Annotated in this window: 72 protein-coding genes and 7 pseudogenes (1 of these 79 only partly in view); 24 read left to right on the top strand and 55 right to left on the bottom strand. The window is 45.9% G+C overall.

Translation table 11 applies throughout. The features are described 5' to 3' along the window. Positions 1–686, top strand: a 686-nt coding sequence (locus JCM10519_RS19935) for an ATP-binding cassette domain-containing protein (RefSeq protein ID WP_347844887.1), incomplete at its 5' end; no start/stop codon positions are given. Positions 687–781: 95 nt separating this feature from the next. Here JCM10519_RS19935 and JCM10519_RS19940 read toward each other — a convergent pair. The 25 genes and pseudogenes from JCM10519_RS19940 to JCM10519_RS32300 form a co-directional block, all read right to left on the bottom strand. Further along, positions 782–1,573 carry a response regulator gene (locus tag JCM10519_RS19940; RefSeq protein ID WP_054741367.1) on the bottom strand — a complete coding sequence of 264 codons (792 nt, stop codon included), beginning with the start codon at positions 1,571–1,573 and terminating at the stop codon, positions 782–784. Between the two features lie 69 nt (positions 1,574–1,642). Then, a complete protein-coding gene (locus JCM10519_RS19945; protein WP_347844888.1) occupies positions 1,643–3,289 on the bottom strand; it encodes a histidine kinase in 1,647 nt (548 codons plus the stop codon). 219 nt (positions 3,290–3,508) lie between these two features. Continuing rightward, positions 3,509–5,172, bottom strand: a pseudogene (locus JCM10519_RS19950) (iron ABC transporter permease). Further along, entirely contained in the window at positions 5,169–6,269 is a 1,101-nt protein-coding gene (locus tag JCM10519_RS19955; RefSeq protein ID WP_054741369.1) for an ATP-binding cassette domain-containing protein, read from the bottom strand. Before JCM10519_RS19955 ends, JCM10519_RS19950 begins: the two are co-directional and overlap by 4 nt. Positions 6,270–6,366: 97 nt before the next feature. Further along, positions 6,367–7,455, bottom strand: a complete 1,089-nt coding sequence (locus tag JCM10519_RS19960) for an extracellular solute-binding protein (RefSeq protein ID WP_054741371.1) — start codon at positions 7,453–7,455, stop codon at positions 6,367–6,369. 281 nt (positions 7,456–7,736) lie between these two features. Next, positions 7,737–8,345 (bottom strand): ABC transporter permease subunit, encoded by a 609-nt coding sequence (locus tag JCM10519_RS19965; RefSeq protein WP_347844889.1) that lies wholly within the window; start codon positions 8,343–8,345, stop codon positions 7,737–7,739. A 127-nt stretch (positions 8,346–8,472) separates the two neighbouring features. Next, entirely contained in the window at positions 8,473–8,604 is a 132-nt protein-coding gene (locus JCM10519_RS32240; protein ID WP_347844890.1) for a hypothetical protein, read from the bottom strand. Between the two features lie 10 nt (positions 8,605–8,614). Next, positions 8,615–9,211, bottom strand: coding sequence for an ATP-binding cassette domain-containing protein (locus JCM10519_RS19970; protein WP_054741373.1), 597 nt, complete (start codon positions 9,209–9,211; stop codon positions 8,615–8,617). Between the two features lie 27 nt (positions 9,212–9,238). Continuing rightward, positions 9,239–10,207: a MetQ/NlpA family ABC transporter substrate-binding protein gene (locus tag JCM10519_RS19975; protein ID WP_054741376.1), complete on the bottom strand. Its 969-nt coding sequence runs from the start codon at positions 10,205–10,207 to the stop codon at positions 9,239–9,241. 34 nt (positions 10,208–10,241) lie between these two features. Next, entirely contained in the window at positions 10,242–10,565 is a 324-nt protein-coding gene (locus JCM10519_RS32245; protein ID WP_347844891.1) for a UbiX family flavin prenyltransferase, read from the bottom strand. An 8-nt stretch (positions 10,566–10,573) separates the two neighbouring features. Next, positions 10,574–10,852, bottom strand: a complete 279-nt coding sequence (locus JCM10519_RS32250; RefSeq protein ID WP_347844892.1) for a flavoprotein — start codon at positions 10,850–10,852, stop codon at positions 10,574–10,576. Further along, positions 10,852–11,730, bottom strand: coding sequence for a UbiA-like polyprenyltransferase (locus tag JCM10519_RS19985; RefSeq protein WP_054741378.1), 879 nt, complete (start codon positions 11,728–11,730; stop codon positions 10,852–10,854). Before JCM10519_RS19985 ends, JCM10519_RS32250 begins: the two co-directional genes overlap by 1 nt. After that, positions 11,699–11,980, bottom strand: coding sequence for a hypothetical protein (locus tag JCM10519_RS32255; protein ID WP_347844893.1), 282 nt, complete (start codon positions 11,978–11,980; stop codon positions 11,699–11,701). Before JCM10519_RS32255 ends, JCM10519_RS19985 begins: the two co-directional genes overlap by 32 nt. Beyond that, positions 11,886–12,248: a hypothetical protein gene (locus JCM10519_RS32260; RefSeq protein ID WP_347844894.1), complete on the bottom strand. Its 363-nt coding sequence runs from the start codon at positions 12,246–12,248 to the stop codon at positions 11,886–11,888. The genes JCM10519_RS32255 and JCM10519_RS32260 overlap by 95 nt, the downstream gene beginning before the upstream one ends. A 149-nt stretch (positions 12,249–12,397) precedes the next feature. Next, on the bottom strand, positions 12,398–12,754 hold the full coding sequence (locus JCM10519_RS32265) for a UbiD family decarboxylase domain-containing protein (RefSeq protein ID WP_347844895.1): 357 nt from the start codon (positions 12,752–12,754) through the stop codon (positions 12,398–12,400). Beyond that, positions 12,714–13,391, bottom strand: a complete 678-nt coding sequence (locus JCM10519_RS32270; RefSeq protein WP_347844896.1) for a UbiD family decarboxylase domain-containing protein — start codon at positions 13,389–13,391, stop codon at positions 12,714–12,716. The genes JCM10519_RS32265 and JCM10519_RS32270 overlap by 41 nt, the downstream gene beginning before the upstream one ends. 41 nt (positions 13,392–13,432) lie before the next feature. Then, positions 13,433–13,795 (bottom strand): FAD:protein FMN transferase, encoded by a 363-nt coding sequence (locus JCM10519_RS32275; RefSeq protein ID WP_347844965.1) that lies wholly within the window; start codon positions 13,793–13,795, stop codon positions 13,433–13,435. Continuing rightward, entirely contained in the window at positions 13,741–14,373 is a 633-nt protein-coding gene (locus JCM10519_RS32280; RefSeq protein WP_347844897.1) for an FAD:protein FMN transferase, read from the bottom strand. Before JCM10519_RS32280 ends, JCM10519_RS32275 begins: the two co-directional genes overlap by 55 nt. Positions 14,374–14,791: 418 nt before the next feature. Beyond that, a complete protein-coding gene (locus tag JCM10519_RS20000; RefSeq protein ID WP_347844898.1) occupies positions 14,792–15,571 on the bottom strand; it encodes a hypothetical protein in 780 nt (259 codons plus the stop codon). 322 nt (positions 15,572–15,893) lie between these two features. After that, positions 15,894–16,328, bottom strand: a pseudogene (locus JCM10519_RS32285) (polyprenyl synthetase family protein); the annotation flags it as partial. Further along, positions 16,246–16,443: a polyprenyl synthetase family protein gene (locus JCM10519_RS20005; protein WP_347844899.1), complete on the bottom strand. Its 198-nt coding sequence runs from the start codon at positions 16,441–16,443 to the stop codon at positions 16,246–16,248. The pseudogene JCM10519_RS32285 and the gene JCM10519_RS20005, both read right to left, overlap by 83 nt. A gap of 11 nt (positions 16,444–16,454) precedes the next feature. After that, positions 16,455–16,631, bottom strand: a complete 177-nt coding sequence (locus JCM10519_RS32290; RefSeq protein ID WP_347844900.1) for a hypothetical protein — start codon at positions 16,629–16,631, stop codon at positions 16,455–16,457. Beyond that, positions 16,624–16,956 (bottom strand): hypothetical protein, encoded by a 333-nt coding sequence (locus tag JCM10519_RS32295; RefSeq protein ID WP_347844901.1) that lies wholly within the window; start codon positions 16,954–16,956, stop codon positions 16,624–16,626. The genes JCM10519_RS32290 and JCM10519_RS32295 overlap by 8 nt, the downstream gene beginning before the upstream one ends. A 130-nt stretch (positions 16,957–17,086) precedes the next feature. Beyond that, a complete protein-coding gene (locus JCM10519_RS20010; protein ID WP_347844966.1) occupies positions 17,087–18,412 on the bottom strand; it encodes an FAD-dependent oxidoreductase in 1,326 nt (441 codons plus the stop codon). A gap of 1 nt (position 18,413) precedes the next feature. Beyond that, positions 18,414–18,644, bottom strand: a complete 231-nt coding sequence (locus tag JCM10519_RS32300) for a hypothetical protein (protein ID WP_347844902.1) — start codon at positions 18,642–18,644, stop codon at positions 18,414–18,416. Positions 18,645–18,960: 316 nt separating this feature from the next. On the opposite strand from JCM10519_RS32300, the gene JCM10519_RS20015 reads away from it, so the two are divergent. The 7 genes from JCM10519_RS20015 (at position 18,961) to JCM10519_RS20045 (ending at position 22,999) form a co-directional block, all read left to right on the top strand. After that, positions 18,961–19,326 carry a NusG domain II-containing protein gene (locus JCM10519_RS20015; RefSeq protein WP_347844903.1) on the top strand — a complete coding sequence of 122 codons (366 nt, stop codon included), beginning with the start codon at positions 18,961–18,963 and terminating at the stop codon, positions 19,324–19,326. Between the two features lie 261 nt (positions 19,327–19,587). Next, positions 19,588–20,403, top strand: coding sequence for an ATP-binding protein (locus JCM10519_RS20025; protein ID WP_347844967.1), 816 nt, complete (start codon positions 19,588–19,590; stop codon positions 20,401–20,403). Between the two features lie 17 nt (positions 20,404–20,420). Then, positions 20,421–20,861 carry a hypothetical protein gene (locus JCM10519_RS20030; protein WP_347844968.1) on the top strand — a complete coding sequence of 147 codons (441 nt, stop codon included), beginning with the start codon at positions 20,421–20,423 and terminating at the stop codon, positions 20,859–20,861. Positions 20,862–20,959: 98 nt separating this feature from the next. Further along, entirely contained in the window at positions 20,960–21,535 is a 576-nt protein-coding gene (locus tag JCM10519_RS20035) for a hypothetical protein (protein WP_347844904.1), read from the top strand. A gap of 33 nt (positions 21,536–21,568) precedes the next feature. Then, on the top strand, positions 21,569–21,793 hold the full coding sequence (locus JCM10519_RS32305) for a pyridoxamine 5'-phosphate oxidase family protein (protein WP_347844905.1): 225 nt from the start codon (positions 21,569–21,571) through the stop codon (positions 21,791–21,793). A gap of 118 nt (positions 21,794–21,911) precedes the next feature. Beyond that, positions 21,912–22,040 (top strand): hypothetical protein, encoded by a 129-nt coding sequence (locus JCM10519_RS32310; protein ID WP_347844906.1) that lies wholly within the window; start codon positions 21,912–21,914, stop codon positions 22,038–22,040. 140 nt (positions 22,041–22,180) lie between these two features. Beyond that, positions 22,181–22,999, top strand: a complete 819-nt coding sequence (locus JCM10519_RS20045) for an alpha/beta fold hydrolase (RefSeq protein WP_054741391.1) — start codon at positions 22,181–22,183, stop codon at positions 22,997–22,999. Between the two features lie 473 nt (positions 23,000–23,472). On the opposite strand, the gene JCM10519_RS20050 is transcribed toward JCM10519_RS20045, so the two are convergent. From JCM10519_RS20050 to JCM10519_RS20080, 8 genes are all read right to left on the bottom strand, one after another. Continuing rightward, positions 23,473–23,703, bottom strand: a complete 231-nt coding sequence (locus tag JCM10519_RS20050) for a methyl-accepting chemotaxis protein (RefSeq protein ID WP_054741394.1) — start codon at positions 23,701–23,703, stop codon at positions 23,473–23,475. Positions 23,704–23,725: 22 nt separating this feature from the next. Then, positions 23,726–24,235 (bottom strand): HAMP domain-containing protein, encoded by a 510-nt coding sequence (locus JCM10519_RS20055; protein ID WP_054741396.1) that lies wholly within the window; start codon positions 24,233–24,235, stop codon positions 23,726–23,728. Positions 24,236–24,509: 274 nt separating this feature from the next. After that, complete coding sequence (locus JCM10519_RS32315; protein ID WP_347844969.1) at positions 24,510–24,842, bottom strand: MCP four helix bundle domain-containing protein; 333 nt, start codon at positions 24,840–24,842, stop codon at positions 24,510–24,512. A 296-nt stretch (positions 24,843–25,138) separates the two neighbouring features. Continuing rightward, positions 25,139–25,378, bottom strand: coding sequence for a hypothetical protein (locus JCM10519_RS20060; RefSeq protein WP_054741398.1), 240 nt, complete (start codon positions 25,376–25,378; stop codon positions 25,139–25,141). An 87-nt stretch (positions 25,379–25,465) separates the two neighbouring features. Then, the gene (locus JCM10519_RS20065; RefSeq protein WP_347844907.1) at positions 25,466–26,356 is read right to left on the bottom strand and encodes an ABC transporter substrate-binding protein; all 891 of its coding nucleotides are present in this window, start codon (positions 26,354–26,356) and stop codon (positions 25,466–25,468) included. Beyond that, the gene (locus JCM10519_RS20070; RefSeq protein WP_054741402.1) at positions 26,298–26,507 is read right to left on the bottom strand and encodes a hypothetical protein; all 210 of its coding nucleotides are present in this window, start codon (positions 26,505–26,507) and stop codon (positions 26,298–26,300) included. The genes JCM10519_RS20065 and JCM10519_RS20070 overlap by 59 nt, the downstream gene beginning before the upstream one ends. Before the next feature lie 81 nt (positions 26,508–26,588). After that, positions 26,589–27,188, bottom strand: a complete 600-nt coding sequence (locus JCM10519_RS20075; protein WP_347844908.1) for a carbohydrate ABC transporter permease — start codon at positions 27,186–27,188, stop codon at positions 26,589–26,591. Positions 27,189–27,404: 216 nt separating this feature from the next. Next, positions 27,405–28,145 (bottom strand): sugar ABC transporter permease, encoded by a 741-nt coding sequence (locus JCM10519_RS20080; RefSeq protein WP_347844909.1) that lies wholly within the window; start codon positions 28,143–28,145, stop codon positions 27,405–27,407. 567 nt (positions 28,146–28,712) lie between these two features. Between JCM10519_RS20080 and JCM10519_RS20085 the strand changes: the two genes are divergently transcribed. Genes JCM10519_RS20085 through JCM10519_RS20100 form a run of 6 tightly spaced genes read left to right on the top strand, consistent with a single transcriptional unit; the run spans position 28,713 to position 31,935 of the window. Further along, positions 28,713–29,822, top strand: a complete 1,110-nt coding sequence (locus tag JCM10519_RS20085) for a cell wall-binding protein (RefSeq protein ID WP_347844910.1) — start codon at positions 28,713–28,715, stop codon at positions 29,820–29,822. Beyond that, positions 29,791–29,940, top strand: a complete 150-nt coding sequence (locus JCM10519_RS32320) for a hypothetical protein (RefSeq protein WP_347844911.1) — start codon at positions 29,791–29,793, stop codon at positions 29,938–29,940. The genes JCM10519_RS20085 and JCM10519_RS32320 overlap by 32 nt, the downstream gene beginning before the upstream one ends. Before the next feature lie 2 nt (positions 29,941–29,942). Continuing rightward, positions 29,943–30,608 (top strand): MBL fold metallo-hydrolase, encoded by a 666-nt coding sequence (locus JCM10519_RS32325; protein ID WP_347844912.1) that lies wholly within the window; start codon positions 29,943–29,945, stop codon positions 30,606–30,608. Positions 30,609–30,612: 4 nt separating this feature from the next. Beyond that, positions 30,613–30,882: a hypothetical protein gene (locus tag JCM10519_RS32330; RefSeq protein ID WP_347844913.1), complete on the top strand. Its 270-nt coding sequence runs from the start codon at positions 30,613–30,615 to the stop codon at positions 30,880–30,882. Between the two features lie 27 nt (positions 30,883–30,909). After that, positions 30,910–31,122 carry a DUF3006 family protein gene (locus JCM10519_RS20095; protein WP_054741404.1) on the top strand — a complete coding sequence of 71 codons (213 nt, stop codon included), beginning with the start codon at positions 30,910–30,912 and terminating at the stop codon, positions 31,120–31,122. A gap of 18 nt (positions 31,123–31,140) precedes the next feature. Next, positions 31,141–31,935, top strand: coding sequence for a 3'-5' exonuclease (locus JCM10519_RS20100; protein WP_347844914.1), 795 nt, complete (start codon positions 31,141–31,143; stop codon positions 31,933–31,935). A gap of 197 nt (positions 31,936–32,132) precedes the next feature. Here JCM10519_RS20100 and JCM10519_RS20105 read toward each other — a convergent pair. The 8 genes and pseudogenes from JCM10519_RS20105 to JCM10519_RS20125 form a co-directional block, all read right to left on the bottom strand. Next, positions 32,133–32,841, bottom strand: a pseudogene (locus JCM10519_RS20105) (response regulator). Next, positions 32,834–33,925, bottom strand: a complete 1,092-nt coding sequence (locus JCM10519_RS20110) for a DUF4118 domain-containing protein (protein ID WP_054741405.1) — start codon at positions 33,923–33,925, stop codon at positions 32,834–32,836. Before JCM10519_RS20110 ends, JCM10519_RS20105 begins: the two are co-directional and overlap by 8 nt. 17 nt (positions 33,926–33,942) lie before the next feature. Beyond that, positions 33,943–34,293, bottom strand: coding sequence for a hypothetical protein (locus JCM10519_RS32335; RefSeq protein WP_347844915.1), 351 nt, complete (start codon positions 34,291–34,293; stop codon positions 33,943–33,945). Positions 34,294–34,427: 134 nt separating this feature from the next. After that, entirely contained in the window at positions 34,428–35,501 is a 1,074-nt protein-coding gene (locus JCM10519_RS20115) for a D-alanyl-D-alanine carboxypeptidase family protein (RefSeq protein WP_347844916.1), read from the bottom strand. Positions 35,502–35,587: 86 nt separating this feature from the next. Then, the gene (locus JCM10519_RS32340) at positions 35,588–36,010 is read right to left on the bottom strand and encodes a DUF1461 domain-containing protein (protein WP_347844917.1); all 423 of its coding nucleotides are present in this window, start codon (positions 36,008–36,010) and stop codon (positions 35,588–35,590) included. Next, positions 35,983–36,297 (bottom strand): DUF1461 domain-containing protein, encoded by a 315-nt coding sequence (locus tag JCM10519_RS32345; protein ID WP_347844918.1) that lies wholly within the window; start codon positions 36,295–36,297, stop codon positions 35,983–35,985. The genes JCM10519_RS32340 and JCM10519_RS32345 overlap by 28 nt, the downstream gene beginning before the upstream one ends. A 20-nt stretch (positions 36,298–36,317) precedes the next feature. After that, positions 36,318–36,590: a TRIC cation channel family protein gene (locus tag JCM10519_RS32350; protein WP_347844919.1), complete on the bottom strand. Its 273-nt coding sequence runs from the start codon at positions 36,588–36,590 to the stop codon at positions 36,318–36,320. Next, positions 36,487–36,969 (bottom strand): TRIC cation channel family protein, encoded by a 483-nt coding sequence (locus JCM10519_RS20125; protein ID WP_347844920.1) that lies wholly within the window; start codon positions 36,967–36,969, stop codon positions 36,487–36,489. The genes JCM10519_RS32350 and JCM10519_RS20125 overlap by 104 nt, the downstream gene beginning before the upstream one ends. 276 nt (positions 36,970–37,245) lie before the next feature. Between JCM10519_RS20125 and JCM10519_RS20135 the strand changes: the two genes are divergently transcribed. Next, the gene (locus JCM10519_RS20135; RefSeq protein ID WP_054741410.1) at positions 37,246–38,604 is read left to right on the top strand and encodes a citrate synthase; all 1,359 of its coding nucleotides are present in this window, start codon (positions 37,246–37,248) and stop codon (positions 38,602–38,604) included. Positions 38,605–38,719: 115 nt separating this feature from the next. After that, a complete protein-coding gene (locus JCM10519_RS20140) occupies positions 38,720–39,358 on the top strand; it encodes an LUD domain-containing protein (protein ID WP_054741412.1) in 639 nt (212 codons plus the stop codon). Between the two features lie 61 nt (positions 39,359–39,419). Here JCM10519_RS20140 and JCM10519_RS20145 read toward each other — a convergent pair whose 3' ends face one another. From JCM10519_RS20145 to JCM10519_RS20150, 4 genes are all read right to left on the bottom strand, one after another. After that, positions 39,420–40,430 (bottom strand): helix-turn-helix domain-containing protein, encoded by a 1,011-nt coding sequence (locus JCM10519_RS20145; protein WP_347844921.1) that lies wholly within the window; start codon positions 40,428–40,430, stop codon positions 39,420–39,422. After that, positions 40,427–40,708, bottom strand: coding sequence for a response regulator (locus JCM10519_RS32355; RefSeq protein ID WP_347844922.1), 282 nt, complete (start codon positions 40,706–40,708; stop codon positions 40,427–40,429). The genes JCM10519_RS20145 and JCM10519_RS32355 overlap by 4 nt, the downstream gene beginning before the upstream one ends. 133 nt (positions 40,709–40,841) lie before the next feature. Then, positions 40,842–41,327: a histidine kinase gene (locus JCM10519_RS32360; RefSeq protein ID WP_347844970.1), complete on the bottom strand. Its 486-nt coding sequence runs from the start codon at positions 41,325–41,327 to the stop codon at positions 40,842–40,844. Next, positions 41,242–42,603: a histidine kinase gene (locus JCM10519_RS20150; RefSeq protein ID WP_347844923.1), complete on the bottom strand. Its 1,362-nt coding sequence runs from the start codon at positions 42,601–42,603 to the stop codon at positions 41,242–41,244. Before JCM10519_RS20150 ends, JCM10519_RS32360 begins: the two co-directional genes overlap by 86 nt. 187 nt (positions 42,604–42,790) lie before the next feature. Between JCM10519_RS20150 and JCM10519_RS32365 the strand changes: the two genes are divergently transcribed. From JCM10519_RS32365 to JCM10519_RS32385, 8 genes and pseudogenes are all read left to right on the top strand, one after another. Next, on the top strand, positions 42,791–42,961 hold the full coding sequence (locus JCM10519_RS32365; RefSeq protein WP_347844924.1) for a hypothetical protein: 171 nt from the start codon (positions 42,791–42,793) through the stop codon (positions 42,959–42,961). Positions 42,962–43,009: 48 nt separating this feature from the next. Further along, complete coding sequence (locus JCM10519_RS20155; RefSeq protein WP_347844925.1) at positions 43,010–44,119, top strand: extracellular solute-binding protein; 1,110 nt, start codon at positions 43,010–43,012, stop codon at positions 44,117–44,119. A 2-nt stretch (positions 44,120–44,121) separates the two neighbouring features. Then, positions 44,122–44,973: a sugar ABC transporter permease gene (locus tag JCM10519_RS20160; protein WP_347844926.1), complete on the top strand. Its 852-nt coding sequence runs from the start codon at positions 44,122–44,124 to the stop codon at positions 44,971–44,973. A gap of 21 nt (positions 44,974–44,994) precedes the next feature. Continuing rightward, positions 44,995–45,201, top strand: coding sequence for a hypothetical protein (locus tag JCM10519_RS32370; RefSeq protein ID WP_347844927.1), 207 nt, complete (start codon positions 44,995–44,997; stop codon positions 45,199–45,201). Then, positions 45,185–45,817, top strand: a complete 633-nt coding sequence (locus JCM10519_RS20165) for a carbohydrate ABC transporter permease (RefSeq protein ID WP_347844928.1) — start codon at positions 45,185–45,187, stop codon at positions 45,815–45,817. Before JCM10519_RS32370 ends, JCM10519_RS20165 begins: the two co-directional genes overlap by 17 nt. Positions 45,818–45,912: 95 nt before the next feature. After that, positions 45,913–46,737, top strand: a complete 825-nt coding sequence (locus tag JCM10519_RS32375) for a glycoside hydrolase family 36 N-terminal domain-containing protein (RefSeq protein WP_347844929.1) — start codon at positions 45,913–45,915, stop codon at positions 46,735–46,737. 92 nt (positions 46,738–46,829) lie between these two features. Continuing rightward, positions 46,830–47,935, top strand: a pseudogene (locus JCM10519_RS32380) (alpha-galactosidase). Further along, positions 47,910–48,101, top strand: coding sequence for a GH36 C-terminal domain-containing protein (locus tag JCM10519_RS32385; protein WP_347844930.1), 192 nt, complete (start codon positions 47,910–47,912; stop codon positions 48,099–48,101). Before JCM10519_RS32380 ends, JCM10519_RS32385 begins: the two are co-directional and overlap by 26 nt. Positions 48,102–48,278: 177 nt before the next feature. On the opposite strand, the gene JCM10519_RS32390 is transcribed toward JCM10519_RS32385, so the two are convergent. The 10 genes and pseudogenes from JCM10519_RS32390 to JCM10519_RS20200 form a co-directional block, all read right to left on the bottom strand. Next, positions 48,279–48,431 carry a hypothetical protein gene (locus JCM10519_RS32390; protein WP_347844931.1) on the bottom strand — a complete coding sequence of 51 codons (153 nt, stop codon included), beginning with the start codon at positions 48,429–48,431 and terminating at the stop codon, positions 48,279–48,281. Positions 48,432–48,501: 70 nt separating this feature from the next. Beyond that, positions 48,502–48,933, bottom strand: coding sequence for a hypothetical protein (locus JCM10519_RS20175; protein ID WP_054741415.1), 432 nt, complete (start codon positions 48,931–48,933; stop codon positions 48,502–48,504). Beyond that, positions 48,923–49,066 carry a hypothetical protein gene (locus JCM10519_RS32395; protein WP_347844932.1) on the bottom strand — a complete coding sequence of 48 codons (144 nt, stop codon included), beginning with the start codon at positions 49,064–49,066 and terminating at the stop codon, positions 48,923–48,925. The genes JCM10519_RS20175 and JCM10519_RS32395 overlap by 11 nt, the downstream gene beginning before the upstream one ends. Then, positions 49,059–49,427 carry a sigma-70 family RNA polymerase sigma factor gene (locus JCM10519_RS32400; RefSeq protein ID WP_347844933.1) on the bottom strand — a complete coding sequence of 123 codons (369 nt, stop codon included), beginning with the start codon at positions 49,425–49,427 and terminating at the stop codon, positions 49,059–49,061. Before JCM10519_RS32400 ends, JCM10519_RS32395 begins: the two co-directional genes overlap by 8 nt. Next, complete coding sequence (locus tag JCM10519_RS32405) at positions 49,399–49,656, bottom strand: RNA polymerase sigma factor (protein WP_347844934.1); 258 nt, start codon at positions 49,654–49,656, stop codon at positions 49,399–49,401. Before JCM10519_RS32405 ends, JCM10519_RS32400 begins: the two co-directional genes overlap by 29 nt. A gap of 227 nt (positions 49,657–49,883) precedes the next feature. Continuing rightward, positions 49,884–50,503: pseudogene (locus JCM10519_RS20185) on the bottom strand (V-type ATP synthase subunit D). Positions 50,504–50,514: 11 nt separating this feature from the next. Beyond that, positions 50,515–51,916, bottom strand: a pseudogene (locus tag JCM10519_RS20190) (V-type ATP synthase subunit B). 14 nt (positions 51,917–51,930) lie between these two features. After that, positions 51,931–52,155 carry a hypothetical protein gene (locus JCM10519_RS32410; protein ID WP_347844935.1) on the bottom strand — a complete coding sequence of 75 codons (225 nt, stop codon included), beginning with the start codon at positions 52,153–52,155 and terminating at the stop codon, positions 51,931–51,933. 19 nt (positions 52,156–52,174) lie between these two features. Next, positions 52,175–53,697: pseudogene (locus JCM10519_RS20195) on the bottom strand (V-type ATP synthase subunit A). After that, positions 53,690–54,198, bottom strand: partial view of a hypothetical protein gene (locus JCM10519_RS20200; RefSeq protein WP_054741417.1) — the 3' portion only. 94 nt of this gene lie beyond the right edge of the window; the window shows 509 of its 603 coding nt (coding positions 95–603); its start codon lies beyond the right edge, outside the window — the gene reads right to left on this strand; it ends in the stop codon at positions 53,690–53,692. The pseudogene JCM10519_RS20195 and the gene JCM10519_RS20200 overlap by 8 nt, the downstream one beginning before the upstream one ends.

Consider the following 54,198-nt stretch of genomic DNA (forward strand, 5'->3'; position numbering starts at 1 on the left):
AGGAAGATATTCCGGTAATGAAGAATATTAACCTGACCATTAAGAAAGGGCAGACGGTGGCTTTGGTTGGGACAACAGGTGTAGGCAAAAGCACCATAGCAAACCTGATCAACCGGTTTTATGACCCTCAGGAAGGAGCTGTCTTCATTGACGGAGTTGATATCCGGGATGTGACGCTTTCCAGTTTAAGGGATAATATCTCTATGGTGTTACAGGATACATTCCTTTTTAATGGAACCGTGTATGAGAATATTGTATACGGATGGAAAGATGCGAAAAGAGAAGATGTCATTGCGGCGGCAAAGGCAGCAAATGCCCACGATTTCATTGAAAAGATGGAAAACGGATATGATACGTTTATCGGGGAACGGGGCGTGTTACTGTCAGGAGGACAAAGGCAGAGAATTGCCATTGCCCGCGCGATTTTAAGAGATTCTCCAATCCTGATCCTGGATGAGGCAACCTCTGCTTTGGATACAAAAACAGAAAAGGAAATACAGGCGGCGTTGAATGAGATTTCAAAAGAGCGCACGACCATAATGATTGCACACAGGCTTTCTACTACCCGTGAGGCTGATTTGATTGTAGTGCTAGATGGGACCGGTATTGCAGAGATGGGTACTCATGACGAGCTGATTGCGAAGGGAGGAATTTTTGCCCGTCTGCATGGAGCTCAGGCATCGTAGGCAATAAAAAACAAAGTCATTACCGGTTTTATGTTTTTAAGTAAAACGGACCACGGAAGAACTTTCCATGGTCCGTTTTACGATAGAAACAGCAGCTATTTCCCATCCCCCATCTCCATAAATTTAGCCGGAGAGCAGCCAATATACTTTTTAAACACCTTAATAAAATACTTATATTCAGAAAATCCCACCATCTCCGCAATTTCATAAACCTTATACTGATCTGATTTTAAAAGCTCCACAGCCTTCTGCATCCGGTAACGGTTCAAAAAGTCGTTGAAGGTGTAGCCGGTCTCGCTTTTGAATTTCGTATTTAGGTAGGTACAGGAAAGGTTATATTCTTCACTTAAATCGGTTAAGGAAAGGCGGGAAGAATAATGCTCTTCAATGTACTTTACCATGGCGCTTACGTATTTATTTTTGAAAGTGACGGTTTCAGAAATATCTGTTTCTAAAATACCCAGCTTTTTCTTTTCCATATGGATTTGCCGGATATATCCCTTCATCCGTGTATTCGCTTCCAGCTTTTCGGTTATCTTATGAATCGCATCATAAAGCTCTGTAAAATCCACAGGTTTTAACAGGTATTCTGTAACGTCAAGGCGAATGGCCTTTTTGGCAAATTCAAATTCACTGTATCCTGACACGATAATGGCTTCATAGCCGTATTCTTTTATGCTTTCTTCCAGCATCTGCAGACCGTTCATGATGGGCATGTTGATATCTACGATTACAATGTCGGGCTCATTGTCCTTGATCTTTTGAATTCCATCGACTCCGTCTATGGCTTCGCCTACGACCACGCAGTTAAGCTCCTGCCAATTTACCATGAACATCAGACCTTTTCTGATGATATCTTCGTCTTCTACAAGTAAAACCTTATACATAATAATCCTCCATATCTGCCGGCATGGTAACGGTGACCCGTGTGCCGGAACCTGGCTGGCTTTCGATTGTCAGGCCATATCCGGGACCATATAACAGCCGGACAACACGATGGGAATTATAAAGACCAATATGATCCTTATATTCATCCTCCGACTCCAGTCCGGTCCGCAGACTGGCAAGCGTTCTCCATCAATTCCGCTTCCGTCATCCTCCACACACAGCTCCAGCAGATCATCATGCACACGTCCGGTGATGGTAATGGAGATGGAGTGGGTATTTTTCATGCCGTGAACCAGGGAATTCTCCACAACCGGCTGAAGCAGCAGCTTGGGAATCCGGTATTCCAGCAGTTCCTCGGGAATATCAATATGATATTTTAAACGACGGTTATAGCGCATTTTTTGTAACAGGAGATAATCATTGATATATTCAATATCCGTTCTGAGGGAGACAATGGTGCTGCCATAATAGATGCTGTAGCGCATGAGGCTGGCGAAGGACTGAACCATATCAGAAGCTTTTGCTGCATCGATCATAATTTCATACCGGAGGGTCTCCATAACATTGAAGATAAAATGAGGGTTAAATTGTTCTTCTAATTGTTTGATTTCCATGGTCCGCTTTCGCTCGGACAGTTCACTGTTATAAGTAAGCAGTTCTTCCCGCTGCATTACCATGTGGCGGTATGCATCGTCCAGCTTCTGGAATTCATCAAATACCTGAGAACGGAGCTGATAGTCCATATTGCCTTTTCCCATCTGTTCGATGGATTTCTGGAGTTCATTGATGGCCAGCAGGTTTTTCTGGGTGATGTGTTCAGTTACAGGCAGGGAAATGATCACCAGAAGGATTCCTACGGTAAGCATGAATATAAAGCCGTAAAACAGTAAATTCTTCTGATATTCAATGAAAACCAGTGTATATAGGATCAGAGAACTCCTGGGAAGTGAACTTTTTTGAATGTGATAATGTTTTCCATTGACCTTTACCACATTTCCTTCCTGCCAGTCCATCCGATATTTTCCGGAAGGGTATTTGTCCATGGGGTCGGTCTGCTGGCGGCTGATAGAAAAGATAAGATTATCATACCGGTCCGTGATGATAACATCATCCAGAGGATATTTGTGGATGATCTCATAAAGATAGGAATCAAACAGGTCAAAAAACAGATAGCCGGCAAGTGTGCCGTCCTTTACCACGGCTTTGCCAAGAATTAAATCACCTGCCTGCCCATGGGCATAGTTTAACCGGCTTGGCAGTGTGAAAATCTTTTCGGGCTGTTCCTGCATCTGGCTGGTCATGCGGTGAAAGATATCACTTTCCAGGAAAATCTCCTGATTGCCGGCAAACAGATTGCTGCTGACGATGCGTTCACTCTGGTCTAAGAGTACAAAGGATGACCGGATTGTCTGGGCATTGGTAAAGTCATAAAGAAGCCGGTTATTTGCAGTGATGGCGGCAGAGTCTGGACTGTCCAGCGCGGTCAGCAGATCCGGACTTTGGGAAAGCTCTGCCAGTCCCTGCTGATAGAGCAGGAGCTGCTGATTTAGGATGGCGGACAGCTGAATATGATTATTTTTGTTGGTACCGGAGATAATCCACTTTACATTGATGAATAGGAATAAAAGCACCAGCACAAATAAGAGTGAGATGATGGAAAGAGCATATTTGATGAAGGATTTTTTTATGTAGTGTTTGTATTGGTTGCTTTTCATAAAGGGGGCCTCCGAATGTATATATGGTTAATAGCCAAGGTGGTTTAGAGCGTGTGGTTATAGTTATTATACCATAAGTCCGCAGTGCAGCTCATAAAACCTGCGGTTTTATGAGCTAACGGGCGTTCGCCCTATGAAATAAGTCATAAAAGGATTTTCTTATGTGCAGGCACAACGAAAATCCTTTTATGACTTATTTCGCACTGCTCATTGCTTTCGCTAAATGCTGATATCATTGCTCCCCGTTAGTTTGAAGAACAAAAGCAGCGATAGAATACTGGTCAGAGTTAAGATGGTTGAATAAGCAGCAGCATTGCCAAAGTTACTTCTAATGACCTCCGCATAAATAGCTACGGTCAGTGTCTGGGTCTTGCTGGTATAGAGGATGATAGAAGAACTCAGTTCACTGATTAAGGTGATCCAGCTCATAATGGCGCCGGATAATACACCGGACATCATCATGGGAACTGTAATTTTTGCAAATGATTTTGTCTCTGAACAGCCAAGACTGATGGCAGCTTCCTCCACACTGGGCTGATCTGTCCGATTATGGCAGTACTGGAACGGATGGTGTAGGGCATACGCCGGATGGCCAGTGAGATGATGATAATGAGGGCAGTACCGCTGAGGAGAAAGGGTTTTGTGTTAAATGCATATAAAAATGAGATACCCAGTACAGAGCCTGGTATGATGTATGGGAACATGGTGACCGTATCAAGGATATTGGTCAAAAATGATTTTTTTCGTACAGTCAGGTAGGAGATCAATATCCCCAGCACCACAACCACAGCGATGGCACACAGCCCGAATAAATAAGTGTTGAGAATTGCACCGTTGTTATTCTTTGAAAACAGTGTGTTCCGGTAGTTATCAAGAGAGAATCCGCCGGTGTATACGCTTCCTCCTCCGGTAGCCAGGAAGGAAGTGAAGATAACGGTTAGCTGCGGAAGGATGGCCATTAAGACAACCAGGTATACGAACAGGTGGGATAATACATTTTTAAAACCAGTGCAGTTTTCTGCTTCCATAGGTTTCAATGCGGTCATGGAGTAGGTATAGCGGTTTCCAAGATAACGCTGGAAGAAGAATAACAGCAGGGTGATGCCGATAATAATGACACAGAGTGCGGCAGCAAAATGGTCATCGGTATTGACCTCGCCCATAAACTGGCTGTACATCAAAACCGGAAATGTCTTATAACCTTCACCGATCAGCATAGGAGTACCAAAGTCGGAGAACACTCTCATAAATACCAGCAAGGAGCTGGCAAGCATGGTGGGCATGACCAGTGGCACGATTACTTGCAGCACTCTCTGCAGGGCACTGCATCCCAGGCTTTCAGCGGCTTCATTTAAGGAGTTATCCAGGTTTTTAAGAGCACCTGAGATATACATATAAACCAGTGGAAAGGATTGCAGAGAGAAGACCAGAACAATTCCTGCAAATCCATAAATGCCATTTAACTTTACATGAAACAGATTGTTTAAGATCTTGGTGATAAAGCCATTGCGCCCCAGTAACTGGATCCAGGCATAAGCTCCGATAAACGGCGGAGAAAGATAGGACATGACGATCAGGATATTTAAATACTTACTTCCCCTGATTCGTACACTCCGCAGAACATATGCCATGACCAGACCCAGAGCAGCCGCCAGCAGGGTGGAAACAATGGTGACTTTAAAACTGTTTACCAGAGTGCTCCAGTAATATTTTCTGGCAAAGAATTTACCGAAATATGCAAGACTGAAGGTGCCATCCTCGGAGAGCACGCTCTTATATAATATCAGAATTAAGGGGTAGACTACGAAGATGAGAAAGAGGGCCAGAATCCCCAGTGCCATAGCTATCCAGATATTGAACTTCTTTTCGCCGGCATATCTCATACCTGATCCCTCCTGACTACAAGATTTCTATTTCCGTCTTCGGTGTAAATGTTGATCTTTTGAGGCTGCACAGCAAGACGGATAGGAGAACCATCCGGAATGATATCCCAGATATCGGAATTCTGGATGACTTCGATTTCCTGACCGTCTGCCAGGGTAACAAAATAATGGGTGGTAATGCCAAGGAATACACTGCTTTTTACTGTGGCAGGGATGCCGGCACCATCTGCCTGGTTGATGATGAATTCTTCGGGGCGGATGGATACCTTGATATTCTGTCCGTCTTTCACTTCCTGGTTTAAATGATTCATAGGCACGGTATAATCCTGAATCTGAATGAAAGTCTCACCGTTCTTAACCGATGCTTTACCGGACAGGATATTGGATAAGCCGATAAAGGTGGATACAAATAAGTTTGCGGGACGCTGATAGATGTTCTTAGGCGTATCGATCTGTTGGATGACACCGCCGTTCATGACTGCGATCCGGTCTGATACGGCCAGAGCCTCCTCCTGGTCATGAGTTACATAAACGGTGGTGATGCCTATCTGCTGCTGAATCCGTTTAATCGCATTTCTCATCTCCACACGAAGCTTGGCATCCAGGTTTGACAGCGGCTCATCCATCAGGAGGACTTCGGGATGGATGACGATTGCCCGTGCCAAGGCCACACGCTGCTGCTGACCGCCTGACAGCTTGGCAGGCATACGATTTTTTAAATGGTCGATTTTTACGACTTTCAGGATTTCCTCTACCTGGGCCTCCATTTGTGATGCAGGTATTTTTCTGTTTTTCAGTCCAAAGGCCACATTATCTTTAACTGTCATGTGAGGGAAAATAGCATAGTTCTGGAAGACCATGCCCATGTTTCGTTTGTTGGTGGGGATGTTGTTGATTACTTTCTGGTCTACCTTGATTTCACCGCCCTCGATGCTGTTAAAGCCGATGATCATCCGAAGCAGGGTTGTCTTGCCGCAGCCGGATGGGCCCAGGAGGGTGAAGAATTCCCCGGGATTAATATCCAGTGATAATCCATTGATAATGGTATCTTTTCCAAATCGTTTTACTGCATTTTCTATACTGATTGCTACTCCCATAGTTTATTTCTCCTGGTATATTCCATATTTTTTGGTACAAAAAGACTGCCCCTGACTGAGTCCCAGGCAGTCTTTTGTTTTTGATTGATGCAGTTTATTAATCCATGGAGGTTTCCATGTGCTCACTGAACCGATTGGTGATTTCCAATTTATGCTCTGCGACCCATCCCTCATCATAGTTATCAAATAATTTAATCTCGCTTTGAGGCTTCATATAATCAGCCAGAGTGGCGTCTTTCCTTAGAGGTCTTACGGTCAGTGTGGAACCGACTGCATTCTGGATCTTCTCAGACAGCATGTAATCTACAAATTTCTTTGCGTTTTCCGGATGCTTGCAGTCTTTTAGAATCTGTACGGATTCACCGGGGAAGATGGCTCCTTCTACCGGGAATACAACTTCTACTGCAGCACCTTCCTTGACATAGTTGGCAGCAGGATCTTCCCAGGTCAGACCGACTACGTATTCGCCTTCAGCCACGCCTTTATATACCTGGCTGGAGCTGTTGCTCATCTTGCCGTCTAAATTGGCGATGAACTTGTCTACATAGGCCCATGCTTCGTCTGAAAGAGGATCGCCGTCTTTACCCATGCCGTAGAGCATCGCCAGCAATGACTGGAATGCGGAACTGGAGTTCACGGGATCGCCAAATGCGATTTTTCCTTTTAATTCCGGATTTAATAAATCTTCGAATCCATCGATCTTCATATCGCCTTTTAAGTCTTTGTTTACGATCATAACAGTAGGATCTGCAAATGCAGGGGTAAAGTAACCGGTGGTATTTTTAAATGCATCGATCATGTTGCCATCTTCGGATGATACATATTCCATGAATAAGTCTTTTGATGCGGATAACATGGTCTGGTCAGCGACCCAGAAGATATCCCCAAGAGGATTGGCTTTTTCTGACTGAGCTCTCTTTAAAAGCTCTCCGGTGCCGGCGACTACCACCTCCACTTTAATGCCGGTGTCCTTTTCAAATTCCGGAATCACGGCATTGTTTAAGGATTCCCCGCGGGCGGTATAGACTACCAAAACAGGTTCTTCCTCCCCTGGTGCCTGACTGACGGCTTCGGTTTTCCCGGTATCTGCCGGGGCTTTGTTATCGGCCTGTTTCCCGGAGCTGCAGCCGGTGGCTGCCAGTGCCATGGCTAATAAGACTGCTGATATTTTTGCTGTTTTCTTCATGTGATTCTCTCCTCCCTGTTGGTGTTTCACTGGTTTATCTGATAGTTTCATTTTAGCTGTGGCAACCGGAAATGTAAATCCGACAATATCACACAAAGGTGTAAAATACACAACATATGTAAGACGATGATGGAACAGGAGGAAAAGGAGCGGAAAACAGGGCAGGAAAAAAGCCTCAGGATATGGGAATATCCTGAGGCAAATTTAAGTGGCTGATAATATGGTTATGAGCAAGTAGTGAAGGGGATTGGGAATATCCGCTTGACTTATACCCCAGGCGTCTATCTCGTACCCTTGCACAACGCCCACTGAATCCCATCCAATATCCAGAACAATGCTGCTCCTACCACCGACATGATAACAATGCCGCCGTACATCTGAATATAGTTAATCCTGGACCATGAATCCAGGATGTAGTAGCCCATTCCCCAACGGGTTCCATAAGCTTCTACAATTAAAAGGATGGCTAAGGAGGTTCCTGTCCCGACCCGGATGCTGGTAAACAGCTCCGGCAGTACTGCCGGCAGGGTGATGTCCTTTAGGATACTTCCTTTATGGGCACCGGCGCTTTTGGCCACAGAATAAATGCCCTGGTCGATATGCTCCGCCGCATCGCGGACAGCGACAATGATCTGGAATACCGTGGTCAGGACGATGATAAGAATTTTAGAGCCATTGCCAAGCCCTAAAAGCAGCATACAGACCGGAAGCAGCGCTGTTTTGGGTACCGGGTAGGAAAAGTACACCAGAGGGTGAAGGAGGTGGTTTGCGGTGGCAGATGAGGCCATGACAATTCCCACAGGAATGCCGATGAGAAGGGCAATGGATAAACCTGCCGCCACACGGCCTAAGCTGGCTCCTATATGAAGCCAAAGACTGGCCTTTGCCACCTGGCTGAATTTAGCGTATACAGTAAGTGGTCCAGGAAGCACCGGGGTGGATAAAATGGCGGCAAGAAGGAGCCAAAAAAAATTTACAAGTAAAAAAACCTTTTAAAAAAGACCCACATTTTTTTTCTCATATCTCATCCGCCTTAATGATATTTTCCGTGATCTGCTGTTCCAGTAACCGATAGGCCGGTTCTGAAGGACGCTTGACGCCCTGCCATGGGTTTTCGCTGAAAAAATCAAAGGAGCCGCCCCGCTTCATAACTGCGATCCTATGGGCAAGATAAAGAGCGTCTTCCACCCGGTGGGTGACAATGACTGTGGTAGGCTTTTTTTTCCTTCCAGACCCGCAGGAACAGCTCCCTTGCCGCCAAGGATGCTGCAATATCCAGGGCAGCAAATGGCTCGTCCATCAAAAGCAGTTCCGGATTCATAAGAAACGCCCTTGCGAGAGCCACACGCTGTGCCTGTCCGCCGCTTAATGTGCCTGGATAACGGTCTAAAAGTCCGTCAATCCCCAGTTCTTTACACAGGCTGGTAAGATGCTCTTCCATGTTACTTGTATTACCCCGGATTTTGGCCGTAAACAGGCAGTTTTCCTTTACTGTCTTCCAGGGCAGGAGCCCGTAATTCTGTGGGATCAGCCCGATAGAGCAGGATTTGGGGTCAAGCCCGGTTCCATCCAGGGTGATGGAGCCTGTATAGGGCAGAATACCTGCCAGGGCGTGAACCATGGTGGATTTTCCGCAGCCGGAGGGACCTGCCACAGCCAGAACCGTTCCGGTTTCCAGCTGCCAGGACATCTGGTCAATTGCCCTATGTGTTCCGCCTTTCCCATATGTGACAGAGATATCTTTTACGTTCAGCATCTGGCTCCCTCCGATCTTCTTAAGTTTCTATTTCAATTCTCCAATCAGCTGATCAGGCTTTAAATCCGGGCTGCATAATTCCTTCTTAGCTGCCCATTCCACAGCCGCCTGCAGGTCAGCCGTCTTTGGCAGTTCATTTTTCCGGTATACAGGCAGCTTAATATTTCCGGCCAGCTCCTCAGGATAGCCAGCCGCCTTGATGACCGTGGCTTCATACTCGTTTAAAGGAGTATTGTTAAGATAATCAACGGCCTCATCGTATGCCTGATACATTTTTTTAATCGTATCGGACTTTTCCTCAATGGAGTTCTTTGTAAATGCAGATACAGCAGGATACAGCCCGTCGGTGTTGGCGCTTCCCAGGACTACCGCACCATCCTTAATTGCAAGGGTGGAGAATGGCTCCGGCAGAAGGACCAGATCCACTTTGCCGTTACGCAGCATTTCAAGCCTGTCAGGGATCCGCGGCACTACCTGTTTGTCTAAATATGTATCCTCCAGCCCGGCATTATTTAAAATATAATCCAGAGAATACTCAATCAGGGTGTTCTCAGAGATTGCAATGCTTTTTCCAGCTGCGTCCTCCAGAGAAGTGATTCCCGTATCCTTTCCTGCAAGAAGTACATAATCCCCGTCCGTACATCCGGCGGCCTTCACGTCAAGCCCGGCATTCTGATACATGCACAGGCCGATGAAGTCAGTAAATACCCCGTCTAATTTCCCTGCCTGAAGGGCCGCATCCCGGTCTTTTGCAGAAGAGAACACCTGCATATCCAACTGGATTCCGTACTTCTTATCAAGTCCCTGTTCGGTGATAATAGTAAGGGGGACGATATCAGAGGAATACATAACTCCCAAATGAACGGTAGTGTCAACCGGAGTCTTTGCCTTGCCGGCGCATCCTCCCAGGATAACCGCCGCCGTACAGCCCAGTAATGCCATAAGAATTCCTGGGCGGCATAATAAATTTTTAGTATTATTTCCTGATTTTTTCATAGATTCTCCTTTTGCTTTTTATTCGCCTTATTATTTATTCTTCTTCTTTCCATCTGGCGTACCGGTGATTTTCCACTCCCAGGCAATCCAGTACCCGTCCGGCCATAAAATCCGCCATGTCATCAAGACATTTTGGTTTCTGGTAGAAGGCCGGCATGGCAGGAACAATAAATGCTCCGCACTCTGCCAGAGCCAGCATATTTTTCAAATGAATCTGGGACAGGGGCGTTTCCCTGGGCATCAATACCAGAGGACGCCGCTGCTTTAACGCCACATCGGCAGCCCGGGTAATTAAATCCGGTGTAATTCCTGCCGCAATATGGGCCAGCTTTGACATGGAGCATGGGGCTATGATCATTCCGTCCGTCAGATGGGAACCGCTGGCAGCCGCAGAAAACAGATCCTTGTTATCTTCCAGGATAAGCTGACCGGTAAAACGTTTCTTAAAATCAGCGATCCATTCCCCTGCCTCCCGGCCGTTTCGTAAGCCACAACCTTTTCCCCTGTTCCCGTCAGAATGAGCCGTACCCTGGCTCCGCCTTCAAGCAGGGCTTCCACTGTCCGAAGACCGTAAATGCTGCCGCTTGCGCCTGTAATTCCAACTACATATTGTTTCATAGTCTGCTTTATTCCCTTTCCATTCATTATAAGTACACATCCAGAGTACCGAAGATCAGAAGCACGACGCTGGTGATCTGGCTGATGCTGTATGATGCAATATTGACATTTTCCAGACGATCCGGTGATACCATCCAGTGCTGAATCACCATGAGGACCGCGATGATTGCCAGGCCTGTTCCGTAAAGCACTCCAAACTGGGGATAGAGCAGCACTCCGGCAATGCACAGGCAAAGCAGTGCAGCACAATGGAACAGAGTGCTGATCCACAATCCGCCTTTTACGCCAAATTGCACCGGAATGGAGTGGAGGCCGTTTGCCTTATCAAATTCATAATCCTGAGAGCCGTATATAATATCAAATCCTGCGGTCCAGAGGCAGTTGGCAGCGCCAAAGAAAAGCGGTATCAGGGAAAACTTCCCCGTTACCGCCAGCCAGGCCCCTACGGGAGCACAGGCACATGTAATACCCAGAACCAGATGGCATGTCCAGGTGAATCGTTTTGTGTAGGAGTAGATAGTCATCAGAAACAGAGCCAGGGGGGACAGGATGAGACATAGCAGGTTTAAACGGGAGGCGCTGAACACCATAACCAGAAAGCAGACAGCCACCAGGATTAAGGTTTCCTTTTTTCCAATCTGTCCCTGGGGAATCTGGCGGCTTGCTGTTCTTGGGTTTTTTGCGTCGATCCTGGCATCCACCACCCGGTTTAAGGCGTTGGCGCCTGTTCTGGCACTTAAAAAGGCAAGAGCAGCCCAGAATACCACCTTTGGATCCGGCCTGCCGCCGGAAACAGCCAGCAGGGCTACTGCGGCAAAGGCCAGGGAAAAGATGGTATGGCTGAACATGACCAGTTTTCCGTATTCATTTAATTTATTTACTATTTTTCCAGTGATCGATCCCATAAGTACTCCATTTCGCTGATACCTTGTTTTTGATTTCATCTGTCATCACAATATCCTCCGGCCAGGGACGGGAAAGCCCTTCCTCCAGACGCTTTCTTGTGGCATCAAAAGCCACCCGCCTGTCCGAACTAAACATATCTCTGGTGACGTCAATATTATTGAATACCCGCCACATGACTGTGGAATGATCCGACGGGTCCACATCCTCGTCCACAACTAAAATAAGGGAAGCCTTTTTTTCTTCCAGCATGGCAAGGGCTTTTTGCCTGCCGTCCCATGCTGTTCCTTGCGGATTGCCACGATCTCAAGCGATCCCCCGGTAAAGGTTCTTTTCCTCTGCTGGTGGCGTCTATGCCAAGCCGTCCTCCATACAAAGGATAATCAGAAGAGTGATCCAGAGCATCTAACGGTCCTTTGCTCACCACAAAATCTTCCTCCGGATGGGCATAACGCAGAACTTCCTGCCAGACAGCTTTTGAATCACTTGGATCTATGGTTTCATCGACTGCCACGATCATCTTGCAGTTCTCATCTGTCCCATACCCCAGATGGCGTTCATGACGGTTCTGGCAGCTCCCGGATAAGCCGGCTTCACCGATATCACTGCGCAGTTATGGAAGACTCCCTCAAAGCAGATGAATGTCCCGCAGCTCGGGAATCATCATTTTTAATATGGGAAGGAAGATGCGCTCCGTGGCTTTTGCCATATAGCAGTCTTCATGGGAGGCTTTCCTACCACTGTGGCAGGATAGACAGGATGCTTTTTGCGGGTAATGGTTGTAACATGAAATTTGGGATACCAGTCCGCCAGGGAATAATATCCGGTATGGTCTCCGAAAGGTCCTTCCCAGACCAGCTCTTCCTGTGGATCCACATAGCCTTCCAGTACAAATTCCGCATCCTCAGGTACATAGAGGTCGTTGGTAATACATTTCACCATTTTTACCGGTCTTTTTTTGAGGAATCCAGCCAGCATCATCTCATCAAGCTTCGGCGGAAGGGGGGCTGTGGAAGCGTAGGTCACGGCCGGATCGCATCCAAGTGCAACGGATACTGGCATTGGACAGCCTTTTTTTCCTGTATGCTTCGTAAATACCGGCTCCGTCTTTATGCTTTTGCCAGTGCATGGCCGTTGTCCTGGAATCCAGCACCTGCATCCGGTACATGCCCATGTTCTGAAGCTTTGTATCCGGATATTTTGTAAAGACAAGGGGAAGTGTAAAGAAAGGTCCTCCGTCAAGAGGCCAGCAATGCAGTACCGGAAGCTTCCCAAGGTCAGGATCTCTCTCTATTACCTGCTGGCAGCCGGGCTTCCTTATATGAAACCGGCTTCGGATAGGAAAGCAGCACAACAGGCGCAGAAGCTTTGGAGCAAAGGAGAACAGCTTTAAAAATGATGAGTAATTTCCAAAATCCAGATAAGCTCCGATCTCTGCTGCGATATCATCTAAGTTATCCGCCCCAAGAGAAAGAGCCATCCGTCTGTCCGTACCAAAGGCGTTCATCAGTACCGGATAGGGAGAGCCCTCTACATGTTCAAACAGAATTGCTTTGTTGTTTAAATCTTCCGCCTTGCAGATCCTGTCTGTAATCTCCGTTATTTCCAGGAGAGGGGATACTTTCGACCTTACCCGGATCAGTTCCCCTCTCTCTTCTAACATATGAATAAAATCCTGTAGTCCTCGATACGACATATTGCCTCCTAACGGTCATTGCTGCGGTAAGCTTCGTAGCCGCTGCTGGTTTTGATGCTGCTGTCAGGGAGGACCCACATTGCCTCCACATCCTCCATGCCTTCAACCAGGGCCAGTCCTTTTTCATAGGGCAAATTGAATATGGCGGTAGAAAGGGCATCTGCCCAGCCGGAATCTCTGCACACAATGGAGACCGCCCGAAAGTATGCTGAAGGCATCAATGTGTCAGGGTTGATAATATGATGATATCTCATCCCGTCCACTATGTAATACCTTTCATAATCACCGCTGCTGACGAGAGAATAACCGTCTAAATTCAAAGTATCAATGGCCTTTTTATCACTGTCAAGATCCGGGTTTTGGATATCCAGCTTCCAAGCTTTCCGTCTGCCCGTATTCCGATGGCACGGATATTGCCCCCTACACTGAGAAGGACATGATCAATCCCCCTGGCTTCCAGTGATCTTGCAACCTGCTCCGTGGCATAGCCTTTTGCAATGGCTCCCACGTCCAGACGCATATCAGGATCTTCCAGATATACGGTGGAGGCTTCTTCATCTATAAGGACCTTTGAAAAATCCGTATGAAGGGCTGCCTCTTTCAGCTGATCCATAGGCGGGACCTCTGCGGTCTCCGGGTTTTCTATTCCCTTTGTACGATAATCGTGCCAGATGGATAAGACGCTTCCCATGGCTGCATTTACCTTGCCGTCTGTTTGTTCATAAGCTTCTCCAGCCAGCTTCAGCATATCAATGATCTTCTGATCCACTTTTACCGGATTTTTCCCTGCATTATCATTGATGGTCTTAATATTGGCAATGCCTTCATAGTCATTGTAAATATCATATAACTGGTGGTAAATCTCCAGCTCATCGTGAACATCTGTGGCGATTTGGGTAAATTCCTCTTTATTTTTTTGAATATCCGACGATCTGGGTAACGGTATCAAAGAGATTTAAAAATTCAGCATGAAATCTTTGTTCCTTTTTAGCGCCTATGGCGGCGGTATTAACCGCCGCATAGTAAGCGCTGCCAGAGTTCCGGCAATTATAATAACTGTTAGTACTTTTTTATTTTGCATTTGCTTCTGCCTTGGAGATGCCCTCTTGGAAGTCGCCAATACCAACGGTTACGCTGGCCTTTAAGTCGGCATCAGTAGGTGCACCTTCTGTTTCATCAATTGCAAGACTGGTGATCTCACTGGCTGTCTTGCCAACTGCATAAGCTGCGAAGCTGGCAGCCTGCTCATTCCACTCTTTGCCAATACCGGAAGCTTTTTTTCATGCCATAAGCATCGCCTAACTGATCCTTGGTCTTGAAATCAGTGGACTTTAAGTCGCTGGTGATCTTACCGGAAGCGTCGAAGTTTACGTTGACTGAGAAGCGTCAAGTACACAGCTTGTGATTTTTCCGTCTGCGTCAAAGCTTGCAATGGTATAGGTAGAATAAGCCTGTGCTACGCCGTCAGCATCTGCTGCTGCGTCTTTGGACTTGCTGATGCCTGTAACGATACCATAGCCCAGCTTGTCGCCTGCCTGTGCGCCTGCGCTCTTGGCATTTGCTGCAGCCTGCTCAACAACATTGATAAAGTCTCCGATATGAACGGTAATGGTAGCCTTTAAGTCTGCATCATCTGCAATACCATCAGCAGAAACGGCAATTCCCTTTACTTCGTCAGCGGTTTTTCCGATTACGTACTGGGCAAAGCCTGCAGCCTGCTCATTCCACTCTTTGCTGATAGCGGAAGCCTTTTTCATGCCGTATTTTTCTCCCAGCTCATTCTTGGATTCAACAACTGTACCAAGATCTGTAAGCAGTTTTCCTTCTTTGGAGAAATTCACTTTGGTCTGAACGGAATCGATTTTACAATCTACGATTTTGCCGCTGCCATCTACCAATACGGCTGCGAACATGGTATCAACTTCTGCAAGTCCATCTTTTTCTCCTGCATCTGTGGATTTGCCGATGGAAGAAATTACTGCATAACCGGTAGATAAGGCGCCTTCTGCTGCCTCACCCTTTGCGGCTTCTGTAGTCTCTGCCTGTGCGGTAGTTTCGGCAGTTGTTGCTGCCTCTGTCGGTGCAGCGGTAGTTGGGGTCTGCTGTAAATTGGATGAACATCCTGCCAGGATAGATGCTGCTGCCATAAGGCCACAGCCTAAAGCTAAAACACGTTTTTTTCATAGAAATTACTCCTCCTTCGATTGCTTTATATTGTATTATTTTTTTAATACCATAATAAGATTTATCCACCACGGTCATGATCCTGGCCTTCTTGGCTTCGGATAAATTAAGGCTTCCGATGGTGTTTACAGCTTTTGCATAGTATCTGCCGGCTATTGTCTTAGTATAAGCAGTTCCCCCAGCTTCTAAAACCCTGTCATAGAGTTCCTTAGCGGTAACAAGGCCGTTTTTAACTTGTTTTAAAAAGTTCTCATCCTGTTTCATGGCATGGATGAGAGGAAGAGTGACAACTCCTTCTTCATAATCAGACCGGACGTTCTTCTTTGCATCACTTTCATCCATTTCATAATCAATGCAGTCGTCCATAAGCTGAAAAATCATGCCTACGTCGTTGCCGACCTTCCGGTACATACGAAGATTTTTCTTATCCTTTGTAGACAGCGCAGCACCTCCGAGAAAGGAGGCTTCAAAAAGTGCCGCCGTCTTTCCTTTGATGATGCTTAAATATCGGTAAACTGATAAGTCCAGGTTTCCATTGTTAATTTCCTGTCTCAGTTCACCCATGCAGATCCGGCATAAGTAATTGGGCATATCCAGGGCTTCGTATTCGCTTTTTTTAGGAATGGAAGCCGCCAGCTTAAGCGCCAGGGACAAGAGATAATCTCCGCATATGACCGCTGCCTTTTTTTCCAAATCGCTTTTGAAGTGTTTCGATTCCACGCCTTGTATCAGCGTCATCAATCACATCATCATGGACCAGGGTGGCCAGATGCAGCAGTTCCACTGCTGATGCCAGGGCAATGGCTTCAGCAGGGACCTTATCCTCTCCATCCATGGAACAGGCCATCAGCCATAGGCACGGATGAATTTACCTGTGGATTTTGCCAGATGGGCCGTATAAGTTCTGATGACAGGAGGCGCTGAAGATAAATGCTTTTCCACAGCTGCAGCCATTAAATCGAAAGCCTCTTCAAAGTCATACCGCAGGCTGTCTGCATCCTCCAACAATTCTCTATTAGTCATTGTATAAATACCACTTCCTTATAAAGGGAAGTTTTCTCCATTTTTTCTTAAGCCAGGGCATGAAATAATAATCAAGGCCAAGGGTTCTGCCGCCGCCGATCAAGATTGCTATGCCGGCGAAAATCATCCAGAACGTATTTAAGTAAAGACCGGTGGTGCAGACAAACATAAACTGAAGCACCAGGGATGCAGCAGAGGAAAGGAAGTTAAATAAGCCCGCCATCAAAGCCAGACCGATCAAGATCTCCGCAATCACAATACCGCGCTGCATGAACAGCTGCAGTCCGCCGTTAGGCAGGATCACTGTGTTCACAAACCAGTTCATAGGAGCAAAATCCAGTTTAAAGGCATAATCAGACAGAGTTGAATGGGATAAGCCTTTGGAACTGACGAGGGTAGCATCGATTAATCCTAAAATATGATAGGAGAAAACCGCAACACCGCTGGAAACTGCTTCAGTTGCAGCACCTGTGGCACTGGCTACTGCGTCTGCCGCTGCCGTAGTTGCGCTGGAAACTGCATCTGCCGAAGGAGCTGCTCCTCCGATGCCTGTGATCCCGTAGGGAGCCAGAATGTTGTTGAAGAATTGATTGGCCCCGCCAAAAAAATCCGCTCAGCATGGGCTGATCCATCCAGCCTTCTACGACCTTCATAACACCTTCAAATACCCATACAGCGCCCAGCCAGACGCGCAGCGGTACCAGCAGGAAGCTTGGGGTCCTGTTGGAGAAATGGCCTCCCAGGAAGCTTCTGCAGTTGCGTACGGTAAAGAATTCGTGGCGTACATAACTCCAGACCTTATTCCAGCCTAATACCTGGATAAAGTAAATCACATTAATAAAATGCTTGGAAAGCATGGCAAGGAATGAACACAGGTTAAACATGAGATTGGGAAGTCCAACCCGTGCGACTCCATAGCGGCCGCCAACAGAAACCATAACACCGTGGAAGGATGGTTTATACTCCTCCATGGCTCCTGAGCCCGAAATGGCACATACCATATTATGGGCGGCGGTATGAGCGCTCTGCTCACAGTTTTCCACCATCTGGGGAACAGGCGTCTCTTCTCCCTGCGGTACATACATCATGTTGTCGCCTACTACGTAGACTTCTTCATGGTCTTTGGCCCTTAAGAATGAATCCACCTGGATTCTTCCGCGCCCTACGGATTCCAGCATCTTGGCTGCTTCTCCGGTGATATCTGCGCTTTCTATACCGGCGGTCCAGATTACTGTTCCAGCCGTATAACGGTTTTTCCTGCCATTCTGATTCAGTTCAATGAAATCCTTGCCGATGGCGGTTACACCGGTTTCCATCATTACCTTTACGCCCATCTTTGTCAGGCGTTTCTCTACCTTGCCGGACAGCTTCTCAGGAAGGATGGGTACTGCCCTTTTTAAAACATCCACGTTATGCATGGAGATAAGAGACGGATCTATTTCATACTCTTCGCATAAGAAGGGCACATATTCCGCAAGTTCTCCAGCCATTTCCACACCGGTAAAACCGGCTCCTACTACGTAGAAAGTCAAAAGACGGCGTTTTTCCGCTTCATCCGGCTCACAGGCCGCCTGGCGGAATACCTGGTGGATCCGCTCCTTTAATAACACAGCATCTTCATAAGACCAAAGCTTATAAGAGTGCTCCTCTGCACCCTCCACACCAAAATAAGTGGGCTTGGAGCCTGCGGCCAGGACCAGATAGTCGTATTCGTATTCGCCCAGGCTTCCCGTCAGCTTCTTTTCATCAATGGAGATCTGGCTGATGGTGTCTGTGATGATTTCAACATTCCTTCCTGCAAATACTTTTTTTCAGGCTGATGCGGATGCTGTCTTCCTCCACTCTTCCAGCCGCCACCTCATGCAGCTCTGTGAGCATGGTATGGAACGGATGCCTGTCAATGATGGAGATGCTTACCTCGTTGTCCATCTTCATCTTGCGGAATTTTTTTTCCAGTTTTTTGGCAGTTAAAATACCGGCATAACCGGCACCTAATACTACTATTTTCTTCAAGTCTTCCCCTCCTTGCGTGATAGCGGCTCACAAAATGCCACTTTGACATTATTATAACATATAGGATCAGTTTTTACCATAATTTTATCCCAAATCGATAATTTTTACCATAGCTTGAAACTTTCCCCTTTTTCTTTAAAATGTCTGTCAAAAGAAGCCAATAATCCACGTCCCGATTTTTATGAATCGTGGGAATAAAGCAGGATTTCCAACAGCTTCTATTAATGATTTTGGGCTTTTTTTATTTTATAAACAATACAGTTATGTTATAATAAAAATTAATAAAATTACATGTAAGAGAAATATGAGGTAACAGATGAAAAATTTAAAAAAATTGACTGTAATACAAAAAAGAGAGCTGATTCTGGTTGCGGCCATTCTGGTGATATCAGGTCTGCTTTCCGGGATATTTTATGCCAGAAACAGAAAACCGGCGGAACAGGTGGTGGTCACTGTAGACGGCAAGACTGTGGCAACCCTGGATCTTCATAAGGATATTGACATGGTTATCGACGGGTATGGCGGCACGGATCATCTGATTATCAAAGACGGCTATGCCAGCATTACAGAAGCTTCCTGCCCTGATAAGGTATGTGTACGCACCGGCAAGATCCATAGAAGCGGTGAACTGATCGTATGCCTTCCTAACCGGGTGGTGGTAACAATTGAAGGGGAAGAATAGGGGAACCGAATATATCTTCTTTTTGTGGTGAATCATATCCATTATCGGTATAAAATGTACCGCTATGTAAAAATATATACATTTTAAAGGGCTGATTGATCCTGAAGATCAGGAAAGGAGTTGATATGGGAGTGGTTCAGACAATGGTTCGCATAAGTGAAATTGAATTAAAAGGATTTAAGAATACCCAGTACGGACGAATTATAATGCCTTCTGCCGGCAATAAGGATTTTTTTCTCAAAAACAGCGGACATTCTTGGAATTTATGGCCAGAATGGTTCTGGAAAAACGGCAGTGATTGAAGCAATGGAGTTTGTTCAGACCCTTCTTACGGGTCGGCCCCTGTCAAAGGAAGCGGTTCACTATATTTCCAAAGACGCGGAAACCTGTACAATTACCGTTAAGTTTATTATCCAGGCAGACAGTAAAAAAGCCATGGCAGAATATTCGGTCCAGTTAAAGAGGATTTCCAAAAGCGAATTTGAGATTATCCATGAAACCCTAAGCTCTGCAGCCTGGAGCGGAGAAAAATTTGAAGGCAAAAAAAATGTGATCGATTTCGGGCTTCATTCAGAAGGTCCAATATTTACCCCAAAGTACCGGTTGGAAGATTTAATACGGGAGAATGATGAAAATAAAGTTAATTTAAGTGTTGCAAAAAAAATTGCCGGGAAGGATCTGGTTTCTTTTATTTTCGGGCCGGAAGGCAGAGGGATATTTTTATCCGCTGCTGATGGTGCGTCTCAGGATTATGCTTATATCATTCAATCAATTTATCAATATGCCGGCATGAACCTTTTTGTAATTTCCAATGCCCATGCGGGAGCGATCAGTATGGATTTCATGATCCCGTTTGCTTTCCGACTGGATCTTGGTGAGAAGATCGCAAAGGGCGATCTGATCATAAGGCTTGATGAGCCGTCGGTGATCAGTAAGGAGCATTTTGAAATAGCCGGGCAGATCTTCCAGGAGATGAATATCGTCCTTGATGCCATGATCCCTGGTCTTTCCATCGGAATTTATGACTTTGGCGAACAGCTTCTTGAACGGGGGGGAACAGGACACAGGTCGAATTAATTTCAAAACGCGGCGATATTACAATTCCCCTGAAATATGAGTCAGAAGGGATCATTAAGATCATTTCCGTTCTGAATGCCCTTATGTGTGTTTATAACAACTCCTCCATGTGCCTGATTATTGATGAACTGGATGCCGGCGTATACGAATATCTTTTAGGGGAACTCCTTTCTGTTTTTGAAAAGGGAGCCAGGGGACAGCTGATTTTCACCTCCCATAATTTGCGGGCATTGGAAATGATTCATAAAAGCAGCATTGTTTTTTCCACCACAAATCCCGCCAACCGGTATATCCGTTTGCAGAACATAAAGAGCAATCATAATTTGCGGGATATGTATTTGCGGAGCATCGTATTGGGTGGTCAAAAGGAAGCTATTTATGCGGAAACCGACAGCGTGGAGATTGGCCGTGCATTCAGACGTGCCGGAAAGGCGGTAAGGGATGGCGGCCAAGACTAAAAAAAGTAATCCTGTTCATTGTAGAAGGGCCTACTGACGAGGAAACATTAAGTCCGGTCCTCAAAAAGACATTTCAAAGGGAAGATGTCCGTTTTCATGTGGTTCACGGCGATATGACAAGCAACTGGTCCGTATCAGGTAACAATGCCGTTAAAACGGTTTATGAGCATATAGAGGTGGAGAGAAAGCGGTATGGAATTGAGAAAAAGGACATTCTTAAGGTGATCCATCTTGTTGACATTGACGGAGCTTTTATTCCGGCGGACAAGGTCATTCCCAGTAAAACCGGGGCAATCCAGTATTTTGATGACCGGATCGAATCAGCAGATCCTGATGGGGTCATTGACCGTAATACAAGAAAGTCTCAGGTGCTGTACCGGCTTTGTACGGCTGATGCGGTTGGTAAAATCCCGTATTCTATCTATTATTTTTCACGGAATCTTGAGCATGTGCTTCATGATGCCAATAGAGATTTGACTGATGATGAAAAGATAAATTATGCTGATGCGTTTGCAGACAGGTATGGTTCTGATCAAAAGGGGTTTCAGGCATTTATTTCATCGGATGATTTTGCTGTGCCCGGCGATTTTCGTGAGACATGGAGCTTTATCATGCAGGGACTGAATTCATTACACAGATATTGTAATCTCCATCTGCTTTTTCAGGAAGGTTAACAGGTAGATAAAAACCTAGAACAGGAGGGAATTATGAGTGATTATGAACGTGCAATGGAAGTAATGAAGGAATTGTTTTCAAAGGATTGTGTGTATGCACTGGCAACGTCAAACAACAGCAGGCCATCTTTAAGAATGGTTGATGCTTATTATGAAGACGGCTCATTTTATGTTGTCACATATGCCGGTTCCACCAAAGTAAAGGATCTGCAAGTAAATAAAAAATGTCTCGCTTTGCAGCAAGGGGTATTGCTTTGAGGGCAGTGCCTGCCTGATCGGTCATCCTCTGGCACCCTCCAATTCCCAAATCCGTGAAAAACTCATACAGGTATTCGAGCCGTGGTATTTTAAACACAATAACGAAGGGGATGAAGCCATGTGCTATGTGAAGATTGATCTGGAACATGGCTTTTTTTATAAGGACGGTACGGGATATAAAGTAAATTATGCTGATCGGACGGCAGAGGTTTTCCCCTTTATTTTTGATATCGTGTTTCCGGATTAAATAAAAAGGTTGGAAAATTCAAGCCGGGATTATAACAGGCGTTTACCAGAGCTGTATTTTCACCTAAACATGATAAAGCTGGAATGATGGCTCTTAAGAGGGAATAACATAGATTAAATAGATTGTGCAAGAGCGAGATCATGGGATATTATATAGCCGTTGAAAAAAATGTAAACATTTATGTGGAGGATCTTAATCCGGACTGCCAAAATACAATTTTATTTCTTCATGGCTGGCCGGGAAGCCATAAGCTTTTTGAATACCAGTTTGATGTGCTTCCTGCCATGGGATTCCGCTGCATCGGTATCGATACAAGAGGATTTGGGAATTCCGATAAGCCGTTTTGCGGGTATGATTATGACCGGCTGGCTGATGATGTCAGAGCGGTTATCGATGTACTGGACCTAAAGGATATTACCCTGGCAGGGCATTCCACAGGAGGGGCCATTGCCATACGGTACATGGCAAGGCACAGCGGCCATGGGGTAGGAAGACTTGCTTTGTTCGCAGCAGCAGCGCCAAGTCTTATTAAACGCCCGAATTTTCCTTATGGAATTGATGAGGACGCAGTGATTCAAATCATTAATGGGACCTATGCGGACCGTCCTAACATGTTAAATAATTTCGGCGATATGTTTTTCTTCCAGCATATTACCCAGCCGTTCTCCCAGTGGTTCTTCCAGCTGGGCTTACAGGCAGCAGGCTGGGCGACCGCAGCGATTGCAAATACCTGGATCGAAGAGGTGTTATTTTCGGATCTGGAGGCGATCAATGTTCCAACCCTGATCATTCATGGGATCCATGATCAGGTTGTACCTTATACTCTGGGTGAGATCCAGCATCAATGTATAAAAAATTCCAGGCTGGAATCCTTTGAATTCAGCGGTCATGGCGCCTTTTATGACCAAAAGGATGAATTCAATAAGGTTCTGTCCGAATTTGCCGCCGGAGTTTGTTAGAAAGAGGGCAGCCGCCAAACCGATGATGATTCATCTGCCTGGCGGCTGCCCTTAATCATTCTTTCACACAAATATGACTGCCTGGTGTTCTGCTTTTTCTCAGTATTTGTCATAGGACGTTTCTGTCCTGGCTTCATATTCGTATTTATTTGTATCTTTTATCTCTGGTTTTTGTTCTGTATCCAGTTTGAATTTTTCTACTTCCTCCCGCAGTGTATTAGCCTGGGCGCTCATTTCCTCGCTGGAGGCTGAGTTTTCCTCAGCAGTTGCTGCGTTTGCCTGTATAACCGCTGATACCTGTTCTAATCCTATGCGGATCTGCTCAATGGATGATGCCTGCTCGGAAGCTGATAAGTTGATCTGATTGACGATATCATTGATAAAGCCGGTGGTTTTATCAATATCCTCCAGGATCTGCGCGGTTTTCTGAGTGATCTCAGTGCCTTCCTGAACCGCGTGTACGGAATTTTGTATCAGCTCTGCTGTCTGTTTTGCAGCCTCCCCGGATTTGGCGGCAAGATTGCGACTTCGTCAGCTACTACGGAGAAGCCTTTGCCGGCAGTACCAGCCCGGGCGGCTTCAATGGCAGCATTGAGGGATAAGATATTAGTCTGGAATGCAATATCCTCAATGACCTTAGTTATATTTGTAATCTGATCAGAAAAGATGCCGATATTGTCCATTGCTTTTGTAAGCTGCTTCATATGAGTACCGCCGTTTTTAACGTTATGGCTGGTCTGGTCTACATACTCGGTTGCTTTTATAACATTTTTTTGAATTTTCTGCGGCCTGTTCTGTGATGCTGGCAATGGCGGAGGAAAGTTCCTCTACGGAAGCGGCCTGTTCCGTGGAACCGGCTGCCAGCTGCTGTGCTCCGGCCGATACCTGTTCTGTTCCGGAATTCACCTGCTGAGCGGCAACATCAATCATGAGGAGAGTATGGTTTAAAGAAGAAACCGTTTTTATAATTGCATTTTTAATGGCTGCAAAGTCTCCGACATAGTCTAAATCCATGGAAAAACGCATATCTCCCTGTGACAGAAGGTTCAGCTTTTCTGTAATGTCACGGATATAGGAGGTAATGGCTGCGTTTGTATTCCTGATATTTTCGGCCATGCTTCCAAGCTCATCCCTGCTTACATATGTAACCTGGGCCTGTAAATTACCTTTTGACATTTCTTTGTAAACAAGATCAATTTCCTTCACAGGATCCAAAATAGATTTTCTGATGATCACGGTAATGAAAAGGGTAAACAGCAGGGAAATCAGCAGGGATACAGAAAGGGAGAACCATGCTGATTTTATGTAGCCTTGCGCTTCCAGCTTTTGAGAAGTGGCAAACTGCAGCTGGATATTTGAAATGTTTGACAGGATTTCTCCGGCCTGATCAATGGCAGGTGAATAATTGTTTTTATAGGATTCATAGGCCTTAGTGCTGTTTCCTTTGGAGGAAGCAATAATCAGCCTGAAATCTCTTCTCTTGCAGATCGGGTCTTTGATAACAAATCCCTCAGCTGCGCGATATCGTTATCTCTTGCGTTGGAAGACTGGTTGCTGACAAAGGCTTCCAATGCGTTGGAAACGCTTTCTTCCTCTTCCTGGGCCTTAGCAGGCTATTCTGTACGGACTGCATATCATTGTCAAGAATTGCCTGTAAAAGATATTTTTGCGCCGAGGCCAGACTGGATCTCATGGTCCATGTACTGTTTGTGTTAGGTACGGTATAGCGGTAATAGCGTTCCACCTGGAATCCAAGGTTTTTCGTGTTCAATGCAGACAGGGCGGTGGATGCTATGATTATCATAAGTATTACGCCAAAACCTAGAATCAGCTTTTTGCCAATAGATAAGTTTTTTTATCAGAGAACCCCTTTCTTTGCCGGAATCTTTGGCATTTGTATTCTGTTTTTTTCATCTTATCGTTCCTTTCCCGATTTTTAAGCCTGAATGTGTGGGGCTGAAAAATGCTTTTCGTGCTATGTAATATATCGGAAATAATCAACTAATTATAAGAATCTGCCCGTTATTTTTTTGACTTTACAGACGGCTTTTCATATTAGCGATTTAAGAGGGATGGTTCCGAAAAGGAACAGGAAAAAAGAAAGCCTCCGGCTTCATTCCTGCCGGAGCTTTGGGGTCATTACTTTGTAGATGAATTATAATTTGCGATGGCAGCATTCACTTTTTCAGCCAGGAAATTTACCGCCTGTTCCGGAGTATAGGTGCCGTCATAGGTCTTTTCCATTGCTTCGTTAAAGAGCTTTCTGGACTCGGTAGCGACTCCTGATAATACGCCTGCAGTGTATCCGTTAACAGGAGTATCCTTTAACTGGTTGATGGCTGTGGTAAAGTTGGGGTTCTGGGCAATAAAGTCCTTCATGGCAGGAGTTTCATAAGCTTCGGGTTAACTGCGAAGTATCCGGTGGACATGCTCCATGTGGCCTGGGATTCCGGTGCGGTGGTGAACTCAATGAACTTCCAGGCAGCGTTCTTTTTTTGCCTCATCCTTATTGTCCATCATCCACAGGGAGGCGCCTCCGATGATCACGCCGCCGTCGGCAGCAGCTGCATCGATCTTTGGAAGATATCCGGTACCGATCTCAAAATCACTGCTGGCCGTAGCATTTTTAAGAATTGCCGTGGATTCAATGATCATGGCAGTCTGGCCGGAGAAGAATGCGGTCTGGGTATCAGCGGTGGTGCTGCCGTAGTTTGCCGCATATCCGGAATCCATGAGCTTTTTCCAGGTGTCAAAAATCTTAAGTCCAGCTCCGTTATTTAAGAAATCGACTTCAGTAGCCGGTGCTTTACGACCGTTTTCATTGTTTGCATAAAACTTTCCCTGTCCAGCAATCTGCTGTTCAAAGAACCAGCCGTAAATGGCCTGGGCATAGCCTACCGGAGCTGCTTTGCTTTCTACGATTTTCCTGGAGAATTCTAAAACCTCGTCAAATGTCTTGGGCGGGGTGTCAGGGTCTAAGCCAGCAGCTTTAAAAACGTCCTTGTTGTAGTAAAGCATTGGAGTGGAAACGTTAAACGGCATGGACATCTGTTTTCCGTCTACGGTATAGTAGCTGGTGATGATGTCCATAACGGTGGAAGGATCAAAGTTTGTGGTGGAAAACATATCCTGTACCGGAATGGCATAACCGCTGTCAGTCATGAATTTTGTGCCGATGTCGTACATCTGGCAAACATCCGGCATGTTACCGCTCTGCATGGCCGCTTTCAGCTTGGTGATCAGGTCGTCATAGGTTCCCTGGTATTCACTTTTTACCTCGATTTCATTCTGGGATTCGTTAAAGGCCTTCACCAGAGCTTCGGTTGCCTCCCCGTTTACGCCTCCCATGCATGCCATAAGGTGATGACTGTTTTCCCCCTTCAGCCGCGGCTTTGGTGTCAGCGGCTTCTGTGGAGCCTGCCGCCGTGGTTCCTCCGGAAGTGGAAGCACTTCCTCCGCATGCGGCAAGAGTCATGGACATGACTGCAGCATCATTGCCGCCAGCCATCTTTTTCTTCTTTTCATAGATATCCTCCTTAAATTATATGGTTTTATTTCTATACAGCCCTTTTTAGGCTGTATAAAATACTTATCCTTTTACAGAGCCTGAAGTGAGGCCGGAAATTAATTGTTTCTGCCCTAATATGAAGGCCAGGATGGAGGGGATCAGGATGATCATGGAACCGGCCATGACCGGGCGGAAGTCCGTGGATTCCGCACCCTGAAGCATACCAAGGCCGATCTGAACGGTTCTCATGTTCACAGAATCCGTTACAAGCAGAGGCCATAAATAGTGATTCCAGCTTTGAAGGAAGATGTAGATACCCAGTGCGCCCATAGAGGGTTTTACAAGAGGAAGGGCAATGGAGCAGAAGAAACGGAAGTTGCTGCATCCGTCAATATCCGCTGCCTCTTTTATCTCCATGGGAAGCTGAAGGAACGCCTGTCTCATGTTAAATACCGCAAAAGCGGAAGCAACGTTAGGAAGGATCAGGGCCGTATAGGTGTTTTTAAGTCCCAGGTCGCATATGATTAGGTAGTTTGCAATGATGATAGCCTGGCTGGGAATCATCATGGTTGCAAGCATCAGTAAGAACAGGGCGTTCCGGCCTCGGAATTTCATCATGGAAAATGCATAGGCCGCCAATGCTCCGGTGCCGATCTGCCCAAAGGTAACTGTACCGGACACGATCAGGGAGTTTTTGATAAAGGTAAAAAAACGGAGCCAGCTGCAGGGCTTTTATGTAATTATCCGGGATCAGCTGCCTTGGCCAGAAGCCGCCGGAAAATACTTCCTTCATAGTCATCATGCTGACGTTAAAGCAATAGACAACAGGTGAGATGATGATGACAGCAAAAAGGATATTTAAAGCATAAAGCAAATATTTTGCCAGTTTGTTTTTCATCAATAGGTCACCTTCTTTTCCAGTTTAAATTGAAGCAGGGTCAGAACCATGAGGATTATAAACAATACGATGGATTCTGCGCAGGCCATGCCGAACCGGCTGTTTATAAAGGCCTCCTGATAGATCTGGTACACAATGACGTTGGTGCTTCCCGAAGGTCCGCCCTGGGTCATCATCTTAACCTGAGCATAAGCCTGAAGAGCGTTGATGACATTGATGATCAAAAGGAAAACAGTAGGTGATATGCACGGGATGGTGATGTGCCTGTGCTTGGCATAAAATCCGGCCCCTTCAATCGCTGCACATTCATACAGGTCTGTTGGAACGCTCTGCAAAGCGGCAGTAAGGAATATAAAGTTTAATCCGATGTTCATCCATACGGTCACAAGGGTGACGGCACCCAGCGCGTACTTAGGATCCGTCAGCCAGCCAATGTGGGTTCCTAAAACCTTATTGATAATTCCCAGGCTGCTGTGGAAAATGAACATAAATACAACAGAAGCTGCCGCTGCGGAAATGGCCATGGGCAGGGCATAAATGGTACGGAATAAGTTTTTCCCTTTAATGTTTTCATTGCTTATGATTGCCAGGACAAAGCCTATGACAATGGAGCAGAACACGGTCATGACTGCGTATTGAAAGGATACCAGAAGGCTGTTTTGAAAGGCCTGGGAGGTAAAAATGGAAATATAGTTCCCAAGGCCCACAAGGGAGGAAACTGCCCCAAGGGGAGTTGTCATGGCAAAACTGAGCCAAATGGTCTTGAGGAACGGCCAAAACAGGAAAGCCGTAAAGAAAAACATGGCGGGCAATAAATACAGATAAGGTTCGATCAACCCGGAAAAAACGCTTCTTTTTCATGAAAAACTTATCCTCCTTTTCCTAAAAAGAAAAAGAGAATCAGCTTTACATCCCGTATTAGAGATAATGACGGAAATGTAACCTCTGCTTTCTCTTTTTCTCTGGCAAATGTTTCATTGACGTTAGTTTACCATATCGGTTGTCATAATGCAATATATATCTGCTTAAAATCACTATAAAATTAGTAATATTTTGATATATTATTAACGATCAGAAAGAAAAAAGAATTAAATTATATAAAAATAAAGATAAAACAAGAATAAAAATATACTTAATACACAATAGAGGGTCTTGGCTGCCTGACAGCTTCAGGAGCGGGAAGGAATAAATAGCCGCAAAACCTTACAAAACCAGAATGGCTATTCACAAACGCCTGGGGATGGGGTATAATAAGCCTATTGCATCGCAATCTGAAATTGAAATGAAAGAAAGATGGGGGATTGTATATGAAGTGTAAGAAAATCTTGTCACTGGTGCTTGCTGTGACTATGGCAACAGGGCTTAACTGCATGACTTCCATGGCAGCATCCAGAAAGAAAATCACAACGGTGAACTTAACCGTGACTGCAAATATTGTACCGGGAGGCACGATATCTGACCAGCAGGCTGAGATAACGTCCAAGAACAACAAGATCGATGTGGGAGAGTATGAATTTACCAACAGCGGCTTTCAGTGGGATGAGAATGATATACCAAGAATGGAAGTGAAGCTGTATGCCCAGGAAGGATATTATTTTTCCGTAACAGAATCCGGTTTTACCATTGACAAAGGAACCTTCGTAAAGCAGGCAAGGGAAGATTTCAGCCAGACGCTGACGCTGACCATAGATCTTCCCAGGGTCGGCGAGTTTACCCAGGCCATAGAAAGCGCGTCATGGGGCTCTAAGACCCTGGCTGTCTGGAGTCCTGCAGCCGGAGCGGGAAGTTATGAAGTGAAGGTGTACCGTGACGGAAAGCACACGGGAGGGGTAAAGACCGCCGTGGGAACGAGTCTGGATCTGGCTGAGTCCATGGGAAAGGCTGGAAACTATACCTTTAAGGTGCGGCCTGTCAATAAACAAAATGCCGAGAATAAAGGTGACTGGGTGGAGTCTTCCGCCAATTACGTTGATGAGGCGGCCGCAGGACAAAACCGTACATTTGCCCAAAACGGAGGCGGCTGGAAACAGGATGGAACCGGCTGGTGGTATGCAAACAGCGATGGAAGCTATCCTGTTAACATCTGGCAGAATATCAATGGACAGTGGTATTTCTTCAATGAGAAGGGCTATATGGTTACAGGCTGGATTGCCTGGAATGGGAAACAGTATTTCTGCGACCTTGCAGGCGGACAGATGCTGGTGAACACCATAACCCTGATGGGGCTAAGGTTGGAGCCGACGGAGCGAAACTTCCTTAGGATTAATAAATTGGCGGACTGCTTTTTGCGGTCCGCCTTTTTGATCGCCTGGAGCCCGGCCCTTTTAAAAATACTTGTAGGATTAAAGATTCTATCATATAATAACAAGGCGGAGGCAGACAGAAATGGCAGAAAAAAAGATAAGAAAATTTTATAAGCGGGTATTGGCGGCAGCGGCAGTCTCCTGGCTCTTTGTATGGCAGGATGCAGCCCGGCTGAAAGCTCTTCCCCATTGCCCCAGGGACAATGGGGAAATGAGGCGGGTACGGATCTAAAGGTGCATTTTATTGATGTGGGCCAGGGAGACAGCACCTTAGTAGAAAAAGACGGGCATTACATGCTGATAGACGCAGGAGAGCGGGACCAGGGCGAGACAGTTGCTTCCTATCTGGAGAAACAGGGAGTGAAGAAGCTGGATTACGTGATCGGAACCCATCCCCATTCTGACCATATCGGCGGGCTGGAAACAGTTATCCGGAAGTTCGATGTTCAAAAGGTATTTTTGCCGGAAAAGGAACATACCACAAAGGTTTATGAACGCCTGCTTGATGCGATAGCGGATAAAAATTTAAAAATTACCGTTCCTAAACCAGGGGACACCTACACCTTAGGAGATGCAGCGTTCCAGATCATTGCTCCCAACAGAGATTATGGGGATGATCTGAATAACTGGTCCATAGGTCTGCGGCTGGTTTATGGAAATAACAGCTTTGTTTTATGCGGAGATGCAGAAAAAGATGCAGAAAAGGATATGGTGGCAAACGGCTTTCCTTTAAAGGCCGATGTGCTGAAGCTTTCCCATCATGGAAGCTCCACCTCATCATCCGAAGGCTTTATGGATCAGGTTGATCCTGAATATGGAGTGATTTCCTGCGGAAAGAATAATGATTATGGACATCCTCACAAGGAAGTCCTGAATATGTTAAAAAAAACGGAACATTAAGGCTTTGCGGACGGACCAGCTTGGAACCATAGTGGCAGTGAGTGACGGATCAAAGGTCACCTTCCCGGAGATCAAAGAAGGAACTGGCGGAGACAGGACACAAAATACGGCAGCAGACCAGGAATATGTAATCAATACCAACACCAAAAAATTTCACCTGCCGGACTGCAAGTCGGCAGCTTCCATGAAGGAAGAGAACCGGAAGACCTATAAGGGCTCCAGGGAGGAACTGATACAGATGGGATATGAGCCGTGCCAAAGCTGCAACCCTTAGCCTGGCACAGAAGGAAGGGGAAAGGTTATGAAGTATACCATTGACAGAATCGGGGAACAGATCGTTATCTGTGAGGATGAAAACGGAGATATGGTAAAGATTCAGGCTGCCGCGCTGCCTGAAGGCGTAAGGGAGGGGGATATCCTTACAGAGGCTGACGGGACGTGGACTCTTGAGAAAGAAGAGACGGAGAGGCGCAGGCAGAGGATACGGGAAAAGCTTAGAGGTCTGACAGAATAAAGGATTAAAGAGTGAAATATGGAGAATTATATTGTACTGGATCTGGAATGGAACCAGAGCAACCGAGGGAAGGAGGAGACGGTAGAACGCCTTCCCTTTGAAATCATAGAGATCGGGGCGGTAAAGCTAAATGAGGCCCTGGAAGAAGTAGAAGAATTTAAGCGGCTTATAAAACCTCAGGTTTATCCGGAGCTTCATGAAAAGATATTGGAAGTGACCCATATGGATGAAAAGACCCTGATGGAAGAGGGACGGAACTTTGAGGAAGCCGTAAAGGAATTCCTTATATGGTGCGGAGAGGACGCTGTATTCTGCACCTGGGGGTCCATGGACTTAACGGAGCTGCAGCGGAATATAGCTTTTTATGGAATTCCAAATCCGTTTCCCAAGCCCTTTCTCTACTATGACGTGCAAAAGCTTTACAGCCTGCTTTATGGAGATGGAAAGGATAGGCAGTCCCTTGACATTGCAGTTTTAGAGCTGCAGGTCATGGAAGAGAGGCCTTTTCACCGGGCCCTTGACGATGCCCATTATACCGGGCGGGTTATGAATCAAATGGATTTTGAAAAGGTCCGGGAATACTGGTCAACGGATTATTACCGCCTGCCGGAAAATAAAGAGGAAGAGGTATATCTGGTATTTCCCGGGTATTCCAAATACATCTCAAGGCCCTTTGAGACAAAACAGGATGCCATTGGGGACAAAACCGTTACGGATTTAATCTGCTGCAAGTGCAACCGGATGCTGAGAAAAAAAGATCAGATGGTTTTCCGTGAACCAGAAGTTTTACACGGCTCTTGGATGCTGTCCTGAGCATGGGAATGTAAAGGGCAAGATCCGTATGAGGCGGACTGATGACGGACGTGTCTACGTAGTTAAAACCATGAGGCTGGTTGGAGAGGAAGATGTCCGGGAGATTTACGAAAAAAAAGGAAGAGACCAGAAAAAAACGGGTGGAAAAAAACAAAAAACCCGAAAGCATAATAAAAAGAAGGGGGATTCCCCCTTTCCTAAATCTCGCTTTCCTTCATTCGGTATCCAACCCCGATTTCCGTGAAAATATACTTTGCTCTGCCGGATTGTTTTCTATTTTTCTGCGGATATGGGCCATATTGACGCGGAGAATCTGATTGTTGCTGTCTGCGTAAGGTCCCCAGATGTGCTTATAATGTAGTCATAGGTCAGGACCTTTCCGGAGTTTTCCGCAAGAAGGGAAACCAGCTTATATTCGATCTGAGTCAAATGAATCTTATGTCCGCCAAGTGTGACAAGGCGCTTGGCAAAATCAATAAGCAGTTCTTCGTTCTTGTATGGGGTAGGTATGACAGAACCATCTACGGTACTGACGGTAGGCCTTCCGTGGCGCAGAGCAGTTCGGATCCTGGCTAAAAGTTCACTGGTTCCAAAAGGCTTTGTAATATAATCATCGGCACCGAAATCAAGAGCAGCCACTTTTTCATGCTCCTGGGTCCTGGCGGAAATGACTATAATGGGAATCGAAGTCCAGCTTCGGACGCTTTTAATGATATCAATTCCATCCAGATCAGGAAGCCCTAAGTCCAAAAGGATCACATCAGGGCAAAGGGAATTGATGAGAGCCAGTCCATCCCGCCCGTTATAGGCGGTATTTACTTTATAATCATGTCTTTCCAATGCGCTTTCAATAAAGTTGCAGATATTTTTTTCGTCTTCAATCATGACGATTGTAAACTTACTCATAAGCATTCTCCCCTAATGGTAATGTAAATGTTAAAACAGCGCCATGTTCTTCATTGGCGGCTGTAATTTTTCCGTCGTGTGCAGTTACAATGGCTTTACAGATAGAAAGCCCGATTCCCATTCCCTTATGGGAATCATAGCTGCTGTTGGGTGATGAAGTATAACCGTCAAATAAAGTCTCCAGCCGTTCCGGAGAAATTCCCACGCCATGATCCCGGATCTGAAACCAGGCATATCCATCCTCTACGAAGATCGATAAGCTGATGGGGTCCGTTGAATTGGAATGATAGACGGCATTTTCCAGAAGATTTATAATCACCTGTTCAATTAAAGTGGCATCCATTGGTACCATGACAAACTCATCTGGTACGGTCACATGGACAATGGATCCTGGCAGCCTTTTGTGAAAGCGCTCAATGGCCTCGGAAGCTACCTCTTCCAGCGGCTCCAGGCGCTTTAAAACCTGAGCTCCAGTATCCCGGATCCTGGTGACGCTGAGCAGGTTTTCCACCATATTTAAGAGCCAGTTGGCATCTTCCCGTATATTGGAGACCAGGCTGGTTTTTTCTGCCTCCGGCATGGTGCCTGAATTTTCCAGGTATGTGCTGCTGGCACCGATGATTCCTGTGAGGGGAGTTCGAAGGTCATGGGAAATGGCCCGTAAAAGGTTTGCTCTCAAGGCCTCCTTTTCCGCTTCCATTAACATCTTTTCCCGTTCGTTTAAGATACGGCTTTGCTCCTTTAAATGGGTCGTAGTAGCGCTTGTAATGGAGGATATGATTAACAGTGCCATAAAGGTGATCGGGTATCCTTCCATTGTAAAGTTAAACGCCATATATGGGTAAGTAAACACAAAGTTTACACAGATCACGCTGATAAAGGATGCAATAACTCCTGGTATATAGCCGGTGGAATAGCGGGAGATCAAAACCACTGCCATCATATAAATGATTCCTACATTGTTAGTATATCCTCCCAGTATGTGCATCATGTAGGAAAGGATGGTGGCAAACAGGAGGGAAATAAAGGTGATTATAAAATTTCGAAGCAGGTCCCTTTTGGATATAATTTTATGTTTTCTCATGGAATACCCCTTGTTATCTAACGAAATTTGAAACGGCCTCCCCGCCGTCCTTTCCGTTTTGATGAATAGGAACTGCGCCTTTGTTCCAGAATGCTGTTGAATTCATCGGCTGAAACACCGGAGTCCCGAAGGCGTTTCATGCGCTGCTCCCGCCTTACAAGGAAGTCCTGTTCTTCCCTGTGTTTCTGGTATATGAAAAATGCTGCTGCACATCCGATTAAAGCGATTGCTCCCACGCTTCCTAATATAAGCCAGGCAGCTAAGGGGATCTCAAAGGGCCTTAAAGCCTTTTCCCGGTAATCTTCCGTTTCCTTTTCCGGACGTTTTCCGGAAGGGTTTACGGAAGTCTGGGCGGCAGACGGGTCCAAAGCCTCGCCGGACTGGGAATCGGTTTCGGCATGAGGGATGGCGGCGATCCTGGTCTCTGCTTCCTTGTTCTGGAATAAGACGTCATTTACTTCCAGGAAGGTACTGCCTACGACCCGGTCATTATAACGGTAGTTTATTTTTGCAATGGCATTTTCAGGTCCCCTGATGAAATATCATAGCTGAGTTCTGCTTTTGCATCTGAAAAGTTTGCCGTTTTAGGAAGGATGATCCGGCTGTCAGGATCTAAAACCAGGGCCTCCGGTCTGGTGATGGCCAGTCCGCTGAAATTTAAGTCGCTGGTAACGGAGCTGTAGGTTTTTTCGTAATCCGCAGCTTTTAAGGAAACAAAACTTTCAAAACCAAAATCCAGGAGATGTTTCGTGTCCGCCCAATACTGGGGAGTGGATCCCTTTAAGATTATGGTAATCAGCTTCATTCCGTTTCTTTCCGCACAGGTTATCAGGGTATTGCCGGCCAGCGTGGTGTAGCCTGTTTTGCCGCCGATGATGCCCGAATAGTAGAAAGGAGTGCTTTTACGCATCATTTTATGACCGGGATAGATGGAAAGCCCTTCTTTATTGATGGAGTTAGGCGGAAGCTTATAATAGGTTGTAGAATCGATTTCTTCAAAAACAGGATTATTAAAGGCTGCTCTTGCAATGAGGGCCATGTCGTAAGGGGAGGTATAATGCTCCGGGTCATTTAAGCCGCTTGGATTGGAAAAATGGGTATTGGTACATCCAAGCTCCTTTGCACGGACGTTCATCATATCGGCAAAGGCTTCGGTACTTCCCGCCACATGCTCTGCAAGGGCATTGGCTGATTCATTGGCTGATTTAAGCAGCAGGGCATACAGGCAGTCCTTGACAGACAGCTTGTCCCCTTCATTGATCCCGGCATTGCTGCTTCCGGATTCCACATTAAATACGGCGTTATGGGAAAATGTTACTGTTTCATCAAGACTGCATTTTTCAATGACCAAGAGCGCAGTCATGACCTTTGTAATGCTGGCCGGAAAATATTCGTTGTGTATGTTCTGGCCCCACAGCACGGTTCCGGTGTCTGCATCCATCAGAATGGCTCCCTGCGCCTGGACCGACGGGCCGGAAGGCCAGTCTGCGGCCCCCATAGAAGTTCTGGTAAAGGAGGAAGCAAAAAAAAGCAGGCACAGAAAAAAAATATAAAAATTTTTAAAAAATTGAGTCATATTGAGTAATCTCTCCATAAGCTTTCATTCGGTTTCAGACGATACTTCAATCTACAGTATAGGTTATTTGCTGTAACAAGTAAAGATTATTCGCGATTTTTCCCACATTTGTATATGGATGACTTGCCCATAATAAAAAGGCAGATGGCCCAAATCAGCAGAATGGAGAAAAGGTAGATAAAACCGATGAGAAAGACCGTGTCCCGAAAGAAGCCTTCCGGTACAATGTTAATGAGCATATCGGTGGAAGGATCCAGCATCCACAAGTCATTTTTAAAGAATATATGGTGGAACATAATAAAATATCTGGTAAAATCTGTGGAAATAATGAGCGCTGTGGCAGCAGACAGGAAAAAAAAGATCCCGGTGCCCGCGCACACGGCCCGGGGAAAAGTCCTTTTGAAATTGGTCTTTAATAAAAGAAGAACAATAAGGCATAAGGCCATGACCATGAGGCAGCCTGACCGTATGGACAGGGCACCTAAGAACAGTCCGCGGACATCCTCCATATGGGCGATTTCACGGGCATTAAAAAATTCCCGTTCAACGCTCCTATGGTGGTCTCTACGTGAAGATTGTCCCTCTTCCCCCGCAGATAAGACATCATCTCACTGGTAACGTCTAGAAGGTCCTCCATTGTCATGGAGACTGCCTGGGTCACATTATATTTGGTATATTCTTTTTCGAAGTATCCTGGAGTCCAGTACACAGCAGCCTCCACAGAGGTGAATAAAAGCACGATCATCAGGCAGATGGAAAATATGATTCCAGCAGTATATTGAAGCAAACGGTTCATGGGATTCCTCCTTGAGGGAATTAATGTTTTGTTGCGGTAGGTAAGTTCCAGCAAAAGCGGGTCGCCAGAAGACGGATCAAAACCACAGAGCATGCGCCCGCCAGCATGGCGATATTGCCATCTATGCAGTTCATAAGCCAGGCATAAAGGATGGCGCCTGCAATGGAAGCACAGGCATAAATATGCTTTCTAAGGACATATGGAGTTTGTCCGGCCATAATGTCCCGCAGAATGCCGCCGCCGACTCCGGTGATGACGCCTAAAAAAAATGATGAGAAAGTGGTAATCCCCATAACCGGAAAGCACTGCTGTATCAATTCCGACTACGGTAAAGGCCCCAAGTCCGATGGCATCAAATATGTTCATAACCTTTTCATAGGTTTCCAGGGATCGCCCATCCAGTATTTTCTGGTTCAGTCTTACGATGATAAATAAAAGCATAACCGTTATAAAGGCCAGTAATACATAAATAGGGTCTTTAAAAAGGGCAGGAGGTACATTTCCTATGATAATATCCCTTAACATACCGCCTCCCACGGCGGTGGTAACACCCAAAACAATGACTCCAAGAAGATCCAGCCGTTTTTTTATGGCAACCATGGCTCCGGAAGAGGCAAAGGCTATGGTTCCGACAGCTTCTATAAAGAAAAACAGGGAAAATTCTATTTTCATGGAAAACCTCCGATATATTTCTCTAAGGGAAATTAAGGCAAGTATAAGATTTGGAGAGAAATTTGTCAATATATGTCGTTGTATAATCACAGGGCTTAACGCAATGGTTAAATATTACTTGATTTTTTTAAATAAAATTATATATTATATTGAAAAGTTCAAAAATGAACGTTTTAATGATTCTGCAGTAAGAGAAAGGGGATGACGCAGGCTTAGAAAGCCCAATGGGAAGAATACAGTGGAACTAGACGACCTGATTTCAGAAAGAGGTGTTGCATGATGAACCAGAAAGATTTTATGAAAAATGTGGAAGAATGGTCTGATATTTGTTTGAATGACGAAAGAATTGACTTGGAAGCCTACGACAGGTTTGAGGTAAAGCGGGGGCTTAGGGATAAAAGCGGCAACGGTGTTGTGGCAGGTTTGACCAAGGTATCAAAGATTTTATCAAACAAAGTCGTAGATGGGGAAAAGGTCCCGTGTGAAGGCCAGCTGTTTTACCGGGGATATAATATTCATGATCTGGTAGACGGCGTTGTAAGAGAGGGGCGTTTTGGATTTGAGGAAATTGCCTATCTTCTTCTTTTTGGAGATCTGCCAGACAAAGGCCAGCTGGAACGCTTTACGGAGACCCTGGGCTACAGCCGGACTCTGCCTACCAATTTTGTCAGAGATGTGGTCATGAAGGCCCCAAGCCACGATATGATGTCCTGCCTTGCCAGAAGCATTCTCACTCTGGCCTCTTATGATGAAAAGGCCGGCGACATATCTGTTCCCAATGTGCTCCGACAGAGCCTGATGTTAATCAGCGTCATGCCGATGCTGGCAGTTTATGGATATCATGCGTTCAACCACTATGAGAGAGGGGACAGCATGTATATCCACAGGCCGGATGAAAAGCTGTCTACGGCAGAAAATATCTTAAGGCTCTTAAGGCCTGATATGAAGTATTCCAAGGTGGAAGCCCATGTACTCGACCTGGCCCTGATCCTTCATATGGAGCATGGAGGAGGAAATAACTCCACCTTTACGACTCATGTGGTCACTTCCTCAGGTACGGACACCTACAGTGTGGTCGCGGCTGCACTTGCCTCTTTAAAGGGACCAAAGCATGGCGGCGCCAACATTAAGGTTGTGGAAATGATGGAGGATCTGCGGAAAGGGGTCCATGACTTAAAGGATGAGGAGGAAGTGGAGAAGTACTTAAGAAAGCTTCTTCATAAGGAAGCATTTGACCGGAAAGGGCTTATTTACGGTATGGGACATGCGGTTTATTCCAAATCCGATCCCCGTGCAGAAGTATTTAAAGGCTTTGTTAAACAACTGTCAGAGGAAAAGGGGCGGCTGGCTGATTTTAACCTATATTCCATGATCGAACGCCTGGCTCCCCAGGTAATTGCAGATGAAAGAAAGATATATAAAGGCGTAAGCGCCAACGTGGACTTTTACAGCGGCTTTGTGTACAGCATGCTGGACATTCCCAAGGAATTGTTCACCCCGATCTTTGCCATTGCAAGGATTGTAGGCTGGAGTGCCCACCGGATCGAAGAGCTTATCAACATGGATAAGATCATCCGTCCGGCCTACATCAGTGTGATGCAGGAAGAGGATTATAAACCTCTTGGAGATCGTTAAGAGAACGGTTGATGGTTAAAATACAGGCTGTACTGCAGGATTTCGGGTTGCGGTATAGTCTGTCTCATTTTCTTTATGGTTTTCAGCCTTATGTTTAACTTTGGAGGAAAAATCTATGGATCTTTATTCACAAAAAAACCGACAGGACATTCCCTTATTGATAAAACATCTTCAGCGGAATAATATGGCAGGTTATCTGGTTCAGGATAAAAATGAACTTCTGGAACTTTTAAGGAAGCTCATTGCAGATGGGACGACCGTAGGCTGCGGAGATTCGGTCACCCTTGAACAGACCGGGGTGTTTGAGGATTTAAGGAATCGGGATGTGGACTTTCCGGATAAGTTTGATCCTTCTCTTACCAGGGAAGAAAAACGGAAGATATACTTAAGGAATTTTTCGGCAGACACATTTATCACCGGAGCCAATGCGATTACCATGGACGGGAAGATCTTTAATATTGACGGCAATGGGAGCCGGGTGGCCCCTATGCTGTACGGACCGGAACAGGTCATCGTGGTTGCAGGGGCCAATAAGATAACAAAAGATGTGGAGGCAGCTATAAAAAGAACCAGGCAGATCGCGGCTCCCTTAGATGCAAAGCGGCTTAACAAGTCAACTCCCTGTACCTCCCTTGGCCGCTGCATTGACTGTGGACACAGGGAGAGGATATGCAATGATTTTGTCCTGATTGCAGGCCAGTTTGTGAAGGACAGGATTAAGGTAATTATAGTAGACGAGGAACTGGGGTATTAAAATATAACACAAATGAGGAAGAAACGCTGCAGGCTCTGGAGCCTGCAGGGGTCTTTGCCTCTTATAAAAGGGCAGGCTTCCCTTCGTTTAACAGATGGCCCTTTAAATATTCGGAAGGTGAGATTCCCGTACTTTTTAAGAAAACCTTGGTAAAATACCTGGTGCTGAAATATCCCACCCGTTCGGCAGTATTCCGGACCGTGGAAGTATGGCCTCCTGACATAAGCTCCATTGCCTTTTTTATGCGGACGCCGGTTAAGTGGTCAACAAATTTTTCTCCGGTTTTCATCTTATAGATTTTGCTTAAGTAATTGGGCGAAATATCAATCATATCTGCAATCGTATTGATTCCAATCTGATCCATATAATGTTCCTCAATATAAGCATTGATTTTATCGATTAAATCAATGCTCTGGTTCTGTGAGGTCATCTGCTTTAAATATTCCACAAGCTGGTTAAAGGATAGAATGCTGACAGTTGTTCCTGATTCCATTGTAAAAATGCGGTTTAAGGAATCATCACAAAGCTCAAAGACCTTTTTTTCATGAGGAAATTGGGAAAGTGTATGAAGAAGATTCTGAAAGCCCATAACATCATCTGTCTGGTGGGCGATCAAAAGCTTTTCCAGTAAATCCGAAAAAGGCAGAAGAGGGGAAAAGGTCTGCCTCTCTTTCTCAGATATAACCGATCCAAGGCGGACGCAAAGGCGCAGGCTTTCCTCCCTTTGAACCGACTCAAACTGTGCAAACAGTTCTGAAAGATTCCCGGCGGAAACATGAAATCCGGTTGCCGTACATACGCTGGTCTGATGAAACCGGACCAGCGCGCTATGGAACTCCTCAGCAGGGATGACGGTACTGGTAAGATAACAGATTTCACCTGTAGGCAAAAAGGTGAATGCATACCGGGCACCGTAGCGGGAGGAGATGGAAGAGAGTATGGCATTCAGCTCATCTAAATCGTTTTTAAAGGTCTCCTTATGATAATGGTCAACATAAAAAAAGAACAGCCGTGTAAGGAGGAAGAACGTATTTGGGAGTCTGCAAAAACCGGATGGAGGTATGGAGGTCAAGAATTTTTTTCAAATTCCAGTTCATAATCCTTTTTCAGCAAAAGCTCCCGCTCTCCAAAAAGGGAAGCAGCCTTTTCCATGGTAGTTCTGACTTCCTCCAGGCTGGCAGGCTTTAAGAGATAGTCAATCGCTCCCAGCTTTAAGGCTTCCTGGGCATAGGTAAATTCTGCATATCCGGTCAGCATGACCACCGGGATTTTTAGCTTATGAAACCGGGAAAATGCCTGCAGCCCGGTGAGCATCGGCATATGGATATCCAGAAAAATCAGGTCTGGCAATTCTTTTTCCAATTGCTTTAAAAGTTTTCTCCGTTTTCCACTTCAAAAAACTGGTGCATGTTGGGATAAAGTTCCTCAATCATGCTTTTTAATCCAAGCCGGATGAGGCGTTCATCATCAGCCAGAAGAATTTTCATACAGAGGTCTCTCCTTCCAGGGGTATCTTAATTCTCATGGAGGTAATATCTCCAATTAGTTTTATCTCAAAGGAAGCATGGGGGTGAAAGATTTTTATGCGGTTTCCCACATTTCTTATGCCAACCTTTCCATCGGAGTATACTTCCTGAATATTAATGGGAATTCCGTTGTTTTTAGCTTCCAGAATCAGGGTCTGATCCTCAATGAAGGCGGAAATGGAGATGGTTATGGAAATGCCATCACTGTCCATTCCATGTTTCAGGGCATTCTCCACAAGGGGCTGGATGAGAAGCCTTGGAATGGAAATATACTTTGCCTCTTCTTCCATGGAGCTTATAAAGGTCAGGCGTTCATCATAACGTATTTTAAGGAGATTGCAGTATTGGATGCAGAATTCAAATTCTTCCTGTACAGTGGTCAGCTTTGCATTGCTGCAGGTATAGCGGAATATTCTGGTCAGCTGGATAATGCTGTCCTCCAGCTCTTTTTTTCATACCAATCCGGTTCATGGACAGGAAGCAGTTTAAGGTATTGTAGAGAAAATGGGGGTTGATCTGGCTTTGAAGGGCACGGTATTCTGCCTCCTGTCGGTCGATTTCATATTTATAGGACTGGTCAATGTAAAGCTGAAGCTTTTGGATCATCTCGTTTAAATTCTCCGCAATCAGGGACAATTCTTCCGTGTTAAAGGAATCGTTCTGCAAAAGGTCTGTGTCAGGGACAGAAGCCTCCAAATCTCCTCTTGCCACCTTTTTCATGGTATTTAAGATGGAATTTAAGGCAAGGGCAGTCTTCTTTGAGTTGGAACGGAAGATTGAGAATGCGGCCAGTATGGAGGCAAGGCTTAAAATAGCAGCCAGGCTCCAGACAATGGATACTTCCTTAAAGATATCGTTTTGGGAGGAGACAAAAATAAGCTGCCAGGGCATTCCTGAAATATCGCTTTTGTACAGGCGGTAAGTATCAGAGTCTGTCCGGATCATATTTTCTGCGGCAGACAGCTTTTTAAGGACGCCTTCCTCCACCTTTCCCACCTGGTAAACAGGGGTTCCATCCTGGCCTGCGATGACAAAGCCAGAATTTTGGCTTAAGTTTACGCTGCTGAAAATATCCTTGATGATTTTGTCGGAGGCATCGATCCGGATGATGCCCAGCTTCCGTTTGGTGTACACGTTGCGGACCGTATGCAGGGCAGAGATCACCGTTGTCTCAGAGCGGATATAAGGGGGAGGCTCTGAAACCATAAAGTGATATGGATCCGTCGTATTTAAGACCTGCTGATACCAGGGTTTTTGCTGGTAAGGGTAGTCTGTGGTGTTGATGAGGTCGCTTGTTTTTGTTGCAGTAACGATGATATGGTTGTCCGGGTTTACAGGCATGAAAGAAACTGCCAGGATATCCTCCCTTGCGGTATTTAAAATACGCTGTATGGAAGTGGTGTAGTTTTGCCGGTGCCGCTCGATCTGGTAGTCCAAAGAACCGTTATTTGTGTATTCCCCATTCTCAACGGCTGCATAAAAGTTCAGAATATCATCGTAAATATAAGGAGTCAGGGCCAGCCTTTTTAAGTCGGATACATAGGTGCTTAAATTGGTTGAGATAGAATAAAGGGAGGTTGAAAAGTATTTTTCATTATCCCTGTAAATTCTGTTCTGGAAGTAAAACGCAAGTATGGTGGCCATGATGAGGATAGGCAAAACAATGCTAACGAGAAACAGGGCCAAAACCGGTTTTGAAAGCTCTGACGTTTTTTTCATATGGGGTCACCTCCTGGGCCTATATTGTATACATAATAGATCCCTTTTTCAATCCCCTATCAGGAAAATAATAGAAAAGAGCCTGAAAGTGTAGATTTGAGTATCTTACGGAACCAAACGGACTGTGATAAACTAAAGATACAAAATAGCCGGCTAAAAACCAATATGAATGTAAGGGAGAATTATTATGAAGAAGTTAGCACTTGCCTCACTGGCAGGCTTAGTTGCAGTCAGCGTGTTAGGCTGCTCCAAGGCACCCCAGGAACCTGTGGAGACCACCACAACCGCAACGACAGCAGCGGTAAAAAAAGACAGAAACAAAAGGGAATGCAGTAACTCCCACAGGCGTTACCATTGAATTTTTATATAACTTAAACGGCGAGTCTGTCAGCGATGCATTCAGGATGTGTGCAGGCAGTTTACAGAGGAAACGGGAATCGGCGTGGAAGCGGTCATGCCGGGAAGCAACTTTTCTGATATTATGAAGACCAGAATGGCTTCCAACCAGCTTCCTGATGCATGGACAACCCATGGCTGGGCAGTTGCAAGATATGCAGAATACTTAGCACCTTTAAATGATTTTGAGTTTGCATCTCACATTTCCCCAAGCATTAAGGAACAGATCACAGATGGGGAAGGAAACCTTTATACCCTTCCAATTGACATGGATTTAACAGGAATGATCTATAACGAAAATGTGCTGAAAGAAGCTGGTGTGAATGTAGATGACATCAAAACCTGGGCTGATTTTGAGGCAGCCTGCGAGAAGATCAAGGCAGCAGGACTGACACCTATCCAGCTTGGCGGAAAAGACAGCTACACCATGGGAAATATGATGGATTTCGTAGCGCCTACCCTGATTACAAACGAGGATGAAGCCAATCAGGCAGCTCTTTTAGACGGCAGCTTTGACTGGGGCAAATGGAATACGGTTGTAAATCAGATTGATTCCTGGAGGCAGAAGGGATATTTCAATACAGATGCCGTTACAGCAGATTTCATGACAGGTATCAAGGCTCTTGCGGCTGATAAGGCAGCTTTCATGTTTACTGCAGCCAGCGGAATCACAGAAACCTACGTTCAGAACGCGGATACAGAAATGGGCTTTATGCCTCTTCCTGCAAGAGAAGAAGGGTTGAAACAGTCCCTGATGACAGGTGAGCACTTTGCAGTGGGTATGTCAAAGACTACAAAGCATCCGGAGGAAGTAAAGCAGTTTATGGAATTCCTTGCCCGTGAAGACATCAGCTCTTATCTTGCTACCAAATGCGGTATGCCTTCCGGTCTTGACAATGTGGTAAGTGATACAGGAAGACTGGCTCCTTACTATGATAAATATGCAAATGACAGTTCCATTTTAAATATCCCTTATTTTGACAGAAAATATCTGCCGAGCGGCATGTGGAATGACCTCTGCGTAACAGGAGCTGCCGTTGTTTCAGGACAGGCAGATTCCCTTACTGTTGCAGTGGACCAGATGAAAACAAGCTATGAGGAAAAGAAAGCACAGGAGTAAACATGAAGATTCAGAAAAAATCAGCAATCAATCTGTTTTATATTCCGGCAGTGATATTGTTTCTTGTTTTTGTGATTTATCCGTTTATCCAGGGTATCCGGCTGTCCTTTACCAACTGGAATGGGTATTCCCAGTCAATGAAATTTGTTGGAATTAAGAATTATGCCAGATTGTTTCAGGATGCAAATGTAAAGACAGCACTGGTCAATACCCTTATTTACGGTGTTATGAGTACCGTGATCCAGAATATCTTAGGTCTTGGCTACGCGTTATTTTTAAATACAAAGTTTAAGGGACGTTCCATTGTCAGAACGGTTATCTACATGCCGGTTATGATTGCTCCGCTGATTATGGGTTACATCATGTATTTCTTCTTTCAGTATGACGGGGGTGCGGTCAATGATATTTTGACCGCCCTCCATATGGAGCCGGTGGACCTGCTGGTCCATTCAGGGACAGCCATCCGGATCATTGTTTTGGTAAACTCCCTGCAGTTTGTGGGCGTGGCCATGGTCATCTACCTGGCAGGGCTCCAGAATGTGCCGAACATGTATTATGAAGCAGCCATGATTGATGGAGCCACCTTCTGGGAGCGTTTTAAGCACATCACCATTCCGCTGCTGATGCCGGCCATTTCCTCCTCTACCATCTTAAACCTGATCGGAGGATTAAAGCTCTTTGACCTGGTTATGGCTCTTACAAGCGGCGGACCGGGATTCAGCACCCATTCCCTGTCCACTCTTGTTACGAACCAGTATTTTTCGGCTCAGTCCGCAGGATATGCTTCTGCCATCGGAATTTTTTTCATTCCTGCTGATTATGATCATCAGCAATATGGTCATGGGGTATTTTGACAAAAAGGAGGTGGATGTGTAATGAAAGGATCAAGATTTTCCAATGCCTGGAGATATGTCCTGGCTCTCATGATCATTGCAGTCCACTTTGTACCCATCTATATGGTGGTTGCCATTGCGTTCAAATCACCATATGACCATTCCTCCAGGTGGGCATTTCCGGGATATCTTTACTTAAAAAAATATTTATACCGCGCTGGAGCGGGGAGGAATGCTTCTGGCCCTTAAAAATACGGTGATCATCAGCGGCATGTCAATCCTGTTTATTGTGGTCGTCGGTGCCATGGCGGCTTATCCTCTGGCGAGAAATAAAAGCAGGCTTAACAACCTGGTGAAAGGGTTCATTATGGGCGTCATGATGATCCCGCCCTTAAGCATTCTGGTTCCTCTGTATTCCTTTATGGCTAAGATTCAGGGAATCAATTCCTACTGGGGCATGATCGTGACCTTAATTACCTTCCAGCTTCCCACCAGCATCTTTTTGTTTTCAAGCTTTATTACCAGCATTCCGGTTGCCCTTGAGGAAGCGGCGGCAATTGACGGCTGCGGGCCGTTCCAGACATTTTTCAGGATCATCATGCCTCAGCTGAAGCCGGTAACAGCTTCTGTTATCATTATCACCGGTGTGAACTGCTGGAACAATTACCAGTTTGCCCTATACTTACTCCAGTCACCCCGGATTAAGACCATTACGCTGGCCATTGCAGGCTTCTTTTCCGCAGACTCGGCCAATGTCAATGGAGCAGCGGCAGCGGCTTTTATTGGAATCCTCCCCATGGTTTTGGTATTCCTGTTTTTGCAGAAATACTTTATCCAGGGCATGGTGGACAGCGCGATCAAGTAATTGGAGTATAATTAAATAAGCTTCAGAAAAGAAAAGCGGGAATCGGATGAGACTTCCGCTTTTTTTCTAAAATTTTTGAAAGATTGAGGTTCAATATGAGTGTACAATATATTGAGGATAAAAAGGTATTTTTGCTTAACACGAAAAATACAAGCTACCAGTTCCGGGTGGCGGAGTATGGATTTTTAGAACACCTGTACTATGGTAAAAAGATATCCGATGCAGCGGATTATCTTCCTGTAAGGATCCGCCATGGGTTTGAAGCCAATCCTTATGAGTCGGAAAAGGACAGGACCATCTGTCTGGATGTTCTGGAACAGGAATATCCGGGGTTCGGGGTTTCGGATTTCCGGGTTTCTGCTGTCAGCGTGATCAATGGGGATGGCTCCAACTGCATTGATTTAAGGTATGTGTCACATAAAGTGACAGACGGCAAATACAGCTTAAATGGAATGCCGTCTTTACGGGATAATGGCGGCACATGGCACACTCTTGAAGTTTTGATGAGAGACCCTTATACCCAGGTGGAGGTGACTCTTGTTTACGGCGTTCTGGAGGAGTATGACATCATTACAAGATGCGCCAGGATTCAGAATGCAGGGGAACAGACCGTGTTTGTCAATGCGGCTCATTCCACCTGTATTTCTTTCCCGACTGATCAGATGGATATGATCACCTTTTACGGAAGCTGGGGTCATGAGCGGTGTGCGGAGAGAACTTCTGTGAGACACGGGAAAATTACAGTGGACAGCGCCAGAGGAATTTCCAGCCATTATCAGAACCCTTCGGCCATTCTCTGCAGCCTGAAGCAACAGAGGAGGGAGGAGATTGTTACGGCTTTGCCCTGGTTTACAGCGGAAACTTTGCAATCACAACAGAGGTCAATGATTTTAAGCAGACCAGACTGGTGGCAGGCGTGAATCCGGAAACTTTGTACTGGGAACTTCAAAAAGACAGCGTATTTGAAACTCCGGAAGCGGTCATGACCTATAGTTCCCAGGGACTTTCCCAAATGAGCCATAATTTCCACCGGACCGTGAAGCATCATCTGATTCCCGGCCAGTTTATCAATGAGAGATGTCCGGTTCTCATTAACAATTGGGAAGCAACCATGATTGATTTTGATGAAGAAATGCTGGTGAACATTGCGGGAAAGGCAAAGGAACTGGGCGTTGAGATGTTTGTCATGGATGACGGTTGGTTTGGAAGAAGAACCGATGAATACAGAGGTCTTGGAGACTGGCAGTGCAACTTAAATAAGCTGCCCAGCGGAATTCCCGGGTTTGCCGGAAGGATTCATGATATGGGGTTAAAATTCGGCATCTGGATCGAACCGGAAATGGTCAATGAGGATTCCAGGCTTTATGAGGAGCATCCGGACTGGTGCATTCGGATTCCGGGAAGAAAGCCAACCCGCCAGAGATATCAGCTGATCCTGGATTTTGGCAGGATGAAGTGGTTGAGGCTGTTTTTCATCAGCTTTATGAGGAATTTAAGGATGCACAGATCGATTACGTCAAGTGGGATATGAACCGGAGCATGACGGACCGTTATTCCGGGGCCCTTCCGGCCCACAGGCAGGGAGAGGTCTGCCACAGGTATGTGCTGGGCCTTTATAAGCTGATGGATAAGATGACAAAGGCTTTTCCAAATGTGCGGTTTGAAGGCTGCAGCGGAGGCGGAGGAAGGTTTGATATGGGAGTTCTTTACTACATGCCCCAGATCTGGTGCTCTGATGATACGGATGCGGTAGAAAGAATTCACATTCAGTACGGAACCTCCATGATCTATCCGCCCTTTGCCATGGGCTCCCATGTATCGGAGTGTCCCAATCAGCAGACTGGAAGAACGGTTTCCATTGATACAAGAGCGGCCCTTGCCTATTTCGGGACCTTTGGATATGAACTGGATTTAAATGACATATCAGAGGAAGAACAGGAAGCGGTCCGCAGGCAGGTAAAATACTATCAGGAACACGGGCTGGTGTCTGCTCACGGAGATTATTACCGGCTGACCAATCCGGAAAAAGAGCGGGAATATGGGGCATTCATGTCAGTCTCCCAAGATAAAAAAAGAGGCAGTGGTAGGATATGTGCAGCGGGTTTCCGGAGCGAATAAGGGAATTATTTACTTAAAGCTGCGGGGGCTTGAGGAGCAGACAGTATATGAAGTTCTGGAGCTTGGCATAAAGCTGTCCGGGGCAGCATTCATGTATGCGGGGCTTCCTATGCCGGTGATTAAGGCGGACAATGAAGCAAGAGTGTTTACCCTGGTGGCGCGGTGAGGGCAGCGGCCGTCCGGTATTGAAATTTTTTAGAGTATGGAAAGAAAAGAGCGGAGACGGGAAACACTGTAATTGTGTTCCCGTCTCCGCTCCTTATGGTTTCTGGGTGCGCCTATTAAGTCGGACTCCCGGTAATATCCTCTGTCAGCTTCTTCACCTTATTAAACTGGTAATGCCTTACTTTGCATCTATGACTTCCTTTGCCATGCCAATTAAATCATCACAGCTTAAATCATCAAAGGAGCTGAGAGAATACTCCATACCGTTTTCGCTCCAGCTTACATAACGGTATACCTTACGCTCTTCCTTGTCGCTTCCGTAGCTGATCATCAGTTTGCCTTCTTCCTCCAGCTTTGTATCTTCCGCAGACGGAGTTGCATCTGGCGGTAAAAACAGATAGTTATCTTCGAAGGCTTTTAAAGTGATATCCTGATAGACGTCCTGTTTTTTTCACAGCAGAAGATCCTTGAGGAATCATGTCCTGATATTCATAGATATCAAGTGCTACACGATTATTTTTCCCATAGCCTATATAGAGTTCCGGATAAGAGATCAATGAATTCTGGTTCTCATCCCTTCCTTCTATCTTTGTAATAGAGCCTTCGTTAAAGGAAAGTCCATTTGAAAAAGCATCCACCAGCTTTGGAGCGGTTCCCATCTGGCTTTCAGCTAATTGGATCAGCTCAGCTTTTGAATGAACCATTTCGTCCCGGGATGTGGAACTAAGCAAGCCTGTAATTTTACCGCCTGCTATTGCTGTAACAGTTCCCATTACTGTTATGGTACACACTGCGGCTAAAGCTGCCACCATTCTCTTTTTATTAAATTTCATAATTCCACTCCTCATTTCTATTTTTTTTATGAATTTCTCTTAGACAACGATTCTCTGCCTGCGCATCCGGTTTTACCTGATCCAGCCCGGTCTTTATGATCTGTTTTAATCTGTCATCCCTGAAGTTATCCATGGCAAAAACCCCTTTCCATTTCCGTTTTTCCAGTGCCGTCAGCTTTCAATAAATCCTTCAGCAGTTTTCTTGCTTTATGCAGACGGGATTTTACCGTCCCTTCCATGGCTCCTGTAATCTGGGCGATCTCTTTTGTACTCAATTCATTATAATAATACAGAAGAATCACAGTACGGTATTTTATGTCCAGATGGCTGAGTGCTGCCTGGATTTCTTTTGCTGTCTCGGCCTCTAAAACAAATTCCAGTGGTTCGTCTGCTTTCTTATCTTCCCGGATGTGCTCCGCACTCTTTTTTTCCTCCTCATTCTCTAAAATACCTTCATAGGAGATCTCAGCTCTTCCTTTTTTTCTTTCGTTCAAGCCGCCAGGCTGTTCTGACCAGAATCTGATACAGCCACGGCTCAAAGCGATCCGCCTGTTTCAGTTTTGATTTGTAAAGAAAGCATTTAACAAATGTTTCCTGTAAAATGTCTTCACTGTCACTACGGTTGCCGGTAATAAAATACGCCATACGGTATAGCTTTCCGGAATAGGAACGGTATAGTTCGTCAAATGCTGCTTCGCTGCCATTTATCATGCTTTCTACCAAAGCCCTTTTTTTCTTCCATTATAACCTGTTTCCTTTCCTTTTTTAGATGCATCTGATAATAAGAGTCACCAAAGTATCATTTGGTTCATTTTTTACAGCTTTTATTAAAAAAACATGAAAACAAAGGATCGGAGACGGGAAACTGACTGCTGTCGTTCCCGTCTCCGATCCTTATGGCTTAACAGGCATCTGTTTCAAATGCCCTGTACGGCTCCTCAAACAGGCCGCTAAATTTTACTTTTATTCCTCTTAATCACCTTAAGCCTGGTGAACTCTTCCCTGTCCTTTTCTTCCAGTGAATTGGTAATGTTCTTAGTAAGCGTCTCATACCTGGGAATCGTAATATTCTTTAAGGCGTTGGCCCGTTTCTGGGTCCTTTTAATGCTGTTTGCCAGACGATAGGCAGAGTTCTCAACCATGGAAAGCTTTACTGTCAGCTTTTTCACCTTTTCAAACTGGTAACGGGCCTCATCTAAGGATTCCCTGGTACTGTAATAGGCATAAGTCAGGTTTAAAGGCATTTCATCATGCTCTACCAGGGAATCTCTGTTCCCATGATGCTCCTGGTCTTGATGCGCACCGAATTGTCCACAGGAACTGCCATGGAAATATCCTGCACATAGTTGATCCCCAGTTCAATGTTGGCCTTTTGCAGGGCCTTGTAGGCGGAAGTAAAGGTGACATCAATTTCCGACTGAATGCCTTTTGCTTCATCGATCAGGCTCATCAGTTCCTTGATGAGGATGTTCCGTTTTTTATCCATCAGTTCATAGCCCTGTCTGGCTAAAGCCAGAGAGCTTTTTGCAAGGATTAAATTCCCCTTGGTGGGAAATGTATTGGGATTCATGAATATCCCTCCTATTCTTTCGAACCTTCAAGGGTGGTTGGCTTGTAATACTGGTCTAAGACCTTGGTGTCAATACGGTCCAGCTCAGCTCTTGGAAGAAGTCCCAAAAGTTCCCAGCCGATGGTCAGGGTTTCGATGATGTTCCGGTTGGCGTGATTTCCCTGCCCAACAAACTGGTTTTCAAATTCCTTGCCGAACACCAGGTATTTTTTATCAATGGGGGATAGTTCATCTTCCCCGATGACTGATGCCAGGCTCTGGCGTCTCCTACCTTGGCGTAACAGGAGAAAAGCTGGTTTGCCAGCCTTGATGGTCGGCCCTTGTAAAGCCTTCTCCAATGCCATCCTTCATCAGACGGCTTAAGGAAGGAAGAACGTTAATGGGCGGATAGACCGACTGGCCGTGCAGGCTGCGGTCCAGAACAATCTGCCCTTCCGTAATGTATCCCGTAAGGTCCGGGATAGGGTGTGTAATGTCGTCGTTTGGCATGGTCAGGATTGGGATCTGTGTCACGGAACCATGACGGTCCTTTACGATGCCGGCCCGCTCATAAAGAGAGGCCAGCTCACTGTATAAATAGCCGGGATAACCCTTTCTGGAAGGGATCTCGCCCTTTGAGGAGGAAACCTCACGGAGAGCCTCCGCATAGGCCGTCATATCGGTCAAAATGACCAGTATGTGCATTCCCTTTTCAAAAGCCAGGTATTCTGCCAGTGTTAATGCCACCTTTGGAGTGATCAGACGTTCCACCACAGGATCGTTTGCCAGGTTGATGAACATGGCCACGTGGTCGGAAACGCCGCTTTCCTCAAAGGTACGGCGGAAGAAATCGGCCACATCGTATTTTACACCCATGGCGGCAAATACCACGGCAAATTTTTCACTGGAAAGGGAGTCATCTCCTAAGGAGGCCTGCTGTACGATCTGGGCTGCCAGTTCGTCATGGGGAAGGCCGTTTCCGGAGAAGATAGGAAGCTTCTGGCCCCGGATCAGGGTCATCAGCCCGTCAATGGCTGAAATTCCCGTACGGATATAATCTCTTGGGTATTCCCTGGTCACAGGATTTAAGGGTTTTCCGTTAATGTCCAGACGGATTTGGGAGTTGATGTCTCCAAGTCCGTCAATAGGCTCTCCGATTCCGTTAAAGGTACGTCCCAGCATGTCTTCGGACACGGCAAGCTCCATAGGGCGTCCGGTGAGGCGGGTGTGGACGTTTCTTAAGGCCAGCCCATCGGTTCCTTCAAACACCTGGATGATCGCCTTATCCTCGTAAACCTCAATGATACGCCCCAGTTTCTTTGTCTTTTTTTCTACGGTCATTTCTACGATTTCGTCGAAAGCAGCATTCTGGACGCCTTCTAAAACGACCAGGGGACCGTTGATTGCACTTAGTCCTAAATATTCAATAGCCATAGTCTGCCTCCTCCCTATGCGTTGCGCTCGATGACGGAATCATAGAAGGCATCTATCTGCTTTTTATAGTCATCAAACATATCAAGTCTGTCGTTAGGTACATCATATTTAATGGAAATGATCTTATCAAAGATCGGATCCTCCTTTAATACGGACATAGGCATTCCCATGGAAACCAGGGAACGTGCTTTCTTGTATAAATAAAGGATTAAATCCATCATCTTAAACTGTTTTTCCATGGGAACGCAGGTATCTTCCTTATGGAATGCATTCTGCTGTAAAAAAACCGATCCTGATCACCTTTGAGATCTCCAGTATGAGCTTCTGGTCATCGGGAAGCATGTCTCCGCCGATCAGCTTTACAATCTCCATCAGGCTGCTTTCCTGGGTCAGCAGAAAGACCAGCCGGTTTCTGTAATCCACGAATTTTTTATCAACATTTTCCACATACCAGGGAGCTAAATCGGTCAGGTACTCAGAATAGCTGCTGAGCCAGTGGATGGCCGGGAAATGGCGTTCGTTTGCCAGGTTCCGGTCCAGGCCCCAGAAGCAGCGGACAAATCGCTTGGTGTTCTGGGTTACCGGTTCGGAGAAGTCGCCTCCCTGAGGGGATACGGCTCCAATGATGGTGACTGAGCCTTCCGTGCCGTTCATGTTCTGCATCATTCCGGCCCTTTCATAGAAGGCCGATAAACGGGAGGCCAGATAAGCCGGGAAACCTTCCTCTGCAGGCATCTCTTCCAGACGTCCGGACAGCTCTCTTAAGGCTTCGGCCCAGCGGGAGGTGGAGTCCGCATGATCGCCACATGATATCCCATATCCCGATAGTATTCCGCCAGGGTAAGGCCGGAGTAGAGGCTGGCTTCACGGGCGGCTACGGGCATGTTGGAGGTATTGGCGATCAGTGTGGTCCGGTCCATGAGGGGATTTCCGGAACGGGGGTCAACCAGCTCTGAAAATTCCTCAAGCACCTGGGTCATCTCGTTGCCTCGTTCTCCGCAGCCGATATAAATGATAATATCTGCATCAGACCACTTGGCGATCTGGTGCTGGGTCATGGTTTTTCCTGTACCAAAGCCGCCGGGGATACAGGCAGTGCCTCCTTTTGCAAGAGGAAACAGGGTATCAATGATCCTCTGCCCGGTGATAAGAGGCTTCCCGGCCGGGTACCTCTTTAAAGTAGGCCTTGGCATGCGGATGGGCCATTTCTGGGTCATGGTGATTTTCTTTTCGGACCCGTCTAAAAGCTGAAGGGTCAGCAGGGGATCGGATATGGTATAGGAACCATCTTCTGCCACGTCAAGGACATAGCCTTCCATATCAGGAGGTATCATAACCTTATGGACAATGGCAGGGGTTTCGGGAACCTCGGCAATGATGGTTCCTGGCAACAGATGATCTCCCTTTTTAACTGTTATGTGAGTATTCCAGAGCTTTGAACCATCGAGGGAGTCCACATGAATACCCCGGTCAATGTATGCTCCTCCGGTCTTTGCAATCTCGCTTAAAGGACGCTCGATTCCGTCAAAGATGTTATTTAAAATACCTGGTGCCAGTGTGACGGATACGGGGAAGCCGGTGGAGGTGACCGTTTCTCCCGGTTTTAAGCCGCTGGTTTCCTCATACACCTGGACAATGGTGCGGCGGTCTGTAAGGCCGATGACCTCGCCGACTAAGTGGTCCTTGCCCACGTGGACCATTTCATTCATTCGGAATCCGGAATCGCCCTTTAAGTAAATGACAGGGCCGTTGATGCCGGAAATGGTGCCTATATTAGTCATTGTCCGTACCTCCCATCAGATCATTTACATCAAAGCGGAAGTCGCGCTTTGCCTCCGCCAGCTTGGTTTGAAATGAATTATCAATTAATATATGCCTGGAAGGGATGACTGCCCGGGTTCCTCCCAGAAAGGAGTATTCACTCACCTGGATATCAGAGCCGCCTGAAATCGACAGTTCATTGATCTTTTCTTCATCCGCAGGATCGATATAAATGGTGATGAATTCTTTTCCTGCCAGGGCCTTGGCTTCCCGTATCTGCTTTTCCAAAAGCTTTGTATATTCGGGAGACTCCATGAATGTGGCCAGTTTATCCCGAAGCTCCGAAAACAGCTTATCTTTCAGCTCATCCTGTTTTTTTCCAAAGACCCGCTTCATGCCGATCTGTTCCAGGGAAAGCTTTTTGTTGATTTCCCGTTCGATCTGTTCGCTTTCCAAATCCACCTGATGTGCAGCCCTTCGCTTTGCATCCACCTGATGCTCTGAAAAGGTCTGCTCCAAGG

This window comes from Clostridium sp. NkU-1 (genome assembly GCA_001312405.1).

Bases quoted from the DNA above. Each gene is read 5' to 3' on its own strand.
- JCM10519_RS20050 (WP_054741394.1), bottom strand. From the start codon at position 23,703: ATGAAGCAGCTTACAAAAGCAATGGACAATATCGGCATCTTTTCTGAT.
- JCM10519_RS20135 (WP_054741410.1), top strand. From the start codon at position 37,246: ATGATGAACCAGAAAGATTTTATGAAAAATGTGGAAGAATGGTCTGAT.
- JCM10519_RS32345 (WP_347844918.1), bottom strand. From the start codon at position 36,297: ATGAACCGTTTGCTTCAATATACTGCTGGAATCATATTTTCCATCTGC.
- JCM10519_RS32310 (WP_347844906.1), top strand. From the start codon at position 21,912: ATGTGCTATGTGAAGATTGATCTGGAACATGGCTTTTTTTATAAGGAC.
- JCM10519_RS32370 (WP_347844927.1), top strand. From the start codon at position 44,995: ATGAAAGGATCAAGATTTTCCAATGCCTGGAGATATGTCCTGGCTCTC.
- JCM10519_RS32365 (WP_347844924.1), top strand. From the start codon at position 42,791: ATGAAGAAGTTAGCACTTGCCTCACTGGCAGGCTTAGTTGCAGTCAGC.
- JCM10519_RS19955 (WP_054741369.1), bottom strand. From the start codon at position 6,269: ATGGGAGTAGCAATCAGTATAGAAAATGCAGTAAAACGATTTGGAAAA.
- JCM10519_RS19970 (WP_054741373.1), bottom strand. From the start codon at position 9,211: ATGCTGAACGTAAAAGATATCTCTGTCACATATGGGAAAGGCGGAACA.
- JCM10519_RS20095 (WP_054741404.1), top strand. From the start codon at position 30,910: ATGAAGTATACCATTGACAGAATCGGGGAACAGATCGTTATCTGTGAG.
- JCM10519_RS32270 (WP_347844896.1), bottom strand. From the start codon at position 13,391: ATGTTAGAAGAGAGAGGGGAACTGATCCGGGTAAGGTCGAAAGTATCC.
- JCM10519_RS20085 (WP_347844910.1), top strand. From the start codon at position 28,713: ATGAAGTGTAAGAAAATCTTGTCACTGGTGCTTGCTGTGACTATGGCA.
- JCM10519_RS20045 (WP_054741391.1), top strand. From the start codon at position 22,181: ATGGGATATTATATAGCCGTTGAAAAAAATGTAAACATTTATGTGGAG.
- JCM10519_RS20175 (WP_054741415.1), bottom strand. From the start codon at position 48,933: ATGAAATTTAATAAAAAGAGAATGGTGGCAGCTTTAGCCGCAGTGTGT.
- JCM10519_RS20070 (WP_054741402.1), bottom strand. From the start codon at position 26,507: ATGGCTGGCGGCAATGATGCTGCAGTCATGTCCATGACTCTTGCCGCA.
- JCM10519_RS19975 (WP_054741376.1), bottom strand. From the start codon at position 10,207: ATGAAAAAATCAGGAAATAATACTAAAAATTTATTATGCCGCCCAGGA.
- JCM10519_RS20160 (WP_347844926.1), top strand. From the start codon at position 44,122: ATGAAGATTCAGAAAAAATCAGCAATCAATCTGTTTTATATTCCGGCA.
- JCM10519_RS20125 (WP_347844920.1), bottom strand. From the start codon at position 36,969: ATGAAAATAGAATTTTCCCTGTTTTTCTTTATAGAAGCTGTCGGAACC.
- JCM10519_RS20110 (WP_054741405.1), bottom strand. From the start codon at position 33,925: ATGAGAAAACATAAAATTATATCCAAAAGGGACCTGCTTCGAAATTTT.
- JCM10519_RS32245 (WP_347844891.1), bottom strand. From the start codon at position 10,565: ATGATCATAGCCCCATGCTCCATGTCAAAGCTGGCCCATATTGCGGCA.
- JCM10519_RS32250 (WP_347844892.1), bottom strand. From the start codon at position 10,852: ATGAATGGAAAGGGAATAAAGCAGACTATGAAACAATATGTAGTTGGA.
- JCM10519_RS20005 (WP_347844899.1), bottom strand. From the start codon at position 16,443: ATGGATGGAGAGGATAAGGTCCCTGCTGAAGCCATTGCCCTGGCATCA.
- JCM10519_RS32375 (WP_347844929.1), top strand. From the start codon at position 45,913: ATGAGTGTACAATATATTGAGGATAAAAAGGTATTTTTGCTTAACACG.
- JCM10519_RS32410 (WP_347844935.1), bottom strand. From the start codon at position 52,155: ATGGAAAAACAGTTTAAGATGATGGATTTAATCCTTTATTTATACAAG.
- JCM10519_RS32240 (WP_347844890.1), bottom strand. From the start codon at position 8,604: ATGAAGCGGGGCGGCTCCTTTGATTTTTTCAGCGAAAACCCATGGCAG.
- JCM10519_RS20100 (WP_347844914.1), top strand. From the start codon at position 31,141: ATGGAGAATTATATTGTACTGGATCTGGAATGGAACCAGAGCAACCGA.
- JCM10519_RS32255 (WP_347844893.1), bottom strand. From the start codon at position 11,980: ATGCTGGAAGAAAAAAAGGCTTCCCTTATTTTAGTTGTGGACGAGGAT.
- JCM10519_RS32290 (WP_347844900.1), bottom strand. From the start codon at position 16,631: ATGACTAATAGAGAATTGTTGGAGGATGCAGACAGCCTGCGGTATGAC.
- JCM10519_RS32390 (WP_347844931.1), bottom strand. From the start codon at position 48,431: ATGATCAGCTACGGAAGCGACAAGGAAGAGCGTAAGGTATACCGTTAT.
- JCM10519_RS20150 (WP_347844923.1), bottom strand. From the start codon at position 42,603: ATGAAAAAAACGTCAGAGCTTTCAAAACCGGTTTTGGCCCTGTTTCTC.
- JCM10519_RS20140 (WP_054741412.1), top strand. From the start codon at position 38,720: ATGGATCTTTATTCACAAAAAAACCGACAGGACATTCCCTTATTGATA.
- JCM10519_RS20060 (WP_054741398.1), bottom strand. From the start codon at position 25,378: ATGAAGGACTTTATTGCCCAGAACCCCAACTTTACCACAGCCATCAAC.
- JCM10519_RS32340 (WP_347844917.1), bottom strand. From the start codon at position 36,010: ATGGAGGATGTCCGCGGACTGTTCTTAGGTGCCCTGTCCATACGGTCA.
- JCM10519_RS20015 (WP_347844903.1), top strand. From the start codon at position 18,961: ATGAAAAATTTAAAAAAATTGACTGTAATACAAAAAAGAGAGCTGATT.
- JCM10519_RS20080 (WP_347844909.1), bottom strand. From the start codon at position 28,145: ATGACAACTCCCCTTGGGGCAGTTTCCTCCCTTGTGGGCCTTGGGAAC.
- JCM10519_RS20000 (WP_347844898.1), bottom strand. From the start codon at position 15,571: ATGGCAGCAGCATCTATCCTGGCAGGATGTTCATCCAATTTACAGCAG.
- JCM10519_RS19940 (WP_054741367.1), bottom strand. From the start codon at position 1,573: ATGTATAAGGTTTTACTTGTAGAAGACGAAGATATCATCAGAAAAGGT.
- JCM10519_RS32295 (WP_347844901.1), bottom strand. From the start codon at position 16,956: ATGAACTGGTTTGTGAACACAGTGATCCTGCCTAACGGCGGACTGCAG.
- JCM10519_RS20065 (WP_347844907.1), bottom strand. From the start codon at position 26,356: ATGGCATGCATGGGAGGCGTAAACGGGGAGGCAACCGAAGCTCTGGTG.
- JCM10519_RS32260 (WP_347844894.1), bottom strand. From the start codon at position 12,248: ATGATCGTGGCAGTCGATGAAACCATAGATCCAAGTGATTCAAAAGCT.
- JCM10519_RS32350 (WP_347844919.1), bottom strand. From the start codon at position 36,590: ATGGGGATTACCACTTTCTCATCATTTTTTTTAGGCGTCATCACCGGA.
- JCM10519_RS20165 (WP_347844928.1), top strand. From the start codon at position 45,185: ATGCTTCTGGCCCTTAAAAATACGGTGATCATCAGCGGCATGTCAATC.
- JCM10519_RS32305 (WP_347844905.1), top strand. From the start codon at position 21,569: ATGAGTGATTATGAACGTGCAATGGAAGTAATGAAGGAATTGTTTTCA.
- JCM10519_RS19960 (WP_054741371.1), bottom strand. From the start codon at position 7,455: ATGAAGAAAACAGCAAAAATATCAGCAGTCTTATTAGCCATGGCACTG.
- JCM10519_RS32320 (WP_347844911.1), top strand. From the start codon at position 29,791: ATGGCAGAAAAAAAGATAAGAAAATTTTATAAGCGGGTATTGGCGGCA.
- JCM10519_RS19985 (WP_054741378.1), bottom strand. From the start codon at position 11,730: ATGGGATCGATCACTGGAAAAATAGTAAATAAATTAAATGAATACGGA.
- JCM10519_RS20115 (WP_347844916.1), bottom strand. From the start codon at position 35,501: ATGACTCAATTTTTTAAAAATTTTTATATTTTTTTTCTGTGCCTGCTT.
- JCM10519_RS32395 (WP_347844932.1), bottom strand. From the start codon at position 49,066: ATGGATAACTTCAGGGATGACAGATTAAAACAGATCATAAAGACCGGG.
- JCM10519_RS19945 (WP_347844888.1), bottom strand. From the start codon at position 3,289: ATGAAAAGCAACCAATACAAACACTACATAAAAAAATCCTTCATCAAA.